The 57671-nt window shown below is 70.5% G+C and carries 38 protein-coding genes and 1 pseudogene (2 of these 39 running past the window's edge); 19 read left to right on the forward strand and 20 right to left on the reverse strand.

Annotation, left to right across the window (positions count from 1 at the left end):
• From KQY30_RS16460 to KQY30_RS16475, 4 genes are all read right to left on the reverse strand, one after another.
• Positions 1–254: the beginning of an FAD-dependent monooxygenase gene (locus KQY30_RS16460; protein WP_217307468.1), read on the reverse strand. It extends 967 nt beyond the left edge of the window; the window shows 254 of its 1221 coding nt (coding positions 1–254); its start codon is at positions 252–254; its stop codon lies off the left edge, out of view.
• On the reverse strand, positions 251–1588 hold the full coding sequence (locus tag KQY30_RS16465) for an MFS transporter (RefSeq protein ID WP_254407606.1): 1338 nt from the start codon (positions 1586–1588) through the stop codon (positions 251–253). The genes KQY30_RS16460 and KQY30_RS16465 overlap by 4 nt, the downstream gene beginning before the upstream one ends.
• Positions 1589–2168: 580 nt before the next feature.
• Entirely contained in the window at positions 2169–9194 is a 7026-nt protein-coding gene (locus KQY30_RS16470; protein ID WP_217307470.1) for a glycoside hydrolase domain-containing protein, read from the reverse strand.
• Positions 9195–9542: 348 nt separating this feature from the next.
• Positions 9543–10769, reverse strand: a complete 1227-nt coding sequence (locus tag KQY30_RS16475) for a hypothetical protein (protein ID WP_217307471.1) — start codon at positions 10767–10769, stop codon at positions 9543–9545.
• A gap of 420 nt (positions 10770–11189) precedes the next feature.
• Here KQY30_RS16475 and KQY30_RS16480 point away from each other — a divergent pair, with 420 nt between their 5' ends.
• The 4 genes from KQY30_RS16480 (at position 11190) to KQY30_RS16495 (ending at position 17523) form a co-directional block, all read left to right on the forward strand.
• Positions 11190–12131 (forward strand): ABC transporter ATP-binding protein, encoded by a 942-nt coding sequence (locus KQY30_RS16480; protein ID WP_217307472.1) that lies wholly within the window; start codon positions 11190–11192, stop codon positions 12129–12131.
• Positions 12128–13501 carry an ABC transporter permease gene (locus KQY30_RS16485; protein ID WP_217307473.1) on the forward strand — a complete coding sequence of 458 codons (1374 nt, stop codon included), beginning with the start codon at positions 12128–12130 and terminating at the stop codon, positions 13499–13501. Before KQY30_RS16480 ends, KQY30_RS16485 begins: the two co-directional genes overlap by 4 nt.
• 4 nt (positions 13502–13505) lie before the next feature.
• On the forward strand, positions 13506–16262 hold the full coding sequence (locus tag KQY30_RS16490) for a bifunctional YncE family protein/alkaline phosphatase family protein (RefSeq protein ID WP_217307474.1): 2757 nt from the start codon (positions 13506–13508) through the stop codon (positions 16260–16262).
• A 340-nt stretch (positions 16263–16602) separates the two neighbouring features.
• Positions 16603–17523, forward strand: coding sequence for an NADP-dependent oxidoreductase (locus tag KQY30_RS16495; RefSeq protein ID WP_217307475.1), 921 nt, complete (start codon positions 16603–16605; stop codon positions 17521–17523).
• 230 nt (positions 17524–17753) lie between these two features.
• On the opposite strand, the gene KQY30_RS16500 is transcribed toward KQY30_RS16495, so the two are convergent.
• Complete coding sequence (locus KQY30_RS16500) at positions 17754–18332, reverse strand: TetR/AcrR family transcriptional regulator (protein WP_217307476.1); 579 nt, start codon at positions 18330–18332, stop codon at positions 17754–17756.
• Positions 18333–18423: 91 nt separating this feature from the next.
• On the opposite strand from KQY30_RS16500, the gene KQY30_RS16505 reads away from it, so the two are divergent.
• Positions 18424–18870 carry a DUF1772 domain-containing protein gene (locus KQY30_RS16505; protein ID WP_217307477.1) on the forward strand — a complete coding sequence of 149 codons (447 nt, stop codon included), beginning with the start codon at positions 18424–18426 and terminating at the stop codon, positions 18868–18870.
• Between the two features lie 38 nt (positions 18871–18908).
• On the opposite strand, the gene KQY30_RS16510 is transcribed toward KQY30_RS16505, so the two are convergent.
• Positions 18909–19691 (reverse strand): polysaccharide deacetylase family protein, encoded by a 783-nt coding sequence (locus KQY30_RS16510; RefSeq protein ID WP_217307478.1) that lies wholly within the window; start codon positions 19689–19691, stop codon positions 18909–18911.
• A gap of 427 nt (positions 19692–20118) precedes the next feature.
• Between KQY30_RS16510 and KQY30_RS16515 the strand changes: the two genes are divergently transcribed.
• From KQY30_RS16515 to KQY30_RS36475, 5 genes are all read left to right on the forward strand, one after another.
• Entirely contained in the window at positions 20119–21090 is a 972-nt protein-coding gene (locus KQY30_RS16515; RefSeq protein ID WP_217307479.1) for a hypothetical protein, read from the forward strand.
• A 191-nt stretch (positions 21091–21281) separates the two neighbouring features.
• Entirely contained in the window at positions 21282–22247 is a 966-nt protein-coding gene (locus KQY30_RS16520; RefSeq protein WP_217307480.1) for a helix-turn-helix domain-containing protein, read from the forward strand.
• A 4-nt stretch (positions 22248–22251) separates the two neighbouring features.
• Positions 22252–22686: an SgcJ/EcaC family oxidoreductase gene (locus KQY30_RS16525; RefSeq protein ID WP_217307481.1), complete on the forward strand. Its 435-nt coding sequence runs from the start codon at positions 22252–22254 to the stop codon at positions 22684–22686.
• 100 nt (positions 22687–22786) lie between these two features.
• The gene (locus KQY30_RS16530) at positions 22787–23350 is read left to right on the forward strand and encodes a nuclear transport factor 2 family protein (protein WP_217307482.1); all 564 of its coding nucleotides are present in this window, start codon (positions 22787–22789) and stop codon (positions 23348–23350) included.
• 198 nt (positions 23351–23548) lie between these two features.
• On the forward strand, positions 23549–25564 hold the full coding sequence (locus KQY30_RS36475; protein ID WP_254407165.1) for a PA14 domain-containing protein: 2016 nt from the start codon (positions 23549–23551) through the stop codon (positions 25562–25564).
• 167 nt (positions 25565–25731) lie between these two features.
• Here KQY30_RS36475 and KQY30_RS16540 read toward each other — a convergent pair whose 3' ends face one another.
• Positions 25732–26331 (reverse strand): hypothetical protein, encoded by a 600-nt coding sequence (locus tag KQY30_RS16540; RefSeq protein ID WP_217307483.1) that lies wholly within the window; start codon positions 26329–26331, stop codon positions 25732–25734.
• Between the two features lie 262 nt (positions 26332–26593).
• Positions 26594–28108 (reverse strand): peptidoglycan DD-metalloendopeptidase family protein, encoded by a 1515-nt coding sequence (locus KQY30_RS16545; RefSeq protein WP_217307484.1) that lies wholly within the window; start codon positions 28106–28108, stop codon positions 26594–26596.
• A 334-nt stretch (positions 28109–28442) separates the two neighbouring features.
• Between KQY30_RS16545 and KQY30_RS16550 the strand changes: the two are divergent.
• The 4 genes and pseudogenes from KQY30_RS16550 (at position 28443) to KQY30_RS16565 (ending at position 33232) form a co-directional block, all read left to right on the forward strand.
• Positions 28443–29292, forward strand: a pseudogene (locus KQY30_RS16550) (serine/threonine protein kinase).
• 76 nt (positions 29293–29368) lie between these two features.
• Positions 29369–30817, forward strand: a complete 1449-nt coding sequence (locus KQY30_RS16555) for a serine/threonine-protein kinase (protein ID WP_254407166.1) — start codon at positions 29369–29371, stop codon at positions 30815–30817.
• A 344-nt stretch (positions 30818–31161) separates the two neighbouring features.
• Complete coding sequence (locus KQY30_RS16560; RefSeq protein ID WP_217311103.1) at positions 31162–32139, forward strand: LGFP repeat-containing protein; 978 nt, start codon at positions 31162–31164, stop codon at positions 32137–32139.
• Positions 32140–32218: 79 nt separating this feature from the next.
• A complete protein-coding gene (locus KQY30_RS16565; protein WP_302185319.1) occupies positions 32219–33232 on the forward strand; it encodes an alpha/beta hydrolase family protein in 1014 nt (337 codons plus the stop codon).
• A 132-nt stretch (positions 33233–33364) separates the two neighbouring features.
• Here KQY30_RS16565 and KQY30_RS16570 read toward each other — a convergent pair whose 3' ends face one another.
• From KQY30_RS16570 to KQY30_RS37445, 3 genes are all read right to left on the reverse strand, one after another.
• On the reverse strand, positions 33365–35551 hold the full coding sequence (locus KQY30_RS16570; protein WP_217307487.1) for a LamG domain-containing protein: 2187 nt from the start codon (positions 35549–35551) through the stop codon (positions 33365–33367).
• Between the two features lie 216 nt (positions 35552–35767).
• Positions 35768–36850, reverse strand: coding sequence for a hypothetical protein (locus KQY30_RS16575; RefSeq protein ID WP_217307488.1), 1083 nt, complete (start codon positions 36848–36850; stop codon positions 35768–35770).
• A 254-nt stretch (positions 36851–37104) separates the two neighbouring features.
• Complete coding sequence (locus tag KQY30_RS37445; protein ID WP_367997424.1) at positions 37105–37470, reverse strand: DUF4232 domain-containing protein; 366 nt, start codon at positions 37468–37470, stop codon at positions 37105–37107.
• Between the two features lies 1 nt (position 37471).
• Here KQY30_RS37445 and KQY30_RS37450 point away from each other — a divergent pair, with 1 nt between their 5' ends.
• The 3 genes from KQY30_RS37450 to KQY30_RS16590 all read left to right on the forward strand — a co-directional run bounded on the left by KQY30_RS37450 (position 37472) and on the right by KQY30_RS16590 (position 40569).
• Entirely contained in the window at positions 37472–37933 is a 462-nt protein-coding gene (locus tag KQY30_RS37450) for a hypothetical protein (RefSeq protein ID WP_367997425.1), read from the forward strand.
• A gap of 232 nt (positions 37934–38165) precedes the next feature.
• Positions 38166–39623: a helix-turn-helix transcriptional regulator gene (locus KQY30_RS16585; RefSeq protein ID WP_217307490.1), complete on the forward strand. Its 1458-nt coding sequence runs from the start codon at positions 38166–38168 to the stop codon at positions 39621–39623.
• A gap of 229 nt (positions 39624–39852) precedes the next feature.
• Positions 39853–40569, forward strand: a complete 717-nt coding sequence (locus KQY30_RS16590) for a PH domain-containing protein (RefSeq protein WP_217307491.1) — start codon at positions 39853–39855, stop codon at positions 40567–40569.
• 247 nt (positions 40570–40816) lie between these two features.
• Here the strand turns inward: KQY30_RS16590 and KQY30_RS16595 are convergent, their stop codons facing one another.
• Both KQY30_RS16595 and KQY30_RS16600 read right to left on the reverse strand, forming a co-directional pair.
• Positions 40817–42142, reverse strand: coding sequence for a peptidase (locus KQY30_RS16595; protein ID WP_217307492.1), 1326 nt, complete (start codon positions 42140–42142; stop codon positions 40817–40819).
• Between the two features lie 337 nt (positions 42143–42479).
• Positions 42480–44804, reverse strand: coding sequence for an esterase-like activity of phytase family protein (locus tag KQY30_RS16600; RefSeq protein ID WP_217307493.1), 2325 nt, complete (start codon positions 44802–44804; stop codon positions 42480–42482).
• A 472-nt stretch (positions 44805–45276) separates the two neighbouring features.
• Between KQY30_RS16600 and KQY30_RS16605 the strand changes: the two genes are divergently transcribed.
• Positions 45277–46551 carry a CehA/McbA family metallohydrolase gene (locus tag KQY30_RS16605; protein WP_217307494.1) on the forward strand — a complete coding sequence of 425 codons (1275 nt, stop codon included), beginning with the start codon at positions 45277–45279 and terminating at the stop codon, positions 46549–46551.
• Between the two features lie 225 nt (positions 46552–46776).
• Here KQY30_RS16605 and KQY30_RS16610 read toward each other — a convergent pair whose 3' ends face one another.
• On the reverse strand, positions 46777–47466 hold the full coding sequence (locus KQY30_RS16610) for a TetR/AcrR family transcriptional regulator (protein ID WP_217307495.1): 690 nt from the start codon (positions 47464–47466) through the stop codon (positions 46777–46779).
• A 4-nt stretch (positions 47467–47470) separates the two neighbouring features.
• Positions 47471–48514, reverse strand: a complete 1044-nt coding sequence (locus KQY30_RS16615) for a medium chain dehydrogenase/reductase family protein (protein ID WP_217307496.1) — start codon at positions 48512–48514, stop codon at positions 47471–47473.
• Between the two features lie 109 nt (positions 48515–48623).
• Here KQY30_RS16615 and KQY30_RS16620 point away from each other — a divergent pair, with 109 nt between their 5' ends.
• A complete protein-coding gene (locus KQY30_RS16620) occupies positions 48624–49280 on the forward strand; it encodes a TetR/AcrR family transcriptional regulator (protein WP_217307497.1) in 657 nt (218 codons plus the stop codon).
• Between the two features lie 185 nt (positions 49281–49465).
• Here KQY30_RS16620 and KQY30_RS16625 read toward each other — a convergent pair whose 3' ends face one another.
• From KQY30_RS16625 to KQY30_RS16645, 5 genes are all read right to left on the reverse strand, one after another.
• Positions 49466–50497: a hypothetical protein gene (locus tag KQY30_RS16625; protein ID WP_217307498.1), complete on the reverse strand. Its 1032-nt coding sequence runs from the start codon at positions 50495–50497 to the stop codon at positions 49466–49468.
• Positions 50498–50529: 32 nt separating this feature from the next.
• Entirely contained in the window at positions 50530–55332 is a 4803-nt protein-coding gene (locus KQY30_RS16630; protein ID WP_217307499.1) for a DUF6531 domain-containing protein, read from the reverse strand.
• A gap of 121 nt (positions 55333–55453) precedes the next feature.
• The gene (locus KQY30_RS16635) at positions 55454–56536 is read right to left on the reverse strand and encodes a CPBP family intramembrane glutamic endopeptidase (RefSeq protein ID WP_254407167.1); all 1083 of its coding nucleotides are present in this window, start codon (positions 56534–56536) and stop codon (positions 55454–55456) included.
• A 168-nt stretch (positions 56537–56704) separates the two neighbouring features.
• Positions 56705–57376, reverse strand: coding sequence for a response regulator transcription factor (locus tag KQY30_RS16640; protein WP_217307501.1), 672 nt, complete (start codon positions 57374–57376; stop codon positions 56705–56707).
• 79 nt (positions 57377–57455) lie between these two features.
• Positions 57456–57671 carry the end of a sensor histidine kinase gene (locus KQY30_RS16645; protein WP_254407168.1) on the reverse strand. The gene runs 1197 nt beyond the window's last position, so 216 of the gene's 1413 nt are visible here — the last part of the coding sequence; its start codon lies off the right edge, out of view; it ends in the stop codon at positions 57456–57458.

Raw genomic sequence — 57671 nt, forward strand, 5'->3', positions numbered from 1 at the left:
CGGCGCAGGTCGATGTGTGCGTCCCGCAGTTGCGGCAGGATCCCCATCCTCCGGACGACCTCCAGTGCGGTGCCGCGCACGTCGACGGGGTAACCACCGCTGCGGAGCGTGCCCGCCCTCTCCACCACCGTGACCGCGTATCCGTAGCGGTTCAACCAGAACGCGAGGGCGGGACCCGCGATGCCGGCCCCGGAGATCAGGACCTTGCGCCTCGGCGTGGTACGGACGTCCGTCAACTGATCGGTGAGGGTCATTCCTTGACTCCTTTGCTCATGGTGCGGGCGACAAGCAGGGACAGCGCGGTGAGGGCGCCGGCGACGACGAAGCCGGTGACGAAGGCCGATTCGGCCGGGACGTCCGACCCGGAAGGGGTCCCGGCGGTGAGGAGCGCGCCGCTGACCTGCACACCCACGGCGAAGCCGATCACACGAGTCACCAGGACCAGGCTGGTGGCGATGCCGGTGTCGCTTTGATCGACGGATGTGGCGGTGCTGGTCACCAGCGCCGTTACGCACAGACCGTTGGCCAGCGCGACCAGCGCCTTGCCGACGACGAGGTGCCGGACGTCGGTGTGTACGGCGGCCAGGGCGATCAGGGCGGCCGCCATGATGACGATCCCGGCGGTGACGACGGCACGCGAGCCGAAACGCCGCGCCCCGATCCCGCCGACCGGCCCGGCCAGCGACGCGGCCACGGCGCCGGGCAGCAGGTAGAAGCCGATCTCGGTGGCACCGGCCCCGAATCCGTACGCGTCGGCGGACACCGCGAACAGTTGCGGTACGAGATAGACCGCCGCCGAGGTGCCGACGCAGATCACGAACGTCAGCACACACGACTTCCACACCACGGGCCGTGCCACCATGCGCAGATCGATGATCGGTGAGACCGCGCGACGCTCGACGGCCGTCCACCCGGTCACGAAGGCGGCCAGAAGCAGGATGAGGGCGCCGAGCACGAGGGGCTGCGAGCCGATGTCGGGCGCCATCGCGAGCGCGAGCATGAGCGTGACCAGGGTCCCGCTCAGGAGAGCCAGGCCGGGCCAGTCGAACCCTGCGTCGTCCGGCCGGCCCGGCGGATCATGCGGCATCAGCCTGTTCACCAGCACGGTGGCCCCGATGACCGCGATCGTCGGCAGCGCGAACATCCAGTGCCGGGACAGCCCTTCCGCCACAGGCCCGGCCGACAGCGTTCCCGCCATCCCGCCGCCCACGAACAACCCGCTGACCACCCCGATGGCCACCTTCGACTCCCCCGCGGGGAGGTGCTTGCGCACGAGGATGAACGACAGGGGCAGCGCGCCCACCATCGCCCCCTGGAGTATCTGGCCGAGCAGCAGCACCGGCAGGTTCGGTGCCAGCGCGGACACCAGACCACCGGCACAGACCACCGCCATCAGCCGGATCAGGACCCGTTTCCCGCCGTAGCGGTCGCCGAACTTGCCTGCGAGCGGTGTGACGAGCGCGCCGGTGATGAGGAGCACGATGCTGAGTAACGCCCCTTCGGCGGGGCTCATGTCCAGCTCGCGTTGCAGGAGCGGGAGCGTCGGCGTCACCACCGACTCCAGGGCACCGGTGGCGACCGCCAGCATGCCGAGGGCCGCGACAGCGGCCTTCCCGATCCCGGGACCGGGTGGGGCGGCCGAGGCTTCCGGTCGGTCGTCCGGCCTCTGCCACTTGCCGTTGCGCAGCCTCATGTGCCGCCCTGCCCTCTCGCGATCTTCTCGTGCTGACGAGGTGCAGAGTGCAAGGACGGCTGCGCGCCGGGCGTCATACCCGGGAGCCAATTTGGACGTACTACCGCGGTAGGGGGCGGAGTCGGGGCAGGCCCTGGGGCGGAGGGCTACCGCCCGGGGCCCGGGGGCACAGCCCCGCGAAGGGGGCGTCCTGCTCGCCTGGGGCCACCAGCCCTGATTCGTACGCCAAGACCACCGACCGGGCTGTACGCGAAGACCACCGCCCCGGGTGGCTCGGTCGTACCGGAACGGCGGTGCCTGGATCTCTCGCTGAGCGTCCACCGGCCGTGCCGTCATGCCGACGGCCCCTCCGCGCGAACACCAAGGGTTCGCCCGGAGGGGCCGTCGGTCGGCGGCAGTGCGCCTCGGGAGGATCAGCCGGTTCCTGCCGCGGCCCCACGGGGCGCGGCAGGTCCGGCGGTCACGTCGTGCCCGGCTACATCGTGCCCAGCACCCCAGGGATCACCTGAGCTCCGTCCCACGCCGGCACCGACGACCTGGGTCCGGCGCCGATGACCGGACGTGCCCCGATGCCCCCGGCACCGAACAGGCCGGAGGTGGGCCACAGGCCGGATCCCGCGACGGCGGCGTCACGGCCGTCACGGCCGTTGCCGCCGGCCGCGACCGGCCGGTCGTCCCGGTCCGTGAGCTGGAACCCGACCGTGTAGGTCCGGGTGACCGAACCGTTGGCCGAGGTCACCTTGATCGTGCGGGTGGTGAACCGGGGCCCGGTCGAGGAGAGGACCGGACTTCCGTCGGTGACCCTGACCCGCGCGCCGGACTGCGCCGGTACGGCGGAGAGCGCCGGGATCTTCCTGTTCTTCGGCCAGTCGACGACGTACGTGGACACGGCGGGGTCGAACCCGTCGATCGCGACACCTCCGACAGTGATCGCCTTGGCGTCGGCGTCGCCGGCCCTGGTGGCGTCCGAGTAGTTCGTCACCTTGACCGACCCGTCGGCGTTGACGACGACCTGCGCCGACATCGCGGCCGCCAGGTTGATCCGCTCCCAGCTCGCTCCGCCGTCCGCGGTGAGGTCCAGCGGGGAGCCGGAGTCCGTCGCGGTCTGCTCAAGGATCTGGGTGCGCTGCGCGGTGGTGAGGTCCGGGAAGGCCGTGATCAGCAGGGCCGCCGCGTCGGACGGTGTCTTGAGGGCCTGCCCGGACTTCCCGACCCGGGAGAACCCGTAGTCCAGGCGCTGCGTGTACAGGTCGACCTGCCGCGCCGTGCTCAAGCCCGCGTAGGAGTCGCCCGCGCAAGCCTTGAGCGTGTCGCCGTAGCCCTCCTTCTCGCACTGCGCGAGCAGTACGTTCTCCATCTCGGTGTGGGCCTGCGTCAGCAGCTTCGCGAAGTCGGGGTCCGCCCACCGGTGCGCGACGGTGGCCTGTCCGGTGATGCGGCCGCCCATGACGTCGAGCGGGTAGTGGAACCCGAGGACGATGCGGTTGTTCCCGTACTCCGAGGTGCGGGCGAGGATCGACGGTGCCAGCTCCGGCAGGAGCGTGGCGAGGATCGTCCCCGCTTCGTAGCCGCCGTAGGTGTGGCCGCTCGGGTACGAGCCGCTGGTGGTGAGGCTGCCGTACGAGCCGTCCTGCGACTCGTAGATGTCGCCGCCGTCGCCGACGAACCCGAGCCGCACGTACGGGCGCTGGTAGCCGTAGTGGTCCTTCGCCGCGTCGACCTTGTCGAGGTTCTTCGTGACGCGCGAGAAGAGTGCGCTGGTCTTCGGCAGCCGGCCGCCGTTCAGGGCGTCGCGGTAGATCTGGCCGAGCCGGGAACCGAGGCCGTCGGCCATCGTGACGGTCGCGCTGTCGGTCGCGTCGACCTCGGCGCGGTCCACCTCCTTCTGCGTCGCCGCGTTGTTGACGCGTACGGCGATCCGGTCGTTCTCAGCGGTGAGCGCGGTGCCGTTCGGCATCTTGGTGTTGGCGCCGAGGACGTCGGAGCCGAGGTCCTCGATGCCGTTGAGCAGCTCATAGAAGTAGTCGGTCCCGTCGCCGGTGCCCGGCCACTTGTCCGACGCGTAGGTGGCGTTGAGCGTGTCGTCCGGGAAGGGGGACGGCTCGTACGCCGGGTCGGAGGCGTCCGCCGCGGCGGACGCCGAGGCCGTCGCCGGGACGGTCGCGGCGGAGTCGTCCGAGGTTCCGGCCAGGGTGACCGCGGTGACGGTGGCCGTGTGCGCCTTGGCCTTGCCCGTGGTCGTGAGCAGCGTCGTGCCCGTCGTGGCGGGGACGTGCGCGGTGGTTCCGTCGTCGAGGGCCACGGTGTAGCCGATGACCGGGAATCCGCCGTCGCCGGCCGCCCGCCAGTTCACGCGGACCTGCTTGCCGTCGGTGATCACGCCCGTCACGGCCGGCTTCTGCGGCTTGCCGCCGCCGGTGACCACGGGTGCCGTGGCCGCGCTCGGGCGGGAGGTGCCGACGGCGTTCACCGCCTGGACGCGTGCCGTGTAGGACCTGTCGGCCCGCAGCCAGGTGAACGTCGTGCTCCGGCTCTCCGGGTCGTCGATCTTGATCTGGTGACCGTCGCCGAGGGTGATCCGGTAGCCGGTGACCGGTGAGCCGCCGGTGTCCGCGGGTGCGGCCCAGGCGACGGTCACGCTCGTGCCGGACGAGGTCGCCGAGACCGCGTCGGGCGCGGCGGGCACCGTCCTGGGCTTCGTGGTGAGCGCGGACACGGCATGGCGGAGGGCGTCGTACCGGGCGGTGAGCGTCGCGTCCGTGGCCGTGCCGTCGGCGACCGCGGTCTTCGCCGCGCCGAGTGCGGCCGTGAACGCCTTCCACGACGCGTCCGTGTAGCGGTCGTTGCCGAGGGCCGACGCGGTGGCGACCAGGTCCTCCAGCTTCAGCCTCGGGAGCGGGATCAACTGGCCGGCGGCCAGGGTGAGGCTGCGCGTCTGCCTGTCGGCCTCCAACTGGGTCGCGTCGGCGGCGGCGACGAGGGTGCGTGCGGCCGCGAGTTCACGCTCGTACACACCGAAGTCGATCGCGTTGTAGCGCGCCGCGTCGGCCGCGAGCCCCTCGTACTGCTCGATCGCCTTCCGCAGGGCGGACTTGTCCGTGACGGGGGGCGTCTCGACGTGGTCGAAGGTGATCCGGCCCAGGTTCGCGACGTACGGGTGCGAGGAGTCCGGGGTCGTGGTCAGCCGCAGGTGGACGGAGTGCGTGCCGGTGATCGCCCTGGGCAGTGTCAGGCTCGTCGTCCCTCCTGACGACCACGCGCTGCCCGTGACCGGCAGCGGTACGGTCGCGTACGGCGTGCCGGGGTCGGCCGCGTCGAAGTCGTCCAGGTAGAGCTGGACGGCGGAGCCGGTGCCGCAGCGGGCGGAGTTGTTGACGTAGGTGATCGTGACGGTGCTCTTCGGGGAGCTGCCGAAGTCGATGTCCCCGTAGTCGAGCCAGGCTCCGTCGTAGGTACCGCCGAGGTCGGTGGTGGAACCCGAGCCGGTCCAGCCGACGGGCTCGCTCTTGAGGCCGCCGCCGCTGTGCGAACGGAACGCCGTGGCGTCGAAGCCCACGGGGGCGTCGGCGTTCTGCGTCAGGGCCAGCGAGTAGATGTTGCCCACGTAGGGCTGGGAGGCGGTCTGCGTGCTGGAGACGAACACCGCGTACACGTCCTGGACGCCGGTGAAGACGCCCGGGTCGAGGTGCACGCTCGTCGTGGCGACGGTTCCCCAGCCCGATCCGCTGTAGTCGAGGGGGATGTCGACGCTCTTCGTACCGTCCTTCGAGCCGAGGCGCAGCTCGATGTGCGAGTCCGACGCCGCCCGCGACTGGGGCTTGTCATAGCGGACGGTGACGGTGTCGGCGCCGTCGCGCAGGTCGGTGTCCTTCCACTGCGCCCACGCGCCGTTCGTCACGTTCTCGAAGATGCCGTTCGAGAGGTTGAGCGGGAGCGAGCCGTTGCCGGTCGTGGTGCTGTTCACCGCGGTCAGCGTGGCGAGCGTGGTCGTGGGGGATTCCGGGACCTCGTACGGCGAGAACTGATACCAGTCGAAGTTCGACACCCACTGCTGGCCCGACGGGGCGTGGAACACGAACGTCGCGCTCTTCGCAGCCAGCAGGGCGTCGGGGTCGGTGACGGCCGCCTGCACCGTGGAGTAGTACTGCCAGCCGCCGGTCCCGGGGAGCGGGACGGTGGCGACGACGGGGCCGTCGGCGGCGCCCGCGTGGATGTCGACGCTGCTCGGCTTCGCGTTCGTCGGCTGCGAGTTCGCGTAGCGGACCGAGACGGTCCGCGGGGCGACCCCGCCGAAGTCCAGCTTGGTGTACCGCTCCCACGACCCCTCGGTCACACCGCCGAGGTTGCCGTCCGAGTAGTACGCCTCCTTCACAAGGCTCGGGCCCTCCTTCTGGTCGGGGTCCTCGGCCTGGAGAACGGCGTAGCCGCCCTCGTCGATGGTCAGCCCGTCGATGGCGGTCCGCAGCGCGTCCTGGGCGGCCATGATCGTGCCCGTCGCGGAGGTGGTGTCCGCGAGGACGGTCCGCGCGCGTTCGAGGGCGGACCGGAACAGGTTCCAGGAGCCGTCGGAGTAGTTGGTGCCGCGTACCAGGGACGCCTGGTCGACGAGGGCGCCGAGGGCCTTGCGCTGCACCGCGGCGGCCGAGATCAGGAGCGGGTCGGTCGGGGATGTCCCGGTGCCGCTCACCGTGGAGGCCCGCACGCCGTGGGCGAAGGCCGCGTCGCGGAAGGTGATGCCGAAGCGCGCGTCGACCTCCGTGGTGCCGGTGAGCGACAGCGTCGCCGTCCGCTTGTCACTGACGCGAAGGTCCGCCGTGACACCGGCCGGCAGGCCGGTCACGCTCGCGGCGCCGGTCCTGGTGAGGCTGGTGCCCTTGCGGGCGTCGAAGGACGCCGGTCCGGTCAGGGTGAGCTTCACGCTGTCGTGGACGGTGCCGTCCTCGGTGGTGGCGACGGTGCCGGGCTGGGCGGAGACGACGGTGTTGCCCTTGTCCGTGCCCGTGCCGCCGTCACCGGTGTCGCCCGAGTCGGTGTTCAGCGAGTACGCGGGCTCGGTGCGGGCGCCCCACGGGGAGGGCTTGGAACCCATGGTGAAGTCCAGGGTTCCGCCGGAGATGATCTGCGAGTAGTCGAGCCACGTGTTGTCGAACCGCTTGCCGTTGAGGGTCGCGTTCTGCACGTAGTAGTTGCTCGGCGACACGCCGTCGGCCTTCACCGTGAACCGGGAGCCGTTGGCGTAGGTGATCGTCGTGGAGTCGAAGAACGGGCTGCCGATCTGGAACTGGCTGGAGCCGGCGGTCACCGGGAACAGGCCCAGGGCGGCGCCGACGAACATGGTCGACATGGTGCCGGCGTCGTTGTCCATGGTCGGCAGGAAGCCGTTCGGGGAGAGCTTGTAGACCTGGGTCTTGACCGGCGGGCGGAACTCGCCGCCGGAGCTGGGGGCCTCGTTGGTGGAGCCCGTCGCGATGTAGCGGTTCCAGGTCGTGCCGGTGTAGATGGCGCGTACCCACTTCTGCGTCAGGCTCGGCTCGCCGACGTAGTTGAAGAGGTACGGGGCTTGGAGGTCGATCTCGTTCGCGTTGGAGTGCAGCATGGTCGAGCCGTCATCGACGCCGGAGTCCTCGCCGAACATGTGCTTGACCGCGGCCTTGCCGGCCTTCTCGCCGCCCATGGCCTCGATGAGGCCGCCCATGTCGTACGCGTCGTACCAGTGGTACTGCCACAGCGTGCCCTGGTAGAGGCCGGCCGCCTCGAACTTCTCGTAGTCCGCGCTCTGCCAGTCGCCGTTCGCGGCACGCGGGGTGAGCAGACCGACCTCGGTGCCGTCGGGCGCGGTCCAGGCACCGGACTTCACGAGGTTGTCGATCGCCATCGTCGACTGGGCGCGCAGCTCCTTCGCGTCGTCCTTCTTGCCGAGCGCTTCGGCGATGACGGAGAGCGCCCACTGGTCGTAGCCGCGCTGCACGGTCGTACCGGGATCACCGGTGACGTATCCCTGCCGCAACTGCGCCCCGGTGTAGTAGCCGGAGTACGACAGCAGCGCCGGGTACGCCTCGTCGAGCCGGTCGAAGTTCTTGAAGCCCTTCGACAGCGCGTCGGCGACCAGCACGGCCGAGCGCTCCCAGCGCACGGTCGGGACCGAGTGGGTGAGGCTGCCGAGGCTCTTGCCGGAGGTGCGCGTGTCGGCGAAGAGCTGGATCAGCGACTGGATCATGTCCCGGTAGGTGGCCGGGTCGATGTACGCCTCGACCGAGTACTTGCGGAAGTCGTCCCAGGTGGACCAGCCGTCGTAGTACGTGAAGCCGTTCGCCTTGTGCACCGCGCCGTCGGCGCCGCGGTACGTACCGCTGGTGCTGGTGGCGTTCACCGGCAGCGCGTACATGCGGTACAGGTGCGTGTAGAACTCCTTGGTGAGCGTCGACCCGGGGTCGGACTTCGCCGAGGCGCGCACGTCGACGGCGCCGAGCGACGTGTTCCAGACCGCCTTCGTCCGGGCGCGCGCCTGGTCGAAGGTGAGGTCGCCCACCTCGTTGTGCTGGTCGGTCACGGCCTGCTCGGCGCTGATCGGCGAGAGCGTGATGCGCAGCTCGATGTCGTCCCCGGCGGCCTTGTCGAACCCGAGGACGGCGCCGGTGTCGGACCCGTCCTGCGCGGTCGCGTCGCTCAGCCTGCCGTCGTTGCCCCAGCTCTTCAGGGAGGTCACGGGGACGTTCGTGGTGGCGGCGTAGTACAGCTTGTACGAGGCGCCGTTGAACGACCCGGCGATGAGCCCGGTGATCGACGTGGTCCCGTCCGGGAGCGTCGTCGCCTTCATGGTCGAGCGGGTGCGGCTGGTGAAGTTGTTCGCCAGGTCGAGAACGAGCTCGGGGTCCGACCCGGCGGGGAAGCTGTACCGCTGAAGGGCCGTGCGCGTCGTCGCGGTCGTCTCGGCGTTGATGGTGCCGGAGTCCTGCTTCACCGACGACGCGGGACCGGAGATGGCCCCGAGACCCACCTGATAGTAGCCGGGCGTCGCGGTCTCGTCGTCGTGGCTGAACGCGTGGGCGTACGTGCCGGTGGCGGGCCGGCTGTCGTACCGCACGGAGGTCGGGACGACGAGCAGGTCGCCACCGCCTCCGGAGCCGCCGACGCCGTCGAGGTTCGTCGCCGTGAACCCGGCGATGTGGTCCTCGTTGTAGTCGTAGCCGGTGTGGTTGCGGTTCGGCGTGGTCAGCGGGTTGACCTTGGCCAGACCGTGGGGCGCCTGGGCACCCGGCAGGTCGTTGCCGTCGTCACCGGCGGTCGACACGAACGGGTCGACGAGTTTCGTGTAGTCCGTACCGCCGGACGTCCCGCCGGAGGGCGTGGACGTGGTGGCGCCGGGCACCGCGGCGGCCGAGCCGGCACCGGCCAGCGCGCCGAAGCCGAGCGCGCCGCTGAGCAGCACGGCGACCGTGGCGTACAGGGGCCGGGGCCGATGACGTCTGCGGGCGGTCCGCGCGAGGACCGCGCGGGGCATGGGAGTTCGGGATCTGATGGGCACGTAACCTCTCCAGCGTCGTGGTACGCCCGCACAGTCCGCCCTGGATGCGGACAACGTTGTCGACGTTGTCCGCAGCGCGACCGGAGCGTGCGGAGCGAGACGGCTGTGGACGCACGGGACTGCACCCGTCCGTTCACGAACGTGCGTTATCAGACAGGGAAAAGGCGTACAACGGGCAAACGGAACTCACACAGGAGATGCGCGCCGGACGCAGCGGAGACCGTCACCGCCTTCGCGTACAGCGCGGGCACGGTGACGGGCGGGCACGGTGACGGGCGGAGCCGGGCTGTTGCCCCCGGGGGTTGAACGGGACGCGAACCAGGTTCAAACAGCGTCGTTCGCGAGGCTCAGCGCGGTGGCGGCGGGGGGCATTTCCTGGGCCAGCGTCCGGAGGACGGCGAGATGGGTTCTGGTGACCTCGATCCCGTAGCGGCTCAGGTGGTTCTTCAGGTGCTTGGCGTGGATGTGCTGGCCGGGGCGGTTGCCCGGGAAGAGCCAGGGGCTGCTGCGGTTGGCCTCGATGTTGCGGGGGCCCCGGCTGAGGGCGTGGTCGCGCAGGACCGGCGCGAAGGGATCGGGCACCAGGACCGGTTCCTGCGGCCGGTCGATGCTGATCCGGACTTCGTGGTTGTTCAGGGCCAGGTCGTCGATGCCGAGCGCGGTGATGTGAGCCAGGGGCCGGGCGAACAGGATCAGGATGATGAAGGCCGCGCGGTCGCGGAGGATGTAGTCGGTCGTGGGATCGAGTATGTCGCGCAGGAGTCGCAGGCGCTGGTCGTGGTCGAACGTGCCGCGTGCGGGTTTCCGCCGGCGGGCGACCTGGACGTTGTACGGCACGCTCAGGCCGCGGGGGAACGCTCCGTCCCCGGCGCCCCATGTGATGAAGGCCCGGGTGCCCTGGCGGCTCGTACTGCCCGTGGCGATCCAGGTGTCGATCTGGGCCTGGGCACATGCGGCCGGGGTGACGTCGTGGTCGCGCAGCCAGGCCAGGAAGGCCTTCGCGGAGTTGATCTCGTGCTGCGGACGGTCGACCAGACCCGGCGTCAGGGGCTCCTGGGTCGCGCGTTCCCGCAGGCGCAGGCTGTGTCCGGTGGCGAACCGGCTGATGAGTTCCCGGTCTTCCGCCGGCTCGACGGAGGCGAGGGTCCGGGAGAGCCAGGCCTCGAACTGGACCAGGTAGCGGTCGCGCTGCTCAAGGATCTTGTGCTGGACGAGCAGGTCGCGCAGGTGTGCCGCGGACTGCGGGGAGGGATGGTCGTTGAGCGATTCATGGCTGAGGGGCAGCCGGCCGGTCGCCAGATCGGCCAGCAGCGGGGAGACGTGCCGGTTGCCGACCAGCCAGACCAGCCCGGCGTCCGGACGGGGCTGGGTGCGGATGGCCTCGTGCAGGGGCAGCAGGGCAGGGGAGACCCGGCCGGTGCCGTCGTCGAGGACCTCTGTGATCCGTTCGGTGAGATGGCAACGCGGGCATATCACGCCGTCGTGGCGGTGTGCCCACCAGCGGTGCTGTTGCCCCTGGTGCCGGCAGCGGGGACAGATGAGTTCGGGCATGGCTCAATCGGTACGTCGGAGTCGCTGGAGGACGAGGTGATGCGCCACGGGTGAACTTCGGCGCAACGCTCTCGGGTCAAGCGGCGGGCGGCGGGCGGATGATCGTCATGCGTCGACGGGCAGAGGAAGTGTAGGCGGCGTGATTCCGCGCTCACCACTTTCCACGAACGACGCGGCATGGTCCAGCGCTTCCCGCCGCGATCATCGACCACAAACTGTGGCCTTTCAGGATATACGGGCGCCGGATCGCGCGGACCGGCAGGGCCACGATGCCCGTGCGCACCGAATTGTCCGGTGATGGCACCGCCACCACCCCACGGCGAAATGGCAGTTCACCGTTCTTCGTCTGTTCAACTCGGTTTCCGTCTGAATGCTCCGACACCCGCCTAGCGTCCGTGAGGGCCGTGAAGGAAGGGACTCATGGAGACACTCAACGCGATCCGGGCTCGTGGGATCACCAAGACATTTGACGATGTCGTCGCACTCGACGGCGTCGATCTGGATGTGACGCAAGGTCAGATTCACGGCCTGGTGGGCCCGAACGGTGCCGGGAAGACAACGTTGCTCGGCCTGCTGCTGGGCCTGGCCGTCGCCGACGCGGGTCAACTGGAGATCCTGGGTACACCGGTCGGGCGGGCACTCGCCGCTCCTGACGGTGTCGCCGGTTTCGTGGACGGCCCTGGTCTGTACCCGTCGCTCACCGCCAGGCAGAACCTGACCGCGCTGGCCGCGCTCCGCGGTCACGACGTACGAACGGCGGGGATCGACGACGCCCTCGACCAGGTCGGCCTCACCGCTGTCGCCGACGACAAGACCCGCGGTTTCTCGCTCGGTATGCGTCAGCGGCTCGGTCTCGCCGCCGCTCTGCTCACCAGGCCCCGGCTGCTCGTACTCGACGAGCCGTCCAACGGTCTGGACCCCGCCGGCAAGAGACACGTACACCGCGTGCTCACCCGGCTCGCGGCGGAGGGAGTGAGCGTCGTGCTCTCCAGCCACCGTATGGACGACCTCGAGGAACTGTGCTCGGAGGTCACCATCCTCGCCACCGGGCAGGTCGTCTTCTCCGGCCCGCTGAGCAAGCTGGCGGCCGAGAACCGTGAACTCGACTACCGGCTGATCATCTCCGACGCCCGGGCCGCCCGCCGCGTCGCCGCCGAGACCGCCGGGATCCAGGTCGTCGACGGCGCTCCGTCGCGGTACGACGCCGAAGCTCTCGTCGTGCGGGCGCTGGTGCCGGCCGTGGACGAACTGGTGGTGCGACTGGTCACGGCGGGCGTCGCGCTGCGCGAGCTCGCACCCGTCGTATCGCCGCTGGAGGCGGCGTTCCTCGCCCTCACCGAGCAGCAGGAGGACTCCCGATGACTGCGACCGTACCCGCGGCCCTCGTGGATCAGCCGGACGGCGGCGTCCGTCGCGTCCCGGTGTCGCGCGCCTACCGCTTCGAACTGGTCAAGCTGGTCTCGCAATGGCGGATCCGTCTGCTGGTCCTTGCCTGCTGGATCGCGCCGGGGCTGTTCGTCGTCGCGGTGAGCCAGCAGACAACGTTGCCTGTCGACACTCTCTTCGGCCGCTGGATGCAGGCCACGGGCTGGGCCGGCCCGCTGGTGACGCTCGGTTTCGCGGGCACCTGGGCCCTTCCGCTGCTGACATCGGTGGTCGCGGGCGATGTCTTCGCCGCGGAGGACCGCCTCGGCACCTGGCGCCATCTGCTGGTGGCCGTGCGGTCCCCCGGGCGGATTTTCGCAGCGAAGGTACTGGCCAGCCTCACCGTCATCCTGCTGCTGGTCGTCGGCCTGGTCGTGTCCAGCGTTCTCGGCGGGCTCGCGGCGGTGGGCAACCGTCCGCTGGTCGGCCTCGACGATCATCTGATGACGCCCGGCGGCGCCGCGGGCACCGTACTGCTCGCCTGGGCCTGTGTGCTCGCCCCGACGCTGGCCCTCGCCGGGATCGGACTTCTCGGGTCGGTCACGCTGGGGCGCTCCCCGATGGGACTGCTGCTGCCCGCGCTTGTCGGGCTCGCGATGCAACTGGCCCAGATGCTGCCGCTGTCGGCGGCCGTGCGCCTGGCCCTGCCCGGCTACGCCTTCATCGCGTGGAACGGTCTGTTCACCAGCCCGTTGCAGCTCGGCCCGCTCCTGATCGGCATCGTGGTGAGCCTGGTGTGGGCCGTGGTCGCCACGGCGCTGGCCTATCTGCTCTTCCTGCGCCGCGACTTCACCAATCTGACCGATGACGGCTTGACGCGCCGCGCGCTGACCGCCGGAGTCCTGCCGCTGGCCGGGCTGCTCGCGGTGACGATCGCGGTCCTTCCCGCGGTGACGACCGCGAGCTTCTCGGGCTCGGGCATCCAGCAGGCCAAGGTGGAGCACTCGCTGGCCACGGCGTTCGCGCATCTCTACCGGATGCAGGCCGATCAGCTCCACCGTCCCGCCGTCACCGAGGCGCAGCTCAAGTCAAGCGCCGCGTGCACCAAGGGCAATGTCGACCACGACGCCGAGGGCGCGGGCAACGACTGGCGCTGCGTCGTGTCGTGGCACCTGCCCGACAGCGAGGCCACCGGACAGGCCGTCTATCAACTCGACCTCACCGCGGACGGGCGGTTCGTCGCCGACGGCGACGGACCGAAGGAAGTCAACGGCTACTTCCTGGTGCGGACCCCTTACGGGGACACGCCGAACCCGTTGTGGCAGTTCGACAGCAACGTCGAGCTGCTTTCCATTTCGAAAGGATGATTCGATGCAGGTAGCACGTCGCCGCGTCCAGGCGGAGAGGGACGACTTCGTCTATCTCGGCAACAGACGCATTGGCCGCCGGATACCGCTCATGACGGCCGGGGTCACCGTTCTCGCCGTCGCGGCCGCCGGTACCGCTTTCGCCGCGACCGACTCCTTCGGGACGGTGCAGGTCGGCCAGACCACCACCAACGGGCAGCTCATCTCCAGCGACCAGTACCTCGCCCCCTACGGCAAGCGCATGGTCGTCAACAACGGCAAGATCATGTCGTCCACCATCAGCCCGGACGGCAAGCACATGGCCGCCACCGTCACCGACGGCGGGATGGTGCTGAACATCATCGATCTGAAGAACTACAAGATTCAGCAGGTCATCGGCAGCGGCGCCGGGGCCGACCTGAAGATCAGCGGTGGGGACGTGGGCCAGGAAGGCCCGACCTACTCGCCCGACGGCAAGCAGTTGTGGCTGGGCCGGGCCGACGGCTACACCAAGTTCACGGTGAACCCGGACGGCAGTCTGTCCGACCCGATCACCGTCTCCATCCCGGCACAGGGCTCCAAGCGCGCTCTGGCGTCCGCGGCGGTGTTCTCCGCCGACGGCTCCACGGTCTACTCCGCGGTCAACGGGCAGAACCGGGTGGTCGCCATCAACGCGGCGACCGGCGCGGTCGTACAGAGCTGGGACACGGGCAACGCCCCCCGCGGCATGGTCCAGGTCGGCGGCAAGCTCTACATCAGCAACGAGGGCGGGCGTCCGGCGGCTCCCGGCGAGGACACGATCAACTCCTACGGCACGCAGGTGCCGGCCAGCCCGGTGACGGGTGCCACCACCACCGGTACGGTCAGCGTCATCGACCTGGCCGACCCGTCCGCCGCGGCCAAGAGCATCACCGTGGGTCTGCACCCGACCGCGGTGTACGCCAGCAAGAAGACGGTGTTCGTCACCAACACCGCCGACAACACCGTCTCGGTCATCGACACCACGAAGGACAAGGTCGTCCAGACCATCTCCACCCAGCCGTGGCCCGAGGCGTCGGTCGGGTACGAGCCCAACGCGGTGACGCTCACCAGCGACAACCGTCTGCTGGTGACGCTCGGCCGGGCCAACGCGGTCGCCGTCTACAAGTACAAGTCGGCGCAGGAGCCGGTCAGTTACGTGGGCCTGCTGCCGACCGACTACTTCCCCGCGGAGATCGCGACCGTGGGCAAGGAGATCGTCGTCTCCAACACGCGTGGTATCGACGCCCGCCGTCCCACCACCGCCGCCGGGCGTGGCACCCACGACACCACCGCGAGCCTGACGCACTTCACACTGCCGGACGACAAGACCATCAAGTCCCAGACGAACAAGGTCTTCAAGCAGAACGGCTGGACCAACAACTCCGTCCAGCTCGCCAACGGCAAGGGCAAGGCCAAGCCGGTACCGGTGCCGGCGAAGATCGGTGACCCCTCGACGATCAAGCACGTGTTCCTGATCGTCAAGGAGAACCGGACCTACGACCAGGTCTTCGGCGACATCCCGCAGGGCGACGGCGACGCGACGCTGGCCCAGTTCGGCGAGAACGTCACCCCGAACCAGCACGCGCTGGCCAAGCAGTTCGGCCTGTACGACAACACGTACGACGTCGGCACGAACTCCGCCGAGGGCCACAACTGGCTGATGCAGGCCGACAACCCCGAGTACACCGAGTCCTCGGCCGGTGAGTACCTGCGCAGCTACGACACCGAGGACGACGCGCTCGGCCACCAGAAGACCGGCTTCATCTGGACCGGCGCGCAGGCCGCCGGCAAGTCGGTGCGCGACTTCGGCGAGTTCCACCAGTTCCTGACCAAGCCGTCCGGCGCGAGCTGGCAGAACCTGTACTGCGACGCCAAGGACATGAATGTGTCCGGCAAGCCGTCCGCGTACACGCTCACCTCGTCCTCGCCGATACCGTCGCTCAACGACGTGTCGGTGCCCGGCTTCCCGAAGTACGACACCAGCGTCCCGGACGTCTACCGGTCCGAGATCTGGAAGCAGGACTTCGAGAAGAACGGGCCCGCGAACCTGAACATGTTCTGGCTCTCCAGCGACCACACCGGCGGCCCGGTCAGCCCGGCCGCCCAGGTCGCGGACAACGACCTCGCGGTCGGCCGGATCGTGGACGAGATCTCACACAGCAAGTACTGGAAGGACTCGGCGATCTTCGTTGTCGAGGACGACTCCCAGGCCGGCCTCGACCACGTCGACGGCCACCGCGCGCCGGTCCAGATCATCAGCCCGTACGCCCAGCGCGGCGTCGTCGACAGCCACTACTACTCCCAGATCACCATGGTCCGGACCATCGAGCAGATCCTCGGGATCCGCCCGATGAACCAGAAGGACAGCGCGGCCACCCCGATGGCCTCGGCGTTCACCAAGAAGCCCGACCTCACCCCGTTCACCGCGCTGCCCAACCGCGTTCCGCTGACCGACGGCGTGAAGACCGTGCCGTCGTGCGGCGTGGACACCCCGGCCGCGCAGAACCCCCAGGCCGCGGCCGTGCCGGCGACGAAGGTCCCGGCGAGCATGACGGCGCTCGCGAACGAGTGGAACGACTGGAAGTCGCACCAGCGGCTGACCGGCCCCAACGCCGTGCCCGACTACGCGCCCCCCGCGCAGATGGACCACCTCACCTGGTACGAGACGCACAACTGGTCCAAGCCGTACCCGGGCGAGAGCAAGATCTACCAGCCCAAGGACGTCCCCGGCGCCTACATCCCCTCGTCGGAAACCGACTGACACTGGCTGACTCCGACTGACATCGGCTGAACTCCGGCCAGTTGTAAGGGCCCCCGGACGGCATCACCGCCGACCGGGGGCCCTTCCCTTGCATCGCCATGGGCGGAAGCCACGGGCCGGAAGACCTTCGTGGGATTCCACGGCCCGGTGGGCCGTGTTCTGGCGTGGCGCTTGTCGAATCGCCCAGTCCGGGGCCTGCTGATCGGCCCAACGTCCCCGACGTCCGGGGCGCCTTGCGGCTACGGTCGGTACGGGACGTGTGGGACCCGGTACGGGACCGGTATCCGTGCCCATGAGGTCTGCCCTCGTCCTCGAAAGCACCTACCCCCGAGGAACCCCCATGCGAGCCATCACCGTTCAGGACCGCGACGCCGGTGTCGGCGGCCTCACTCTCACGGATCTGCCTCACCCGCACGCCGCGGAGAACGACGTGGTCGTGCGCGTCCACGCCGCCGGGTTCACCCCGGGTGAGCTGTCCTGGCCCGGTACGTGGACCGACCGGTCCGGTCATGACCGTACTCCGAGCGTGCCCGGCCACGAGCTGTCCGGTGTGGTCGCCGAGCTGGGCTACGGCACCACGGGTCTGACCGTAGGCCAGCGGGTCTTCGGGCTGACGGACTGGACCCGCGACGGCTCGCTGGCCGAGTACACCGCGGTCGAGGCCCGTAACCTCGCCCCGCTCCCGGCGGACGTCGACCACGTCACGGCCGCCGCGCTGCCGATCTCGGGGCTCACCGCCTGGCAGGGCCTCTTCGACCACGGCCGCCTCACCACCGGTCAGTCCGTACTCGTCCACGGCGCCGCGGGCGGTGTCGGCTCCATCGCCGTACAGCTCGCCCGCGAGGCCGGCGCGCGGGTGATCGGCACCGGCCGGACCGGCGACCGTGACACCGTCCTCGGGCTGGGCGCCGACACCTTCGTCGACCTCCAGGCCGAGCGCCTGGAGGAGACCGGCCACGTCGACGTGGTGTTCGACGTGATCGGCGGCGAGATCCTCGACCGGTCCACCGCGCTGGTCCGTCCCGGCGGCACACTGGTCACCATCGCCCAGCCGGTCACCGTCCAGCCCGCGAACGGGCGGGCCGTCTTCTTCGTCGTCGAACCCGACCGTACGCGCCTCGCCGATCTCGCCGCGCGGCTGCGGGACGGACGGCTCACCCCGATCGTGGGATCGGTCCGGCCACTCGCCGAGGCCGCCGCGGCGTTCGCCCCCGGCAAGCGAACCCCCGGCAAGACGATCATCCGCGTCACCGAAGACTGACGTCACCGAAGGCTGACCGTGGCCCAGGGCTGACGTCCAGGGCTGATGTGGCCCAGCGCGGTCGGGCCACTGACCGCAGCTTCCGGGGCGCGTGCCCCGGCGGGGGTACGGGACCGGGGGCCCGGCGATCCACCGCTCCGCCGTGCAGGCGCGAGTGGCCGGAAGCGATGCCGCAGGCAGCCGGCGCGGCCCGAGGACCCCGGCTGCCTCCCCCGCCGGGACGGTGCGCGTCAGATCACGGCCAGCCGGTCGACCAGCAGCCGTGTCCTCCGCTCGGCGTCCCCCGGCGGCAGCCGTCCCGCCCGGCTCAGGGTCGCCAGCCCGTGCAGGGCCGCCCAGAACACCTCGGTGAACAGCGCCGGGTGGACGCCGTCCCCGGCGACCTCGCCGAGGCTCTCCAGCAGGGCGGCGAAGGCGTCCTTCAGCGGCTCCGGGGTGTCCTCCTGCGCGAACGCCAGGCCGCCGTCGAGCTGGAACATGGCGTCGTAGACCGCCGGGTTGCGTGCGGCGAAGTCGAGGTAGGCGCCGGCGAGGGCAGTGACCCGGGCGCGCGGGCCGTCCGCGGCGCGGGCAGCGGCCCTCAGCGCCGCGGCCATCTCGGCGGCGCCTTCGAGGGCGACGGCGCCGATGATCTCGCGCTTGCCACGGAAGTGGCTGTAGAGGACTGGCTGGCTGTACTCGATGCGCTCGGCGAGCCGGCGCGTGGTGACCGCGTCCCAGCCCTGCTGTTCGGCGAGTTCGCGGGCCGTCGCCAAGATGAGGCGCTCGCGGCCCGCCCGTTCGCGCTCCTTGCGTTCCTGTACCGACATGATGCGACCCTAGCACCGCTAGACAATCGAGCGGCAACAGTACTAGCGTTGCCCCGCAACCTAGCATCGCTAGATCTCAGGAGGGGTCATCATGCTCAACGCACTGGAGGTCTTCACCACCGTGGTCGTCGGCCTGATGGTGGGGGTGGAGTTCTCCGTCGCCTTCGTCATCAACCCGATCCTCGACGGACTCCCCGGCGACAACGGCCTCCGCGGCCGCACCCACGGCGCCCGGATGCTCGGCGCCGTGATGCCGTTCTGGTACATCGGCTCGCTCGTGCTCGCCGCGATCTGGGCTGTCGCCGGATGGCACCACCGCGGCGCCGGTCTCGTCGTCATCGCCGCCGCGCTGCTGATCCTGAGCGTGGTCATGTCGGTCCTGCTGCTCGTCCCGATCAACAACCGGGTCAGGACGTGGACCGCCGACGGCCTGCCGGCCGACTGGAAGCAGCAGATGAACCGCTGGGACCGCTTCCACTACGTCCGCGTCGCCGTCATCATCGCCGCCTTCGCCCTGCTGGCCGCCGCCCTCGCCTGAGCGCGCCGCCCTGCCCTGCCGGCCGCCGCCCTCGAAGTTCACCGTACGGGGAAGCCGAAGGAGTACCCCTGCTCCCTCAGCCAGGGCAGCACCTCGCTCAGCGCCGCCACGGTCTGGGAGCGGTCCCCTCCCGCGTCGTGGAAGAGGACGGTCGGCCCGTCGGAGATCTCACTCTTGACGGTGGCGACCATGGTGTCCACGCCGGGGCGCTCGAAGTCCCTGGAGTCGACGTTCCAGCCCAGCGGCCGCATCCCCCGGGACGCGGCGAGCTGCCGGCTGTACGGGGTGAAAGCACCGCCCGGGGCCCGGTAGTACTGCGGCCGGACGCCGCCGGACGCCTTGATGATCATGCGCTCGGCATCCAGGATCTGCTGGGACTGGTAGGCCTCGGACCGGGTGTCCATGGTGGTGTCGTGCGAGACCGTGTGGTTGCACAGCCGATGCCCGGCCGCCACAACCTCCTTGACCAGGTCCGGGTACGCCTGGGCCTGCGTGCCCACCATGCAGAACGTCGCCTTCGCCCCGTTGTCCTTCAGCAGTTGCAGCACCTGCGGTGTCCAGGCCGGATCCGGCCCGTCGTCGATGGTGATGTTGACGCCCCGGGCGCCGCGGTCCGAGGCGTGCGCGATGTCCGCCGCCACCTTGGCCACTTTCCGGTCCTGGGCCCGCCCGTCCGGCGCTGAGACACGCGCTTGCGGCTTGCGCCCTCCGACGGGGTCGGCCTGCGCGGTCCACACGGAGGTGGCCGCCGCCGCCACGGTCACCCCGAGCGCCGCCGCGAGAAGCCGGCCGTGCCAACCCTTTCCCTTGTGCCTCGCCATGTCCGCCCGCCCCTTCGCTGTCTCCGCCGATGCCGTGCACCGGTGAGGACATGCGAACGCCCGTACAAGATCCCTCTGTTACCGATCACGGACGAATACACAGGGGACCGGCGACAAACGCAGGAATTCCGCGACGGACGAGGGGCACGACGGACGAGGGGGCGCCACGGACGGGGGCACGACGGACGGGGGGCGCGACGGCCTCGAAAGGTATCGGCGAGGGCCGGGGACGCGGACGGAATTGCTGCCTCGGCCGCGCCTCGGTCACATTCGCTTCCGCGCCCGTAGACCACGCTCCCGAACGATCGTCGGGCACGTGTTTACGCCTGGTGCGTTCCGACGTCACGCGGGGGGTCACCACAGCGCCCCCCGTCGGCCATGCAGTGCCCCCACGGCTTCGGCGCACCCCAAGACAAGGAGGCACCACGTGAACTTCCTGAGGAACGTCGGGCGGGCGGCGAAGGCGGCCGGTGCGGCAGTCGCCGTGGCCCTGGGTCTGGGTCTGGCCCTGACCGTTGCCGTGCCGGCCCAGGCCGATCCGCCGGCCGGGACCTATCCCCCGCTCGCCGGGGTGTGCGTGGACAAGGTCACGCCCGTACTCGATGCGCTCGGCCAGGGGATCTTCGCCTGCTACGGGCCGAGCGGTTCGCCGGTCATCAAGACCCGGCCCGTCAACTGCCAGATCGCCCGCCCGAACGGATCTACGGCCGTCATCGACGCGCTGCGCGCGGACATCGACGCCGGAACGAGGTGCCTGGACTTCGCCGGGGTCACCCGCGGGCCCCTCGACGTCTCCACGCGGGACCTGAGCTGGATCCAGTTCGCCGCGGACGGAGTGACAGCGGCCGTCCGCAACGACAGCCCGCTGAGCGGCCAGCCCTTCACACTGACGATGCTCCGCCAGATCTACACATGCCAACTCGGCCAGGTGGCCGGCATCCCCGTGAACCCGCTGCTGCCGCAGCCGGGCTCCGCCAGCCGGAGCGGGTGGCTCTCCATGCTGGGTATCAGCGAGGCCCAGATCGGCGCCTGCGTCGGCACCGCCGTCTCCGAGAACAACGGCGCGGTCCTGACCGCCGCCGGTCACATCGTGCCGTTCTCGATCTCCAGTTACATCGCCCAGAGGAACGGTGTGGAGGCGGACACCCGCGGCAGGGCCGTGCTCGTGCCGGTGGACGGAGTGGCACCCGTCACCGGTCGGGGCACGTTCAACCCCGCCTTTCCCCACCGCTATCCGGTCTACGTCGTCGTCGAGACCGCACGCCTCGGGAACACGGACATCAACAGCGCCTTCGTCGGGACGGGTTCGCAGCTCTGCGGCAACCCCGCCGTCACGGAGTTCTTCGGTTTCGGCGTGCTGAGCAACTGCGGCACGGTCGCGGCTGTCGGCGAGCGCTGATCGATCAGAGGCTGCCGGGCACGGCCGTATCGGTGTCCGGCAGCCGTGCCGAGGCCCTGACCCCTGCCCCCTGCCGCCACTCCGGTCGCCCAACACCGTGTGCTGTGCGGTGAGTTCCGTCCGCCTCTTCGTACGGTGTGGCAGCGGGCGCTTGAACCGGGCGGTCACCGATCGGCCCTACCGTGGGTTCCGTGTTTACCGACATCGAAGCCTTCGGGGAGACGCTCGCGGCCAGCGGGCTGCCGCCCGTGCTCAGCAGGCGGCACGACGGCGGGGAGTTCCGGGCCGCCGTCGTGGCGCGCGACCTCGGGCCTCTCAAGCTGATCGAGCTGACCACGCCCGAGGGCGAGTGCTTCCGGGACGCCCGTAGCACCCGCGCCGCCGACGAGGAGCTGTGGCAGATCGACCTGGTGACACGGGGACGGGCGCGCGTCGAGCAGGGCCGCGGCAGCGCCGATCTCTCGTCGGCCGACCTGGTCCTCATCGATCCGGCGCGGCCGGTACGGTTCGCCAGCACCGCCTCCACCCATGTGACGATGCTGGTGCCCCGGCGGGAGCTGCGGCTCCGGCCCGGCGACGCCGCCCGCCTGGCAGGCGTACGTATCAAAGGCGACCGCGGTCCGGCGGCCCTGGTGTCCTCGTTGGCGCAGGACATGGTCCGGTCGCTGACCGGGTTCCGCGCCGGCGAGGCGGACCGGTCGGCGGCCGCGGTCATCGAGCTGGTCTCGGTGGCGCTCGAAGCCCAGCTCGGCGACGTACGCCCGGCTCCCGACGAGGCGTTGCGCGACCGCGTCCTCGGCTATATCGAGGCGCGGCTGTCCGACCGGGATCTCGCTCCGGCCGGGATCGCCGCGGCACACCACATCTCCGTACGCCGACTGCACAAGCTCTTCCAGGACCAGCCGCTGACGGTCGCGGCCCTGATCCGCCGGCGCCGCCTGGAGCGGTGCCGCGACGATCTGGCGCGCAGCGACCGGACGGTCGCGGCTGTCGCCGCGCGCTGGGGATTCGCCGATCCGGCGCATTTCAGCAGGCTGTTCAAGGCGACGTACGGCTACAACGCGGCGGCGCTGACATCCAGCAGCCGTGCGCGGACAGTCAATGCGCCCGCTGCCCGGCCCACTGAGGATGGTGACGCGCACATCGCAGAAAGGTAATCGCATGGAACAGTCGGTCGAAACGATGAGCACCATTCCGGCTCGGATGCAGGAGGCGTGGAACCGCGGGGACGTCGCCGGTTTCTTCGCCGACTTCGCCGAGGACGCCCTGTTCGCGGAGCTTGAGGGAACCGTTTACCGGAGCCGTACGGAGATGATCACGGCGCACGAAGCGCTGCTCGGCACGGTCATGAAGGGTTCCCGACTGGTACGGGGCGAGGTGCCGTTCGCCCGGATCGTCAGCCCGGGCGTCGGCGTGATCCACAACCGCGTCGGCATCCTCCTGCCGGGCGAGGAGGAGCCGCCTCCGACGCGCTTCTCCATGCAGCTCTTCGTCACGCTGTGGCGGGACGACCGCTGGGTCGTCACGGCGCTGCAGAACGCGCGCGTGCTCTCGCTGGAGGGCATGGCTGCCCTGGAGTCCCTGGCCGCGGGGTAACGGGAATCCGCTTTCGGCAACGGAAGCGGGTCATCATCCTCGTCCGCCGTCGTCACCTGACGACCACGCACATCAGCCAATGCCCTTTCCTGGGGAACCAATGAAGATCATCCGTCACTCCCTCGTCACCGCCATCACCGCCGCCGTGGCCGGCGTCGCCGGGATAACCGGTGCGGCTGCCTACAACTCCCAGCAGCCCGACCAGGCCCGGACGCCCACCCGCTCGGCCTCCGCGTCGGTCGAAAAGGCCGGCCGCCACTGGCAGCACGGGAAGCCGGCGATCGCCAACGCCTGGGAGAAGGCCTGGAACAGCGAGGACCCGAAGCGCCTGGCCGCCCTGTTCACCAGCGACGCCCGCTACAGCGACCACGCCCTCGGCCAGACCTTCCGGGGCCGCGACGGGGTCGCCCAGTGGGCGACCGTCACCAAGCAGTTCGTCAACAACGCCAACGTCCAGGTCAACAGCGCGTTCGCCGACGACGGCCAGGTGGCGATCAGTTGGACGTTCAGCGGGCACCTGGCCGGGGCACCGAAGCCGTTCTCCGTGCCTGCCGTCGCCATCCTCAAGATGCGCGGGAACAAGATCGTGACGAACGACGACTACTACAACCGCGCCGACGTGCTGAGCCAGTCCGGCCTCCCGGCCGACACCGTCTTCAACTGACGACCGCGGCCCCCGGCGGCCACGGCCCCGGCGCACGCCGCACCCCGTCGCACGCCGCGTCGCCCGACGAGGTGGCCGTCCGTCCCTCTGCCGATCGCGACTGGACTCCGCTCGGCCGTACAACCACAGGGCGCCCTCGTGAATCTCCTATCTCGTACGACTGCCTGCGGGGCGGTCATATGTCCAAAAGGGGACTCAGTGAGCAGTGTCGGAAGATCCCGTCGGGCCTCCGCGACCGCGGTGGTGGTCGCGCTGACGGGCGGTCTCGTCGCGAGCGCCACCTCGCCGGCGTCGGCGGCGGCGTGCGCGACGAACACCTACACCCGGCAGTTCTTCGCGAACACGGGCTTCTCGGGCGCGCCGAAGCGCACGGACTGTGACGCCACGATCAGCGAGAACTGGGGCAGCAACTCGCCCGGGGTCTCCGGCGTCGGCAAGGACAACTTCGGTGTCCGATGGAGCGTGAAGCGCGACTTCGGCTCCGGCGGCCCCTTCGCGCTCACCGCGTCCGGCCAGGACGGCATCCGCGTCTACCTCGACGGCGTACGCAAGATCGACCTGTGGAAGAACGGCACCACCACCGTCTCCAAGACCGTCAACCTGACCGTCCCCAAGGGCACGCACACCCTCCGTATCGACTACGTCAACTGGACCGGGTCCGCGAACGTCAAGTTCTCGTACACCCCCAGGGTCACCGCCACGGTCGACAAGGTCCGGCCGCTCGCCCCGAGCACGGTGACGGGCAGGCTCGACAATGCCACCGCCAAGGCCGTGGTGTCCTGGGCACGCAACAAGGAGATGGACCTCGCCGGCTACCGCGTGTACCGGCGGGACGCGGGCGGCACCACGTGGGCCTACGTCGGAATGACCACCGGCACCTCGTTCGCCGACCTGCCCTCGATCGCCGGCCGTACCTACTACTACGAGGTCCGGGCGTACGACAAGGCCGGCAACGTCTCCACCGGCAGCACGGATGTGCCGGTCACCACCGTCGCCGTGACCCCACCGGCCGGACTGGCCGCGCAGGGCCTGGACTCCGGCAACAAGCTGACCTGGAAGGCGGTGCCGGGAGCGGTGAAGTACTCCGTCGAGTGGCGCGCCACCGACGGCAGCATCCGTTTCCTCAGCGCGACGACCACCACCGGTTACACCGATACCGCGGCCCCCCGCTCCGAGAACCGTACGTATCTGGTGCGGTCCATCGATGGATCCGGCCGGTACTCCGGCTACTCCGGCGTGGAGGTCTCGCGCCCCGTCGCGGCGCCGCACGAGGTCGCCGCCCGGGCCGACGCCAATCGGGCGGTACTGACCTGGAAGGTCAACTCGGCCACGGGCGGAAGCTATTTCGGCTTCCACGTCTACCGCTCCACGTCCCTGCCGGTGAACACCACCGGCGAGCCGGTGCGGTGCGATGTGCGGCTGACAGCGCTCGCCGACGGCCAGAAGCAGTACACCTGCACCGACACCACCACGGCGTCCAAGACCACGTACCACTACGTGGTGAAGGGCTACGACAACGGCAGCCGCGAGTCGGTCGCCTCCGGCACCGCGTCCGTCACCACGCTCGTACCCGACCGGGACCTCACCCCGCCCGCCGCCGTCAGCGGGCTCACCGCCGAGGCGACCGAGTACGGCATCGTGCTGGACTGGAAGGCGAACACCGAGCCGGACCTCGCACGGTATGTGGTCTACGTCGGGGAGGTACTGCGCGACGACGACGGCGAGGCCATGTGCAGCGGCGCGGAGTACGCGTACCTCAGCACCTCCACCACGCACTACCTGTACCCGGCGAAGCCCAACGGCTACGAGCGCTGCTTCTGGATCGACGCCGTCGACACCAGTGGCAACTCGAACTACCGGTGGACCAGGACGGCCGACGCCAGGATCGTCACCGCCCTGGACCTGACTCCGACGGTCCCCACTCCGCCGGATTCGCCCCTGTACGTGAACGCCCAGCCCGGGTCGGAGGGCGGGGTGGACCTGTCCTGGAACGCGGTGGAGGGCGCGACGGGCTACCGCGTGTACCGCTGGGACCGGGCCACGGGCCAGTACGCGCCGCTGACCGGCGCCGACCCGCACGCGTCCACGAGGTACACGGACACAACAGCGGCCTCCGGCACGACCCACTACTACTGGGTGACGGCCGTCCTCGCCGACGGCACGGAGACCGCCCCCGGCGCGGACTGGGTCCTGATGCCGCCGACGGCGCGCTGACCTGACGGTTCGAGACCTCAAGCAAAACGCTCGGCTGGGAGATCCCAGCCGAGCGTTTTGCTGAACCGCCGACAACGTCCGTACGACCAGCAGGCCGCTACGCCCCCTTGAAGCCGCCACCGGGGACGGTCGCGCTGCCGACGCGTGGCCCGCAGGCCGCTGTCAGGTCAGATCGTCGGCGTCTCGTCGACGACCTCCTTGTGCGGTTCGACAATGAACTTCCAGCCGTCGCTGGGCTCCAGGAACCGCACTCGGGTCGGGTAGATGTCCAGGGCGCGGCGGTCGCGGTTCTGGCTGGTCGCGTTCTTACGCCCCCGGACCGGCTCCTCGAACAGGTCGACCTTGACGTCCGGCACCGCGACGACTTCCTCGCTCCAGCGCTGAACGATCCCCACGCCGAACGCGTCCCGCGCGGCGGAGTAGAGCGCCTCCAGCGATTCCTTGTTCCCATTGGGCACAAAGAGGGCGAGATTCAGGAGAACGCCGGCACTCTGGAGAACCTCGATTTCTTCCCCTGCCTCGTCGGCAATCCAGATCCCCCGCTCCTCGGAATTGTCCGGGAGAACATGGATTTCCTCACCGAAGACCGTCCTCGCAATGAAGGACCCTCCTTCGAAATTCTTACCCGGCTCCGTGAGGAAAGCCGGGGCGTAGCAGTCGAGAGGAAGGCCATCCATCTCTGCCGAGACGAAGATGCCGTCCTGGACGCCCAACTCTGAAACCTCCTCGGCCGTAAGACGTCGAGCCGTAACCTTCTCGGTGTTCACGCCATTCCCCTTTTTTCGTGGCGTCCTATGAATTCATTAGACTCTACCACGAAAACGACCAGTCAGTTCTCGTACACATGTCCTCGCGTTCACGATAGCGCTGGTCAACCTCCGCGTAATTGCGCCTGGTAGAACGGCAGACGAATCCTCTCGCATCGCCAGTGAAATGCGGCACCGTACAGAAATGCCGTCAGGTCCAATAGGTGGCGTACGTGCTTCGACGGTGTTTACGGCAACGATGTCGGACGGTGCAGAGGGTTGTTCAACCGACGGCTGGACCGGGAGTGTTGGCGAGCCAGGACCAGTCGGACCACGTGCTGAAGCCGGTTTGCCACTTGTGGTGGACCCCGGCGCGGCTGGAGCCGAACACTTCGATCCGGCCGTCCGCGTTGGTGGTGGCCGTGATCCCGGTGCCACCGCCGCCGAAGGCGGCCCAGTCGCCATAGGCGGCGTTGACTCCGGTCTGCCAGGTGTGCATGGCCACATCACCGTTGATGGCGAACACCTCGACCCGGCCGTCGGGGGCGCGGTCGCTGGTCAGCCGGGAGTCGGCGGGACCGGCGGTGGGCTCCCAGCCCGACCAACTGGTGCTTCCCGTCTGGTACTTGTGGAACACGCCCACGGGGCCGGAGGCGAACACCTCAAGGCGTCCGTCGGCGTTGTGGTCGACCGTCAGGTCGTGCCCGCCGCCACCGAAGTTCTCCCACGCCGACCAGCCGCCATTGACAGCCGTCTGGTACTGGTGCTGGAAGACGTTGTCGTTGAGCGCGAAGACCTCCAGCCGGCCGTCGGGCGACTTCTCCATCTCGATCCTGCCGCCGCTCGGACCGCCGCCCGTGGATTCCCAGCCGGACCAGCCGCCGTTGGGGGCGGTCTGGTACGTGTGGAACACGCCCGAGGGGCCGGAGGCGAACACCTCCACGCGCCCGTCGGCGTTGGCCCCGGCGGTGATGTACCGCCCGCCGGTGCCGAAGCTCTCCCAGCCCGACCAGCCACCGGACGGTGACGTCTGGTAGCGGTGCTGGAGGACGTCACCGTTGAGCGCGAACACTTCCAGGCGCCCGTCGGCGTTGGGCGCGATCGCGAGTTCCGCGTTGCCGGGACCGCCCAGCGGCTCCCAGTCCGACCAAGCGCCGTTCACCTGCGACTGCCAGGCGTGATGCACCCCGTCGGCCCCGGCCGCGAACGCCTCAAGCCGCCCGTCGGCCGACCGAGTCGAGACCACCCGCCCCGACTCCACCGGATACACCAACGGCACGGGCCTGGGCCCGTCACCAGGGGTGCACGGCAGTCCCACGCCGCGTTCGCCGAGGTAGGGGACGGGATCGATACCGCGGACGCCGGTGGAGGTGCCGACCCGCACCCGCAGGTGGAGGTGCGGGCCACTGGACTCGCCCTCGCTGCCCATGAGCGCGATGCGCCGGCCGGCCGCCACCTGCTGGCCGACGACGACGTCCCGCTGGTACATGTGCCCGTACTCGGTCACCGTTCCGTCCGGATGCAGAATGCGGATCCACTGGCCGTAGCCCTGTATGGGACCGGAGTTGATGACCTCGCCGTCGCCGACGGCGTAGATCGGCGTGCCGTAGTCGTTGGCGATGTCGATGCCGTCGTGGCTGTCGCTGTAGTGCTGGGACACGAAGCCGGTGGTGGGGCACGATCCGGCGAAGCCGACGGCTTGGGCAGCCGCCGGGGACACGGTCACCAGCGACGGCAGTACGGCGGCTGCCGCCGCGAGCACGAAGCGCAGCGCACTCCGGGAAATACCGTGAGACATGTGCTGTTCCTCCCCCTTCAGGTCGAGTCGGGGTGGACAGTAGCCGCGCGCTGCCCGGCGGGGGCACCCGGAACGCTACGGACTGACAAGCGGCCGTGGAGCGCGGGCCCGTACGGAAGCGCGTACGGAAACCCGTACGTGGGCCCGCACGGAAGCCCGCACAGAGACCCGTACGGAGCACCGTTCGAAAACCCGTCCGGAACCGTGCTGGATCAGTGCAAATCGACCCTGCTTAGATGGTATGAAATCGGCCAAATCCTAGGAGTTGACCGCTGGTCAGGATGTGTAACGTTCGGCCTGACCGAGGACCGGTGACACGGGGCGAGGAGGGGCAGTGAGCGGGGTAGTGATCCATGTGCCGCGGGGGGAGGGGGGAAGCCGCGGGGGAGCCGTACGGTGACGCGGTGACGCTGCGGCTGGGCCCCGGGGAGGTGGCACGTTTCGGGCGGGGCTCCGCGACGACCCCGGTCGAGCTCCGCCTCGACGACGAGGCGATCTCCCGGCTCGCGGGAGAGATCCGGGTGACGGACGATCACTGGCAGCTCAGCAACCTCAGTACGACGCAGAGCTATCTGGTGGAGAACCCCGAAGGGGCCGGGGAGTATCTGCGGGTGCCGCCGCGGCGGGCCGGAGCGCCCATCCCCTTCGAGTTCTCGCGGGTCGTGCTGCCCACCCGCCGCAACACCACGGTCGCCTTCCAGGTGTTCGCGCCCGACCACGTCTATCTGGACCCGGACGCCATGGGCGGCCCGTGGGGAAGCCGCACCGTCACGGCGTACTCCCTGGACGAGACGGCCCTCTACTTCCTCATCCTCGTCGCGCTCTGCGAACCGCGGCTGCGCGACGAGTCACCTGTCGCGGTGCCGACCACTCCCCAGATCGTCGAACGGCTCAAGGGGCACGCCGCGTGCGGCCGGCTCACGGCCCGGGCGGTCAGCTCGCACATCGACTACCTCGCCGACGAGAAGATGCGGATCAGCGCACCGGCAGAGTACGAGCCCCGCAGGGAAGCCCGCCGCAACGGCAAACGGGAGGCCGTCGTCGGGCTTGTGCTGCGGTTCGGTCTGGTACGGGAGGAACACCTCGCGCTGCTGCCGCCCAGGACCGGGACGGGCGGGCGGGAGCGGCCCGGGGCGCCGGTGCGGGGCCGGGGGACGACGCCGGAGCGGGGGACGGCGGGATGAGGGGGGCGGCGCCCCGTACGCGGGATGAGGCAGCGTCCCGTACACCGTGACGGCCGGCCGACCGAAAGGGGACACGGTGTACGGTCCGGCCGACACATCGGGGAGTGACCGCGCGGAATTCCTCCCGCGCGGCTACCGCGTGGGCCGCTGGGAGGTGACCGAGCGGATCGGGGCCGGAGGCTGGGCAACGGTCCACGCGGGACGATTAGCCGAGGGCGACGACGGCGACGGAGCGGGGCCGCAGCGGCACGACGCCGTAGCGCTCAAGGTTCTGCCGACGGCCGGGCTGGCGCCGAGCCAGGCCCGCAAGGTCGCCGAAACCGCCCGGCGCGAGGTCGAGTTCGGCCGCCGCTCCTCCCACCCGAGGCTGATCCGCCTGCTGGACACCGTCGTACTCGGCGAACCCGACCGCCCGTTCCTGGACGGCGCGATCGTGCTGGTCATGGAGCGGGCCGAGCGCAGTCTGCGGGATGTGCTCGACACCGGCGTGACCGAGTCCGAAGGTGCCCGGCTGGCCGCCGAGATCTGTGAGGGCCTGGTCCATCTGCACCGCAGCGGCTGGGTGCACGGCGATCTCAAGCCCGACAACATCCTGCTGATGGCGGACGGTTCGGTGAAGCTCTCCGACTTCGGGCTCGTCACAGAGCTGACCGGCACCCATGGCACCCACGGGTACGCGCCCCCGATGGGCACCTTCGACTATCTCCCGCCCGAGCGCTGGAGAGCGCCGCTCGGCGAGCACGGTGTCCAGGTCCGGCCGAGCGCCGACATCTGGGCCCTGGGCATCACGATCCACGAGCTGTTCGCCTCCGGCGCCTCGCCGTTCCCCGGTGCCACGCCCATGGCGCGCGGCGCCGCCGTACAGGAGTACGCCGACGGGCGGGCGCCGCTGCGCCTGGACAGCGCGATGCCGCCGTTCTGGCGTGCGCTGGCCGCCGACTGCCTGGCCCCGACGCATTCCGTACGCGCCCGGCACACCGCCGAGAGTCTGCTGGCGCGCATCAGCGAACGGCAGGCCGACGGGGCGGGCGCGGCGGAGCGGTCCGGACAGGACCTCGCTGCGCGCCGCCGGAGACGGACCCGCGCCGCGCTCGTCACCGTCGCGGTGTGCGCGGTGGGCGCGACGATCTGGCCGCACGTCGTCGCGCGCGACAGCGCGTCCGGGCCCGGCGCCACGACGGCCGAAGCCGTCGGCCGCGTCAGGGTGTTCAACGCCGAGCAGAGCTGCCGGGGCCGTACGGACCGGGACCGGCGGTGCAGTCTCGGCCTGGCGATCGACCCGCTGCGGCCGTACACCATCGACAACGTCGTAACGGTCCGGGTGTGGCACGGGGACGTCCTCGCCGTCGACTGCCGGCTCACCCGGGGCATGCCCATCATCGACGAGGCGGACACAGTGTCCGCCGACTGGTACCGCGTCCGGCTCCCGCGAGGCTCCGAGCGGCCCACCGCCTGGCTGCCCGCCGTGCGTACGAAGGACCGCCCCGCGGTCCCCGAGTGCCCGCATCCCACCTCCGTACGGTGAGGGGTGTTCCCGGACCGCCGAGGACGCTCCACCGCCGGACGTGCCCAGGCCGAGCCCGCCCCCGTACTCCGCCGCGGTCAACCGCCCTGCCCAGTACGGCGGATGAGCTGCAATCACGGCGCATCGCCGCAGCGGCGCGGCATCCGTGCCAACAGCGTCCATCGCGGATCCTCACGCGTGTCACTCCGGATCGTTCCGGGTGCCGGGCCCGGCGCTTCCACAACTACCTTGCGGAGCGTCGGTCCCCGGACCGCGCTCATCCCTCACATGATCCCGGCACGATCCCAAGAAGGAGCAGGCACGTGCATGGCGCAACCGCACGGCGCGCGAGACTCGGAACAGTGATGCTGCTGGTCGCGACGGCCGTTTCCACACTGGCCGGCCCGGCACGGGCGCAGGGCCCGAAGGATGTGCCCGGTCCCCTCGGGCACACCGCGACGGCCGAGGCGTACTGCGACATCCCCGCGGAGCGGGACATCGCGGTGACCCGCAAGGTGTACGAGGTCGGCCAGCGCCGAGGCGTGTCCGACAAGGTGATGCTCGCCGGCTTCGAGACGGGCTGGGTCGAGTCCCGTATGAACAACCTGAACTGCGGGGACCGGGATTCGCTCGGCGTCTTCCAGCAGCGGCCCTCGCAGGGGTGGTGCAACCCGGACCAGTGCCTCGACGTCGACTACGCGGCGAACAAGTTCTTCGAGGTGGCCCAGCAGATGGAGCCCGACTGGGACACCGCGGGGGAGCTGGCCCAGGCCGTCCAGCGCTCCGCCTACCCGGAGCGCTATCCCCAGGCGGAGGGCTACGCACGGGAGTTGATGGGCGAGGCGTTCCAGCCGTACGGCACGATCGGGGCGAAGTACGCGGCCCTGGGAGGCCAGAACGGACCGCTCGGCCCGCCGCTCCGCGCCGAGGAGGACGCCCGGCTCGGCGGACGCTTCCAGCTCTTCCGGAACGGCATCGTCATCTGGCGTCCCGACGTCGCCTACGCGGTCTACGGGGACATCCTGACGAAGTTCTGGGACACCGACTCGGAGCAGCGCTGGGGCTTCCCGACGATGGACGAGGCGGACGGAGCACAGGCTCCGGACGGGACGCGGGGCCGCTACCAGTTCTTCGAGCGCGGACTGTTCATGTGGTCGCCGCGGACCGGTGCGCACACCGTGCACGGCGCGATCTACGACGCCTTCCACGCCGCCGGCCATGAGAGCGCGCTCGGCTATCCCGTGACCGACGAGATGGACGAGCCGGGCGGCAAGGTCCAGCGGTTCCAGCAGGCCACGATCCGCTGGAACGCCGGCCGGGGCACCTGGATCACCGACAACTGACCTGCGCCCGGACTCACTTACCGGCACCGACACCGACACCCAGCGGCACTTACGGATGATCACAGACCAGGAGATTGTGTTGAGCGAGCTTCGACCCACCCGCAGGAATGTTCTCAAGGCCGTCGGCGGAGCCTCCGCGGCGCTGGCGCTCGGTGCCGGGACCGTCCTTTCCACCTCCTCGGCGGCGGCGGCAGCGTCGGCGGCCAGTGCGGCCGACGACGGCTTCGGGCTGCGCATCGTGGAGCGCGGCGAGGGCGACCCCCGTATGTGGTACTACCGCTTCGAGACCGCCGAGATCGGCTGGAGGCCGGCCGTCAACGTCCTGCTCCCCGACGACTACCACTTCAGCGGACGCACGTACCCCGTCCTCTACCTGTTCCACGGCGGCGGTGACGGCCAGGACTTCATCACGTTCGACCGCCTGCACATCCGCGACTGGACGGCGGGCAAGCCGCTCATCGTGGTGATGCCCGATGGCGGCCGCGCGGGCTGGTACTCCAACCCGGTCGGTTCGAACGTCGGCCCGCGGAACTGGGAGAACTTCCACATCAACCAGCTCATCCCGTGGATCGACGCGAATTTCCGGACGTTCGCGGAGTACGACGGCCGTGCCGTCTCCGGGTTCTCGATGGGCGGCTTCGGTGCGCTGAAGTACGCGGCCAAGTACTGGGGCCACTTCGCCTCGGTGAGCTCCCACTCCGGCCCGGCCAGCCTGCGCGGCAACGCCGACGGGATCCCCGGCGGGATCGTGCACTGGGCCAACGCGTCCTCCGCCGCCCTCGAACTGGGCGGCGCCACCGTCTACGGCGTGCCGTGGGACCAGAACAGGGTCAGCATGGACAACCCGTGCGAGCGGGTCGAGAGCTACCGCAACAAGCGGATCTTCATGGTCGCCGGCACAAGTCCCGAGCCGACCTTCTGGGACCGTTTCAACGAGACCGCCGTACTCGAAACCCAGCGGGAGTGGCGCGGCTACCTCGACCGGGCCGGTATCCCGTACGAGTACCGCGAGGTACCCGGCGGCCACCACGTCCGCCCGGAGCTGTTCGTCGACGACCTCAACGGCATCATCGCCCGACTCCGCAAGGCGTAGCGTCCGGCTTCCGGATGCGGGATGGGCGGGCCGGGACGGGCCGAGGCTCCGGGAGAAACCCGGAGCCGGAACCCGCCCCGGCCCGCCGGCCGCTCCAAGGCCGGACCAGGCACCGCATCCTGAACGCCAGGCTCAGAGACCGATCACCGATACGAGGGTGTTCGTGTCCATGGCCCCGGCCCAGAGCCGGATGTCCTCGACTCGGCCCGGCAGATAGTGGGCCCACGCTCCGCTGCCGTGCGCCTTTCCGATCGTCAGGTCCCCGACACCGGCTTCGTTGACGAACGGAATCTCGCCCTGTCTTCTGTCCCCGACATACAGCGCGGCCGTGCCGTTCGGCGCGTCGTAGACACCGGTCACCTGGATCGAGCGGTCAGGGGTGGTGCCGTCCAGGATCTGCGCCTCCTGTTCCGACACACCGGTGAATGTCCCGTCCGCCGTGGCGCGGCCGAACATCCACTGCGCGGTCGGGACGGTCACGAGGTCAGAGGTTTCCGGATCCAGCACCTCCATACGTCCCACCCTGGACCAGATGCCCCAGGCGGAGCCGTCCGGCGACCGCTGCCCCACCACCTGCACCATCGACCCGGCGGGCAGCGCGGCCAAGGCACCGGTGTCGAGCCGCACGCGCGTCGTAACGGTGAACGATCCACTCGGGTCGACCACCGGTCCTGCCGTGCTCGCCGCACCGTCGACCCCGTCCAGCTCGATCGCACCGCCGTCGAGCCGGGCCCCGCCGTCAAGGGTGAGGGTCCGGCCGTATCCGGAGGCGGTGTCGGCGAGGGCCGTGCCGGACGCGCCGGCCGGGTCCCACGCGGCGACCTGCGCCGTCGCCCGGCTGGTGCTGTTGACGTCCAGAAGCTGTGCGTCGACGCGTACGTCACGGGCGGACAAGGCACGCTGCCAGACCCCGACCTCGTCCAGCCTGCCACTCCAGTGCGCCTCGTAGCCTCCGGGTGCGGCCGCCACGACCCGCCCGAACTCCAGATCGCCGTCCGCACCCGGTTCGGTGTCCACCGCGGGAACGGCTACCGGCGCGCCCTGAGGCCTGCCGTTGACGTACAGCGTGAGGGTGTGCGCGGCCGAATCGTACGAACCCGCGAGGTACGTCCAGACTCCCGCGGTCGCCGGAGTGCCGGCGACCGCGGCAGCCGTCTCCCGGGTGCCGCCGTCGTTCCAGGTTCGCTGGAACTGCCAGGTGCCCGCGGTTTCCGAGTACCCCAGACCGAAGCCGGAGCCGTCCGCGCCGGTCTGCGACAGGACGGTGCGGTCACGTCCGAGACCGGTTGCGAACACCCACGCGGAGACGGCGAAGGACCGGCTCGTGTCCACCGCCGGGCCCTCGGTCGAGGCGTGTCCGGTGGTGCCGCCGAGCGCGAGCGCGCCGTCACCGTCACCGAGGCGTCCCAGCGGCGACCAGTCGGCATCCGCGCTCGCCAGTTCCGCCGTGTGCCGCTCCCCGGGGCCGGTCGCCGTGTCGGCCGCGGTCGTCGAACCGTCGCCGGGCTTTCCGTCCGAGAAGTGCCACGTACCCACGGCCGTCGAGGGCAGGGCCACGTTGAAGGTGACCCTGGTCGCCAGGCCCCAGCGGCCGATGCCGTCCTGCGCACGAACCTGCAGTACCGTCAGGCCCGAGTCGGGCGGCGCGATGTCCAGACGCACCGTGGAGCCGTGAACCGTTTCCGACCAGGTGGAGCCGAGTCTGTACTGGTACGCCGCCACCGGCGAGTCACCGTCTGCGGGCTCAAAGCTGAAAGACCCAGCGATTCCGGGACCGCCCTCGGGAGAGCACTCGACCGCGCAATCGATGTACGGGGCACCGAGAGTCACCTTCGGCGGGCGGGGAGCCGTGGGGTCGACGGTGAAGTAGCACCAGCCCGTGGTGTGCGCGGTGCTGTGCGATCTGATGTGCCTCGTTCCGTCGGCGGTGTACGACAGCGTCGAGGCGGCCTCCCGGTACAGCGTCCCCTCGACGAGAGTCGCCTCTGCCGAGCCGACCACGGCCTGGCCTGCGGTTACATACCCTGCCGAAGGCACCGCCAACGAAGCAACCTCGGTCCATGAGCCGTTCGTCTGACGGCTCTGCACGGTGAACTCGGCTCGCAGATAGCCCGCTTGCTCACTCCCGGGCACGGTATCGAGCCGCGCGGTCATCCGAGGCGTGGGGTCGGCGACGACGGCGGGCGCAGTTATGTCGGTTGAGCACAGGGGCCCGCTGCCCTGGACCACTCCCTGCTCGGTCGGTGCCGCGGGCACCACGAGCGACGGAGCCGCGCCGGCGGAGCCCGCCGAGAGCACGACCAGCGTGGCCGCTGCCATCGCTGCGGTGGCCCTTGCCGTGAGTTTGCCGAAGAGACGCTTGTGCCATTGCTTCACTATTTCGAACCCCCCAATACCTATATACAAATTCGGGGGAGGCTAACATTCGCCAGGACCGGGGTGCGCCCCAATTAAGGCCACAAATAAGGGACTTCGGTTCGTCGACAGATATATTCGCAATGTTCCGCGGGCCGTTGCCCGGGTGAATGCCGCGGACTAGAACGGGGCCACGTACGGGTGGTCCCTCACGTCGTCGTAGATTCGGCGCAGCCATGGCTGATGGACCGCGGGCAGGTGGGCCAGTGTGTTGAGGAATATGGCCCAGTCAGGCCGCAACGGTCTCCGGGGGTGCGGGGGAAGCGGATCGTCGCGGAGGACGTCGTCGGGCAGTCCGCCTGTCGCGGGGACCGGTAGCCGTTCGTGTGGGGAGTTCAGATACGTCCACACCTCGGCGGCCAGCGGCACGACAGGGGCAGGGGCGGGGGCAGTGCTGTGCGGCTGCCATGCCTTTCCCGTCTGCGGGTGGCACGGAACCAGGGCGATGTCGCCGGCCTGCGTGAGGGCCGGCAAGCCCGGTCCGGCCAAGGCTGCTTTTCTCGTCGGCGCCGCCGACGGCCCCGGGGGAAGCAGTGCGGCGAGGGCGCGGCCGAACATGTCCGTGAGGAGGCCGTCGGGGACGGTTACGGGCGCGCCCTCCGAAGCCGCCAGCAGGTGGGCCAGCGCTGCCCCCGTGGCCGCCTCCCAGCGTGGGTCCCACCTTCCGGACTGCTCGACCGGCGGTGTGCCCGGCCGCTCCTCCGCCAGCGCCTCCCACTCGATGGTCCGGCACGCCGGGCCATCGGTGGGCAGACGGCGTACGGCGCGGGGGTCGAGACGTACCGCCTGCCAGTACGAGCAGTCGTCGATACGGGTGCCCACCTCCTGCCCGCACCCCGCGCACGCCAGATTCGGGCCGTCACTTCCGTCCAGCCCCATGCAGTAGCCGCCACACCGCTCGGGAATCAAGACGGTGTCGCGGGTGTCGCCCGGCGCGACGACGATCGCTCCGGGCGCCCCGAAGGACAGTCCGGAAACCGGGGCGAACACACCGCGCGCTTCTGCCCCGTCCGGGCCGATCTCGCTCCGGGGCCGCCAGGGAGGCCCTGAAGGCTCCGGATCGACGGCGTACGTCCCTGATTCCATGAGCGCGGGAAGCAGTTGGTGTCCGTACTTCTGGTGGGCATGGACGGGAAGCGCGCGTCGCGACACCGGGGCCGTCAGCACGGCGTCGCACCGTACGCACGCGAACACGACGGCCATCAGTCCTCCCCCTGCTGAACAGGCCCGATCATCCCGGACCGGGGGCCGAAGACCAACACCTTTTGTCCACTGCCGCGTTCACTGCGGCCGGTCCCGGATGATCGCGGTCAGTCCGGGGGTGATTGCGGCCGGTCCCGTAGTCATCCGGCCGGGCGCAGGACTGGCCGGGATCACCCGGGCAGTCCCGGCTGCGTCGTGGTCGCAGGGAGCTCAGGGAGCTCCGGGGAGCTTCTGGTACGTGGTGAGCCCGCGTGTCACCAGGTCAAGGCGTCGGCCATGTCCGCCTGCCAGTACGTGACGCTGAGCGAGCTGTCGACGTACACGCCCTTCGCGGGCAGTGACGGGTGGGCGGCGCTCGGGCTCTTGCCGAAGTAGACCGCGAGGGACTTGGCCGTGTAGCCGTTGGAGCCGCTGCCGTCCGCTGCCGAGAGCAGGACGCCCGCGTAGCCCGACTCGCCAGGCGGCAGCGTGACCACGGCCTGCGGCTTCGAGTCCTCGATGACCGGCGGGACGGACTGGGCCTCGCCGAACCGGACGGCCGGGTAGCCGACGAGGTCACAGTTCTTCGAGCCGGTGTTGGTGACGGTGAGAAGGAGGTGGTTCAGAGGGCGGGAAACCACCGTGGCGGTGGTCCTCGTGGTGGTGCTGGTGCAGGGGTTGAGAACGGACTTCGAGCCCTGCGAGCCCGTGGAACCCGTGGAACCCGTGGCGTTCGTCTTCCCCTTCGAACCGGTTGCGCCGGCCGTCGAGGCCGCGCCAGTCGTAGAGGCTGCCCTGCCCGTCGAGCCCTTGGAGGCCGAGGCCGCGGAGTGGGCCGAGGCCGCGGAGTCGGACCGGCCCGTCGCCGTGAACGTCCCGCCGCCCGCCGCGGGCGAAGGCGTGCCGGACGCCGTGGACGACGAGTCGGACGAAGTCGACGAGGTGGCCGCGGTCGGCGAGAGGGACTCGGTGGACGCGGACAGTGCCGCAGCGCCCTCGTCGCGGGTGCCCTCTCCGTTGGTGCACGCCGTCAGTGCCAGAGTGGCGACCGTGAGCGCGGCGGCGGCGAGCATACGGGTGCGGTTGATACGTGCGGACATGTGATCCCCCAGGTGCGGTACGGGTCTTGTGCACGGGCCGCTCGACCGGGTGCCGGGAGCGGCGTGCTTGGATGACCTGAGCTTGTGCGGCGATCCGTCCCGGCCGCCACAACGGCCGGGACATCCGGAATGCTGGAACGCCTGCAACAGGTCTGAGCTGGGGGAACGACCTCCGCCTGGAATGGCCGTCCGGGACGTCAAGAGGACCGTGCGGGACGTGAGGAGAAGGAGGAACAGTGGCGGCGGACGAGTTCTCGGAGCTGTTGGGCCGGTTGAAGGAGCGGTCCGGGCTCAGTTACGGGGTGCTCGGGAAGCGGCTGCACATGAGTGCGTCCACACTTCACCGGTACGTCAACGGGGACGCCGTACCGACGGACTACGCACCCGTGGAGCGGCTCGCCCGGGTGTGCAAGGCGACGCCCGCGGAACTGGTGGAGCTGCACCGGCAGTGGATCCTCGCGGATGCCCGGCGCGGGCAGAAGGCGGGCAAGGCCCCGGCCGAGGAGGCACCGCAGATACGGACGGCGGAGGCCGTGACCGGCACAGCCGGGTCCGAAACGGCAGTCGGATCCGAGGCGGCTGCCGGATCCGACGCGGCTGCCGTACCCGGCGCAACTGGGTCCGAAGCAGCAGCCGTGCCCGGGACAACCGGATCCGGAACGACACCCGCGTCCGAAGCCGCAGCCGAAGACGTTCCCGAGGTCGAGCGCGCGTCCCCGGCGGGCGCTCCCCCGGTGCGGCGCCGGCGTACCGTCGTCCTCGCCGGTACCGCCGTGGTCGCCGCCGTCGCCGCGGCCGCGCTCGTGGTGAATCTCGTACCCGACAAGGGCCCTGACGACCGGAGCGGAAAGCAGTCCGCGGGAGCCGCCGCCGAGTCCGTCAACAGCCGTCCCCACGCCTCCGAGCCGGCCGACGCGAAGGGCGGGTCGGCCTCGCCGTCCATGTCCGCCTCGCGCAGCGGCAGTCCCGCGGCCTCCGGCTCCGCCCCCGCCTCCCCCGCCCGGAGTGAAGAGTCCCAGGCAGCGGAGGGCAACGGTTCCGGCTCCGGTTCCGGCTCCGACGGCGGTTCGCAGGACGGGGCCACCGCGCCCACCGTCGCCGTCAATCCGTACAAGTGGGAAGACCAGTGCAGCCAGCACTACCTGGTCGACCAGCAGCCCGAACAGGTACCTCCGCCACCGGCCGAGCCGGACGCCCGCGGATGGGTCAACGCCCTCGGCGGGGTCGCCGCTGGGCAGCAGATGCTCGCGCTGACCGTACAGGGCACCGGGAAGGCGACGGTCGTCCTGGAGGCGCTGCATGTACGGGTGGTGTCGAAGAGCGCTCCGCTCGCCTGGAACGACTTCACGATGGGCGTCGGGTGCGGTGGTGAGGTGCGTACGACGTCATTCGGCGTGGACCTCGATGCCGGCCGGCCCGCGCTCTCCCCCAGGGCCGGGCAGCGCGAGTTCCCGTACAAGGTGAGTGAGTCCGATCCCGAGGTCTTCTACGTCTTCGCCGACGCGCGGGCGAACAACGTGAGCTGGTACCTGGAGCTGGACTGGTCGAGCGGCGACCGGCAGGGCACCGTACGCCTCGACGACAAGGGCAAGCCGTTCCGTACGAGCGGGAACGCGGGGCGGCCCGCGTACACCTATCCGCCCGGTTACTCCGGGTGGGGCCGGGACGAGTCATATCCCAACATTCCCGGCTGAACCCGCGGCGCACCAGGCCGAGTCCCCCGCATTCCCGGCTGAACCCGCGGCGCTCCAGGCCGAGTCCCCGGCACTCCCGGCTGAACCATCGGCACTGCCGGCCGAGTCTCCGGCACTCCCGGCCGAGGCGGTCCGGTCCCCCGGTACATCCGGGGCCGGCCCCACGGGCAGTCCCCAATACACTGCGATGCCGTCCCGGGGACGGGCCCGACGACGCGGGGGTAAGGGCATGAGCACGCATAGGCTGCCACGTGAATACCGGATGCGGCCCGGCAGAACCACCGCTCTGATCGTGAGTTCGGGCCTGGCCGTCCCGGGCGCTGTGCTGTCGGTGTGGTTCGTCGGGGACTTTCCGGGCTGGGTCTCGGTTTCGGTGACCGTGTTCATGGTGAGTTTTGTGAGCTGGACCATCTACAGGGCACGGCAGTTGGCCACCACAGCCGATCTGAAGGGCATCCAGGTCCGTGGGTTCTTCCGCCGGCACCGGATGGCCTGGGAGGAGATCCAGGGGATCGACGCCGCGCACAACCCGAGCGCTCGCACGCAGAGCAACGCGCCGTACACGATCACCTACGCGTACGGCGATGACGGCAAGCGCAGGCTGCTCCCCTACGTCGACGACCTCCATGTCGATGTCGCGCGGGAGGTCCGTCTGCTCAACGAGATCTGGGAGGAGCTGCGCGGCGAGGGCTGGACGGCCGACGCGACCGCGGCGATCAACGTCGCTCGCGGCCTGGCCCGCCAGCAAGCGCTGATGTCGGGCGTTGGCTGCTCGATGTTCTCGATCCTGCCTCTGATGGCGCTGGCGCTGCTTCCCGTCTTCGTCGAATTCCCCGAGTGGGCGCAGTCGGTGTTGAGTCCCTTCGCCGTGCTGGGCGCCGGCTGGGTGGCCGTCTTCGGAATCACGGCCTGGATCTCCTACCGAAGGAACCGCCCAGCGGAGTGAGTTGGCTCCTGCGGCAACGCATCAGGGCCGTCCGGCCAAGGGCGATGCGCCCCGCCAAGCAGTGGAGCGACTCGGCGGGGCTGCCCGTCTCGGTGCCGGAGTGCCGCGGCGACCGCTGGAGGACGACCACCAAAACTGGAGGACGACCACCGGAAGACGACTACCGGAACGCGAGGGGAAGAGAGCACCTCTTCTCTCGGCGCGGACCGGATGCGGCCACGTCAGGAGTTGTTACGGTTACGGGCCGTCAGGCGGCGGAGTCGGCCTTGCGGCGGCGTACGACGAAGACCGCGACGGCGCCGAGAGCGACCGCCGCGCCGGCCGCTGCGGCGAACTGCGGGAGGGCCGAGGGAGAGCCGGTGCTGGCGAGCGAGCCGGTGGCCGCGGAATCGGCGGTGTTGGCGGAGTCCAACGGAGTTGTGGACGTGCTGCCCTGCGGCTTGTTGTCCGGGGTCTGCGGCGTGGTCTTGCCGGGCTTGGCGTCGTCGACGTCGCCGGGGACGCTGCTGCCGGCGGCCAGGAGTTCGAAGTCGTACTCGGTGGAGAGGTTGCCGCCGCAGGACTCGTCGTCGTTGACGTAGTCACCCGCGACAAAGGCGAGGCCGTCCCCGGCCGGAGCCTTGGCGTCGACCTTCAGGCGCAGCTTCACATCGGCGTGGGCGCCGGCCTTCAGCGGGCTGATGGAGCCGGCGCGACTGCCCTTCTCGACGTTCTTCCAGGCCGGGGAGGCGGCGGTCGACCACTGGAGATGGAAGGCGTCGTCGATGACGTTGTAGCCGCTCTTGTCCGTCGCGTGGAAGTAGACGTACGGGGAGACCTCGTCCAGCGTCTTGTCCGTGCCGTTGGTCACGCGGAGCGAGAAGTTGGTCGTCGAGCCCGCGACGATCTTGGACGGCAGGCCGGTGACGACCGTGCTGAGCTTGCTCTCGAAGACGCACTCCGGCTCGTCCGGCTCCGCCTCGTCCCTGGCGTCGGCGAGCGCCTTGTCCGCGGCCTCCTTCGCCGTGAGCGCCTCTTTCACGGCGTTCTGGAGCTTGGAGTACGCCCGTACGGCGGCGACGCGGGCGTCGTCGGAGGCATCGACGGCCGCCGCGGCCTTCGCGTCGGCGGTGGCCTTGGCCTCCTCCGCCGACGTGGCAGCGGTCTCGGCGTCGGCAACGGCCTTCTCCGCGGCCGCCTTCTCCTCGGCGGTGGCGGTCTCGGGCAGCGCGGCGAGCGCGGCCCTGGCGTCGACGAGCGCGCTGTCGGCGTTCTCCTTGGCGGTGGCGGCGTCGGCCGCCTCCTCCCTGGCGGCCTTCGCGGCGACGGCGAGAGGCGCGTCGTCGGAGAGGGCGGCCTCGACAACGGCACGCCCGGCCTTCTCCGCGGCGACGGCATCGTCGTACGCCTTCTGCGCCTTCTCGGCGGCCTCTTCGAGTTCCTCGATCGAGGGCTTGTCCCGCTCGCCCCGCTGCTGTGCCTGCGCCGCGACGGCCGCATTGGCGTCGGCGAGCGCGGGGGTGACGGAGAGCAGGACGACGGGGGTGGTCACGGCGGCGACGACGGCCGTGGCAAGAGTGCGGCGAATCTTCAACAGAGTCCTTCGCGGGTCCGGAAAACGGCTACGAAATGCGGCTTCGAAAAAATGCTGAGGCGGCCGCTGCGGCGACATCACGCAGGGCTTCGTCGGCGATCGTATGACCGAAAACGCCATTGCCGGAAGCGCATTAGGCGCGTGACGGGCACGTCACACCACCCTCGCACGCGGGAAATTTGCCGCATTAGGGGATAGTTGCGCTCCCCACGCGGGTCACTTTTATGATCCATGTCACCTTGTGGAGACGCACCGGAAGCCAACTGCTCACGTCGGCATGCCCAATGAAAAAGCCCCGGGCCAGTGGCCCGGGGCTTCTGGTGTGCGGCTCAGCGGCTCAGTGGTGGCCGAAGATCTTCTTGCTGGAGCCCAGGGGGAGGAAGACCGTCTCGCCCGTGGCGTTGTCCAGGCCGTCGTTGTCGGTGATGGCGTAGACCTGGCCGTCGCCGGCCACGGTCATGCCTTCGAGCTTCTCCTGCGTCCAGCCGTTGGTGGCGCGCAGGTCGGGGAGCACGTCGTGCGCCAGCTTCTTCGGCAGTACGGGCAGCGAGCCCGACGGGGCCGGGGACTTCGGCAGGTCGACCGTGTAGATCCGCTTGATCTTGGCGGCCGGGCCGTTCAGCTTGTCACGCTCGATGACGGCGAGCTTGTCACCGACCGCGGTGATTTCGGAGAGGCCGATCCAGTCGCCCGGGGTGGTGGTGCTGCCGATGCGGTAGCCGTACCAGCTCCAGGTGCCGGCCTTGACGTCGTACCGGCCGAGCCGGACGATCCCGGCCGGGTCGGTCTTGACCTCGCGCTGGAGCGTGGCCCAGACCACCTCGCGGCCGTTGCGGTCGGTGGTCGCGGTGACGCCCTCGAAGCCCTGTCCGCCGAGGCCGGCGGCGATGTCCGCCGGGAGCGGTACGACCTGCTGGGTCCGGCCCGTGCTGTCGAGCCGTACGAGCTTGTTGTCCGCGCCCTTCGCGCCTTCCACCGCGAGCCAGAAGCCGCCCTGCGGACGGGCGTGAATGCCCTCCGCGTCGTAGCCGACCGGCTTGCCGTCGGCGTCCTTGACGGTCAACGACCGGGTGATGACCGCCGGTTGCCGCGCCGTGTCGATGGTCAGGATCTTCGTGGTGGAGTACGCCGCGTCGGTGACGCTGTAGAGCTGGTGCGGCTTGCCGGGTACGGCGGAGAGAGCGCCGAGCGCGCCCCAGCCGATCGGCGCGCCCGTGGAGTCCGCCGCCGAGACGATGTCCGGGAACGCGGGGGCGCCCTTGCCCAGGCGGAAGAGGCTCACCGAGGCCCGCACATTGACCGAGGCGTCGTCCTCCTCGCTGGAGACCGCGAGCAGGTCGCGTGACGGGATCGGCAGCAGGCCCTCGGGGCCGTTGGTGGTGGCCAGCACCTGGCGGAAGACCGGGGCGGTGGGCCGGCTCATGTCGTACACGGCGACGAAGTTGCTGCGCTCCGAACCGACGAAGGCGTAGCGCACACCGTCGAACTCGGCGATCGCCAGGCCTTCCGGCTCGGTGCCCTTGTTCTCGGCGCGGTCCTCGTTGTGCAGCCCGTGGCGCACGGCGAGCAGCTCGAAGCTGTTGCCCGCGTCCCAGACGACCTTGCCGGTGCGGCTGTCGAAGACGGACCAGCCCCGGGTGCCGCCGTGCCAGTCGCCCTCGTTGGCGGTCGCCAGATAGCGGTCGTCGACCCAGCCGATCGAGTCGGGCTCGCGCGGCACGTCGCTGATCGAGCCGGTCAGGTCGATGTTGCCGTCCTCGACCGTGTCGATGCCGCTGACCGACGCCGTACCGGCGCTGAAGGCCTTGGTGATCCTGCCCGTCGGCAGATCCAGCATGACGACGCCGTTGTTCTCCTGGAGCGTCACCGCGAGCTGGTTGCGGCTGTTGATGGAGACGTACTCCGGCTCCGGGTCGGTCGGCTCGGCGATCCCGGCGGCGACCAGGGCGGGCAGCGCCCCGCCGTTCGACTGGGTCAACGGCACGGCACGGGTACGCCACTGCTTCGGCGCGTCGCCCTTGAGGTCGACGATCTGCACGAAGCCGGCCGGAAGCTGGGGCAGGTCGCCCTCCTCGCGGCCGGGCGGGGTCGCCTCCTCGTCGCGCTCGTTCTCGATCGCGATGGCGGCGTACCGCTTGTCCTTGCTGATCGCGATGGAGTCGGGCTGGCCGCCGAGGTCGTACGTCGCCACCCGCTTGCGGTCGCGCAGCGAGATGACGTCGAGCCGGCCGGACGGTTCGGTGTACGAGGCACTGGTGTTCACCACCACCAGGACGTACTTGCCGACCACGGCCACCGAGGTCGGCTCGTCCTCGGCGTCGCCGAGTTCGGTCAGCGACAGTGTTCCGAGCCCCTGCGGCCGGTTCGGGTTGCTGATGTCCAGGAAGCCGATCCGCCGGGCCGCCGCGTCGGTGTAGACGAGGGTACGGCCGTCCTCACTGGTCGCCGAGATCTCGGCGACGGTGGCGGAGGCCGGGTCCTCGCCGGCCGGCCGGTTCTGGAAGACCGGGTAGGTGGCGGTGCGGTCGAAGGCGACCGGCCGCCGCTGCTCGTGGTGCGCGCTCGCCGCGTTCTGGTGTGCGCTCGCCGCGCCCGTGCCGGCCAGCATGCCGGCGGTGACGGCTACGGCTACGAGCGCGGCGTAGGTTCTCTTTGGGGGCATCGTTTCTCCGTTGCACGACAGTGACGGAGCAGGATCGTTTCACCGGCGAGCGAGTACGGAACGGCTTCCGGGTGAACGCCCGACGAAGGCGCGACGCGGCGGGGTGGCTGGACGGGGGGCCGGCCGGGTCGCAGGACGCGGGGCTGGGACGGTCTCCGTGCGAGGTCGCGGCCGGTATGCGGGCGAGGACCGGCCCGGTCTGCGGACGCGGGACCGGACCGGTCTCCGGACGACGACCGGGACGGTCTCCGGACGCGGGACCGGGACGCTCTCCGGTCGAGGTCGGGAGCGGTCCGGCCTCCAGGCGAGGTCGCGGCCGGTCTCCGGGCGAGGACCGGTCCGGCTGAAGCCGTACCGTGGCCGAGCCGCCCTCGTACGACGGGGGGCGAACCCCCGTGCGGGCGCGCAACGTTCACCCCTCGGGCACCTCGCATTCCGGTCATGCTCCTGACAATTCGCTGCACTGGTCACCATGAGTGGACACCACGCTGACACAGCGCACGCGCACTCCGACCCCCACGGCCACCTCCACCCGCACGCCCACAGCCACAGCCCCCGACCGAGCCGTCGCTCCCTCCTCGCCGCCGCGGGCGGTCTGCTGATCGCGGCCGCCGTACCCGGCACCGCGTACGCGGCGGCCACCCGCGCCGCGTCGGGCCCCGTGCCCGCGCCCAGGGCCGGAGCGTCCCGCACGTCCCTGGTCACCCAGGGAACCCAGCTCGTCCATGCCGATCTGCACAACCACACACTGATGTCGGACGGCGACGGCGACCCCGCCCTCGCGTTCGCCTCCATGCGCGACGCCGGGCTCGACGTGGCGGCGCTCACCGACCACACCACCCTCTTCGGCATCAGCGGTCTGTCCCAGAGCGAGTGGGACCGTACCCGCCAGCTCGCGGACGCCGCGGACGACCCGGGCGCGTACACCGCGATCCGCGGTTTCGAGTGGTCCAACCCGCTCCTCGGCCACGCCAACGTGTGGTTCACGGACCAGTTCGTCGATCTCGGCGGGGCCACGTCGATGAACTCGCTCTACAACTGGCTCGGCAGCCGGAACGGCGTCGCCGGCTTCAACCACCCGGGCCGCGAGGCCGGACGCTTCAACAACTTCGCGTACGTGGCCGCGGCGCGCGAGAAGATGGTCAGCGTCGAGATGTTCAACCGGGGCGACGACTATCTCTTCGACGGCTGGGCGGACCACGGGTCCTCGCACCTCAACGCCTGCCTCAACGCCGGCTGGCGCACCGGTATCACCGGTGTGAGCGACCATCACGGGACCGAGTGGGGCCACCCCGAGGGCGTGGGCCGCGCCGGGCTCTGGGTCACCGAGAACACCCGCGCCGGTGTGCTGGAAGCGCTGCGCGCCCGCCGCTTCTTCGCGAGCCGGTTCTCGGGCCTGCGCCTGGACGCGACCGCGAACGGGGTGCGGATGGGCGGTGACCTGCCGCTCGCGTCCGGCGACGTACGGTTCGCCGTGGACCTCGACCGCGGTGCCGTGTGGGCCGGCAAGCCCCTCAACGTCCAGGTGCTGCGCCCCGGTACGGACGCGCCCGACGTGGCCGACGTCATCGAGACCACGTCCGGCAGCCTGGTCGAGTTCACCGTCCCGCTCGATGTCGAGGACGGTGCGTGGGTCGTGCTGCGGGTCTCCGACCCGTCGCAGCCGAACGGGCAGCCGGGCCCGGCGGGCCACCCGTGCAACGACCTGGGCGTCGCCTACTCCAGCCCGTGGTGGCTGGTGCCCTGAGCCCTGCGGCGCCGTGAGCCCTGACAGCGCCGTGAGCCCTGACTGCGCTGTGAGCCCTGACTGCGCTGTGAGCCCCGGGCCGGGTGGCCCGGGGCTCTGCCGTCGCGCGGGCCCGTCCGTACCGCCGCGCCCTCAGTTCCGGGCGTGCACCGTACGGACGTGAACGCACGGGCGGACCAACGGGCCAACCGATGGGCGGAGTAGGCCCTGTCCCACGGGCAGGACCTAACGGGATTGATCAAGGGGTTCGGCAGAAGTCCGGGGCCCGACCGGGCCGATGTGCGACAGCGGGGACACGAAGCGCCGCACAAGGTCGGCCGGCCACGGAAACGTACGGGTCACCGCGCGCTGGTGGGCGAATCCGTGCAGACCGAGCCAGAGCGCGACCGCGTCGGCGAAGGGGTCGGTGCTGGTCGAGTACCCGGCGGCGACGCAGTCGGCGAGGATGCCCGCGAGGATCCGCAGCGCCCCCGCGCCGGGGCACGCCGGGTCGTTGGCGATGGCGACGCCGTTGGCGACGGAGGGGCTCCGGATGTCACCGGACATGGCGCGGTAGCGCTCGGGGTGGGCGGCGGCGAAGTCGAGATAGGCGTGGCAGACGGCGTACAGCCGCTGCCGGGGGTCGTCGCCGGCGGCGTCCACGGCGGCCCCGAGCCGGCCGGACAGCTCACCGAAGGCCGCGCGGACGACGGCGAGCACGATGGCCGACCGGTCGGGGAAGTGCGGGTAGATCGAGGGGGTGGCGATCCCGGCCCTCCGGGCCACGGCCCGCAGGGTCACGGCCCGTTCGTCGCCGTGGTCGAGCAGGTCGGTCGCGGCGGCGAGGATGTCGGCCCGCAGACGGGTGCCCTCTCCTCGCCGGTTGGGTGAGCGCGCGGCCCGGCCGTCCGGCGACGAACCGGCGGCGATGCCCATGGCGTCACTCGCCGGGTACGAGGATGACCTTGCCGGCGACCGTACGGGACTCGGCGAGCGCCAGTGCCGAGGCGGCGTCGGCCAGCGGGATCCGCGCGGCGATCTGCGGGGTGAGGACACCGCCGGCCAGCAGCCGCAGCACCTGGGTGAGGTCCTCGTTCAGCCGGCGCCGGAAGTCGTCGCGGTGGCGCAGGCCCGCCCAGAAGTTGTAGAAGTGCGCGCTCTTCCCGTTGGGCAGGGCGTTCCACGCCTGGATCCGCGCGAACAGCTTCAGCACCGGCAGTTGCGAGTTGCCCTCTTCGTCCTTCGTCGCCGCGGTGCCGTACGAGACGAGTGTTCCGCCCCGGCGCAGCAGCCGCCACGACCGCACCAGTCCGGCGCCGCCGACATGGTCGAACACCGCGTCCACGCCGTCCGGCGCGGCCTCGCGGATCCTGCCGTACATGTCGGGGTCGCGGTAGTCGACCGGGGTCGCGCCCAGCTCACGTACGTACGCGTGGTGGCGCGGCGACGCCGTGCCGATCACCGTGATCCCGGCGTGCCGGGCCAGTTGTACGAGCGTGGAGCCGACGCCGCCGTTGGCGCCCAGCACCACGACGGTCCCGCCGGAGCGGACCTCGGCGATCCGGTGCAGCATCTGCCAGGCGGTGATGCCGTTGACGACGACAGTCTCCGCGGCAGCCGCGTCCAGGCCGTCCGGTACGGGCACCAGGTCCGCGGCGTCGATCAGCAGATGGCTGGCCCAGCCGCCGGTCTTGGTGACCGCGGCGAACCGGCGTCCGGTCAGCGCGGTGTCCACGCCGGGCCCGGTGGCGGTGACCGTACCCACCACGTCGTAGCCGGGCACGAAGGGGAACGGCGGCTGGTCGTAGTACTTGCCGCGGCGCATCTGCTGCTCGGCGAACGAGATGCCCGTCGCGTCCATCCGCAGAACGACCTGGCCCGCGGACGGGGCCGGAAGATCGCGGGTCCGGACCTCCAGACCGCTGGGCTCGACCGCGGCGGGCAGGACTATCTCGGTGGCGCGGGTGGTGATGGTGCTGGTCATGGCGGCCTCCTTGGGGCTTCACCCGTTTACTTACAGCCGTAAAGCTACATACGTAAACCGCGCCCGGCAAGGAGGTGCGCCAATAAACTTTCAGGTGTAAGGTCACGGGGTGGAAGACAGCAGACCGGCGGATTCCGGCACACCGAAACGGGCCCGTACGCGCAACCGGCGCGGCGAGGGCGGGCGCCTGCGCGACGACATCATCGCCGCCGCGGTGGAGCTGCTCGACGAGGCCGGTGACGAACGCGCGATCACACTGCGCTCGGTCGCACGCCGGGTGGGGATCGCCGCGCCTTCGATCTATCCGCACTTCCCGGACCAGCCGGCCATCATGCTGGCCGTCGTCGAGCGGGAATTCGCGGACTTGGAGCGCGGCCTGCGGTCCGCCACGGAGAAGGCGGGCGACGAGCCCCGGCCGCGGTTGTACGCCGTCTGCAACGCCTACCTCGATTTCGCCCGCGACCATCCCGAGCGCTACCGCACGATGTTCGGCGGCCTCTGGGTACCGACGCTGGGCGAGAGTTCGGTGACCAAGGAGGACGTGGCGGGCCTCGGCGCGGCGACCCTGCAACTCCTCGTCGACACGCTCGGCGCCTGCGTCATGGCGGGAGAGGCCACCAGCACCGACCTGTCCGGCGACGCGGTCGCGCTCTGGCTGGGCCTGCACGGACTCGCCCACCAGCGGGCCGTCACCGCCGCCTTCCCCTGGCCGGAGGACATCGCGGACCGGCTCATCACGGCACTCGCGCATCTGAAGGACACCTGAAGCCCCACGGTCGCGGGGTCCTCCAGGACGGAGCTCACGCTCCGGTCGGACTCGCGGCCACGGCCGGCATCACGTCCCGCGGACAACTGAGGGACCAGCCGGACTCGGGCGTCCGACGGCGGTCGTGATCCTTGCCGCGGCAAGACCCTTGGGTCGTGCCCGGCCGGGCGAGTTGCCCGGCGCGTTCACTGGAAGCCGAGGCGGTGGGGGTGCGTCGGGTCCGCCGGGCAGGTGAAGACGCGCATCAGGCCCCGGCCGACGTATACGCCGGTCGGTGTGTTCGCCCCCATGGTCCGTATCGTTCCGCGGTCCTCCAGGGGCACCCAGCTCAGTGAGCCGTTGTCCCACTCGCGGTCATGGACGGTCAGCAGGGGCCGCATGGGCGAGCCGCAGGCGCAGTCGACCGCGGCAGGGCCGGTCAGGGGCCAGGCGGCGAAACCGCCGACCTTCCAGCCCGGCGGAATGGACAGATCGCCCTGGTAGCTGAGTTCGTACTCCTCACCTGCCGGGTACTCCGTCCCGTTCTCCTCCGCCGCGTCCAGGATTTCTTCCTCCCAGGCCTCGATTCCTTCCCGCAATTCATCGCTCAGCAGCTCCACGTACTCGTGCTCGACAATCTGTTCCGGATCGAGCACGCAGATATTCGGCACACACTCCGCCCGGCCCACGACGATCGGCTCCGGAATGTCCGTGAGGATTTCCGTCACATCCTGCGAGCGCCGCCATTTCAGCACCACGTCCATGGTCCGCTCCGGTCCGTGGACTTCGAACGGGCACCACAGGACCTGTAGCAGGTCGTACCCCTCGGGGCCGGTCAGGTCCGGAATGTCACGGACGAACAACTGGGCGGCGGCGAGGAGCGGAACCGGGTCGGTGTCCCGTATTTCCTGGACGTGCGCTTCGCGCTCGATGCCGTCGAGGATCTCGCGGTCCGCCTCGGAGGGGCCCTGCCTCGGATCCCGGCGCCATGCCTCGTCAAGGACGCGGCGCCGCAGCCGTACATCGGTCAGCCGCTGCCCGCGGCCCTTCTCATGGACCGCCGTGCACACCGGCCACGGCTCGTCGGCGGGCCACAGGAAAGGCCCGGCCACCGAGCTGTCCTGGGGCTTCGGCAAGCCCTTTCGGGGATGCAGCCGGGTACTCGTACGCCGATATCCGGCGAGCTCCGGAAACAGCGCTTCGATATCGATCGGCCGCTCGGGGGTGGTGCGCGTCACGCTCTTCCTCCATCTGGCATCCCAGGCGGATGCTACACGCCGGTTCTCACACCGGCGGCGGGATTGTCCAGGCTGTGGGTGAGGGTGAAGCCGCGATTGCCGAAGGCCGTGTATTCGAGCCTGACAGGAATCGGATTCGTACCCTCGTAGACCGGCTTGACCACATACTGCACGATCTCACCGGCGGCCACCGCGTCAAAGATCTTCTGCTCCACCTGGTCCCGCTGCTCGGGGGAGTTGGTGGGGTTGTTGGTCTGCGTGACCAGGTTGTGGAACGCCAGCCGCCCCTTGCCCGCTCCCCCGAGCCGGTCGGCGAGGAGGTGCCCGCGGGCCTCGTTGAACGCGTCGCCGTTGCCGCGCCAGCCCGGGGGCCGGAGGGTGCCGGCCGGCGTACCGGTGCGCAGCATCTCGGGGCGCAGTTGCGCGTGGACACCCGTCGGGCGGCCCAGGTGGTCGAGACGCCCATAGCGAATGCTGCCGTCCCAGGCGTAGGCATCCTGTTTGCAGACCTTCGGGGCGAGGCCGAGCGGGTCGGTCCAGGTCCACGGGTTGAGTACATACGTCGAAGGGTTCGGCGCGGGGGCCAGGCCCAGGGGGTCGGTACTGGTGTAGCGGGCGGTCGCGGGATCGTAGTGCCGGAAGTGGTTGTAGTGCAGCCCGGTTTCGGGATCCGCGTACTGGCCGGGGAATCTCAGCGGTGTATAGGCGGTGGCTCCGGCGTGCCAGGCGGTGGTGCCCCAGCAGGCGGAGTGGGAGCGCCAGGCGGTCTCGCCCGCTTCCGAGATCAGTTCGGTCGGCGTGCCGACCAGGTCGGTGACGATGGCGAAGAACCGGGCGTCGGTCTCGTCGGCGCCCAGCGGCTTGCGTTCGTACTGGAGGAGCGGTCGGTGCCCCTCGTACTCCCAGGTGAGGATGGTGCCGGTGGCCGAGTCGGTCTGCTCGGCCACGTCGTTGCCGTCCCAGGTGAAATGAACGGTTTCCACGGCCGCCTGCCCGTCCGCCGCCATGCGGTGCTTGGCCGTACGCCGTCCCAGCGGATCGTAGGAGTAGCGCCACTGTGTGCCGTCCGGCGTGGTGCAGGACACCAGGCGGTCCTCGGTGTCATAGGTGTAGCGCCAGGTGTCCGGCTTCTTCGAGAGCCTGGTGCGGCGGCGCCGCACGACCCGGCCGGCGCCGTCGTACGCGTAGTGGACCGAGCCGGCCGAGACGAGCTGTCCGCCGTCGTAGGCGCGGTCACCGCGGGCGTCGGCGCGGCCGACCGTCCCGGGCCAGTGCGCCGCGGTCTGGTTGCCTGCCGCGTCGTACACGTAGCTCTCCGTCCAGCCGGGGGCCGTGACGGCCAGAGGCCGGCCGAGCGGGTCCAGGGAGACACGCTTCTCGTGCCGGGTGCCGGACGTCAGGTCGGCCACGGAGACCAGGTGGTTGTCGGCCCGGTAGCCGTAGTCCCGCGCGTACAGCACGGTGCCTTCGGCGGTGATCAGTGACTGACCGGCGGGACGGCTCCGGGTGTCCCAGGCCGTCGTGAGAACCACGGGCGTGCCGGGCGCGCCCCAGGACCGGGACAGCTCGCGTCCAAGAAGGTCGTGGGTGAAGGAGAGGGCGTGCCCGCCGGTGGCGACGGACACGCGGTCGCCCTCTGCGCTGTAGGCGAATCGGGTGACCGCGCCGGCAGGTGTGGTGCGCGAGACGCGACGGCCGAGGAGGTCGTACGTGTAGCGGCTGGTCCGGCCGTCGACCGTCTCCGCCACCGGCCGGCCGAGCGGGTCCCGTTCCACGGTGAGCGTGGAGGTGGCGGAAACCGCGCCCAGCAGCATGCCTCCGGGGCTGTAGTCGTACCGGGTGACGGCCCCGGATCGGGCCCCGTCCTCGGGCCCGGGCCCGGCCACCTCCTTGGTCAGCAGCCGGTCCATCGCGTCCCAGGTGTAGTTGACGGTCCGGCCGAGCGGGGCGGTACGCGAGACCAGGCGCCCGGCGGCGTCATACGTGTAGCGGGTCTCCCGGCCGTCGAAGTCCGCCTCGGAGTCGAGGTGACCCGCGCGGTCGTACGTGTAGTCCCACTTGTGGCCGAGGGGGTTGGTCACCTGGACGAGACGGAGTTCGGTGTCGTAGCGCAGCTCGTAACGGGCCCCGTCCGCGGCGGTGCGCGCGACCGGCTTGTCGAACGGGCCGTACTCGGTGGTGGTGACGCCGCCGTGAGTGTCGGTGTGCGCCAGACAGTTGCCCTCGCCGTCCCAGTCCCAGGACTCCCGGCTGCCGTCCGGCGCGATCCGGGCGAGCAGCCGGTCCTCGACATCCCACTCGAAGCTCTCGACGCCAGCCGCGGCGTCGACGACACGCGTCGGGCGGCCCTGGTGATCGCGCTCGACACGGGTGACGGCCGAACGAGCGTCCGTGATCTCCACGGGAAGCCCCGCGCGGTCGGCGCGGATCCGGGTGACGGAGCCCAGCGCGTCCGTGATGCTCGCGACCGCTCCGGTCCGGTCGTGGGTGAGGCGCGTGACGGCCCCGTCCGGGGAACACGTACTGGTGCAGTTGCCCAGTTCGTCGAAGGTCTGCCGCCACACGGCGCCGTCCGCGTCCGTGATCTCGACCGGCAGGTTGAGTCCGTTGTACCGAGCGGTGGCGAGGCCGCCGTCCGGAAACCGGACGGCCGCAAGGTTGCCCGCCTCGTCCCAGGTCAGCTCGGTGGTGTGGCCGAGCGGGTCGGTACGGGTGAGCGGGCGGTCGTAGGCATCCCAGGTGTGAAGGGTGGTGTTGCCCAACGGGTCCGTCTCCGCCACGACTTGGAGGCGGTCGTCGAGATGGAGGACGGTGGTGGCGCCGGTGGAGTCGGTGTAGCGGGTGACGCGCTGTCCGGTCTCGGCATGGACGCCGTACGCGAACGTGGAGGACAGGCAGCCGTCCGGGCCGACTGTACGTACGACACGGCCGTGCGGATCGTAGACGTACCGGAACGTCGACAGATTCCGGTCGGTCCAGGACGTGACGCGGCTCTCCGCGTCGTACGTGAAACGCATCGGTGAGCCGGAGGCGTCGATCAGATCGGTGAGGTCGCCGGCTGCGTCGTAACCGTATGTCAGCAGGGTGACCGGGCCTTCGGGGACGCGGAGTGCGAGCGCGGTGACCCGTGACATGTCGGCGGTCAGCCGGACCGTGTACCCGCCGGTGTGCGTCACCGTCGTCGGCGCGCCGTCGGGGCGGCGCGAGAAGCTGACGCGGTTGTCGTTGCGGTCGCTCAGCTCGCTCAGCCAGAAAGCGGGAGAGGAACGGTACGGACTGCCGGTGAACGAGCGGGTCACACCACTGTGCGGGTCGACCACGAGATAGGTGGTCACGTCCCCGTCCTCCCCGCCGTGGACGAGCGGAAGACGGTCGCCTTCGAGCGGGAGGACCGGATCGCCACCGGCGCGCGGCAGCCTGGGGTAGACGAGGAGCGAGCCGTCCTCGCGTGCCCAGACCGCGCCGCCGCCGACCGGGTCGAGTTCGACGCGTTCATCGAGGGTCGAGGCCCAACTGCGGCCGAACCAGTGGCCGTAGCGGTACGCGGACACGTGGGTGCGGCGCAGGACGAGAGGGAGTACGCCGGGCAGGGAGAGATCGGTCTGAGGCAGCAGCATCTCGCCGGTGGCGACGTCCACCGGGTCGTTCTTGCAGATCGTCTTCTCAAGGGAGACGCTGTTGCGGCGGGCGTCGTCCCTCGCTTCTCGAACGGCGTTCGCCCTGGTCCGGGTGTCACTCTCGGCGCGGCGCCCGCCGTTCCGGGCCACCGGCGTACTCCCCGCGCCGTCGCGGTCGTTCCGCTCCCTGGCGAGGCGGGCACGGATGTCGTCGTCGTTGTTCCTGTGGTCGTCGGATATCCGGCGGACGGCCTGGGGGAGGGTCTGGCCGACGTGGTCGCCCATGGTCCTGACGGCCTTTTCCAGCGCCTCCATGGCCTTGTCCGCCAGCGGATCGATGACCTCGGCTATGGAGTCCCGGCCACGGGTGCGGCCGTGGGCGGTCCTGGCCTTGGTGAGCTTGCCCGCGGTCTTCCCGTGGATGCTGACGCTGACGCCGTTGAGCTGAGTGGAGGCGAAGTCGTGCTCGGCGTGCTCGATATGGAAACCGGGACCCGAGCCGCGTCCGCCGCCGGCGCCGCCTCCGCTGTCCCCGCCGCCCGCTGAAGCCAGATGCATGGCGTCCTTCGAGCCCTGCACGCCCTCCCGGAAACCGTCCGTACCGGCCTGCCGCGCCTGCCCGAGGTCGACACCGTCCTGAAGCCCCATGGCCGTGGCACCGAGCTGGACCACCAGATCGGCGGCCAGGTTCTCCAGGGCCGCGACAGCCGGTTCGGTCATCGCCGCGACGATGTAACCGACCGCCTCGTCCGCCGCCTCCCTGATCAGCCGCCTCACAACCTCCTGCGTCGCCCGTATCGCCGCGGCACCGAACAGCGCCGACAGACCACCCGTGACCGGGATCAGCGACAGCGCGATCCCCGCCTCGGCCGCCAGATAGCCGAGCTGAACAATTGCCGCGCCCTTCATCACCTCGATCGCCGTGGCCGCCGTGTCCAGCGCACCCGCGATCGTCCGCGCCGCCGAGGCGATGTCGCTGATGTGCTTGTCCTTGACCTTCCCCCAATGCCCGTTCAGCGCATCGAGAGCCTCCCCGTGCCCGGACGAGATCAGGCGCTGCACATGGTTGTTCGCAAGCTGCCCGTCATCCTCCAGATCCTCCGCGAACTCTCGCAGAGCATCGGCCATGTCCCGGTAGGCGTCCTCATCGACGTTCGGCCAGGACACACCGATCAGATCCAGCAGAACGTCGGCCCACTCCGGCACCGTGACAGCCACGACCCTCAACCCCCCGTACATACGCCCGCGTTCACAGAATGCGCATGCAAAGACATTGTCATGAGCGCGCTTAACGGATCAAGGCGGCATTGCTGACGAGGTCATAGCTGGACCTGGGGCGTCATATCCGGTCCCGGGACGTCTCCAAGGGCTTTGCGGGCTCGGGGAGCTCTGTGGCCTTGGGGAGGCCGAGGCGGCCTCGGGTGGTGGCCAGGAGGATGAGGGCCGCCGTGACGGAGGCGAGCAGGAACGCGCGGCTGCCCTGGGCGGAGGTGAGCGAGGGGAACATGCCCGTCCACGCCAGCGAGAAGAAGTTGTTGACGCTGGTGTGCAGCAGCATGACCAGCGGCATGCTCTCGCCGGAGCGGTTGAAGACCCAGGTCATCACGAAGCTGAAGGCGATCGCGGTGACGATGAACTCCAGCGGCTTCGTCGCGTCCACGTCCGGCCAGCCGCCCCACTCGGTCAGGAACAGCGGCAGGTGCCAGACGCCCCAGAGGACGCCGACGACGAGGGTGGCGGCGACAGGACCGTAACGGCGCTGCATGCGCGGCATCGCGAACTCGCGCCAGCCGGGCTCCTCCGCGAGGCCGGTGGTGATCATCTGGAGCAGCAGGCCGGGCAGGTACGCGGCGAGTACGGCGACGGACGGCGGTACGGGGCTCCGGCCGGTCAGCGCGGCCGTGGCGAGCGTCAGCGCGACGGGCACCGAGAGAAGCACCACGAGGTACCAGCGCCAGCCGACCCGGAACTTGGTCATCCGGCCGCGCCAGGCCCGCAGCCCGCCGCGCCCCTCGGTCAGCCCGGTCACCAGGAGCGCCGACACGATCGGGCCGAGGTAGGCGCCGGGCAGGACGCCGAGGAGCTGGGTGGTGCCGCCGATCGCGGGGTAGGCGAAGTGCCAGACGCCCAGGCCGTTCTCGGAGAGGACGTACGGGGTCCAGGCCAGCCAGCTCAGCGCGAAGGCGAGCAGGAAGAACCAGGTCAGGGGGCGGCGGCGGAGGCCGGCGCGCAGGCCGGAGGAGTTGCCCTCTTGGGTCGGCAGGCGGAAGGAGTTGTCCTCGCTGGTCCGAGTCGTGCCGGCGTTGTTGCGGGTCGTGCCGGTCTGGTCGTCACGGTACGTTCCGGCCGGGCCAGTCTCGCGGCCTGTCTCACGGACGGCCTCGTGGCCGGTTTCGCGGCCGGTGGGGGCTTCGGTGCTCACTGCGGTGTCCCTTCGGACGGGGCTGATGTGACGTGTCCAGCACATCAGCGCCGCGTCCGCGGATCATTGCCGTGCGCGCCCCAAGTGGCGGTACAGCAGGCTGTACTTCGCGGCCGCGCGCCGCCTCGTACCGCGCGGGCGCGCCCCGCCCCGTACCGCGCCCCCGTACTACGCCCGGCGCCGGGCGTCCTCCAGATAACGGAGCACCGCGGCCACCCGACGGTCGACCTGGTCGGCCGGGGACAGGTCGAGCTTGGCGAAGATGCTGCGGATGTGCTTGTGGACCGCGCCGTCCGTGACGACGAGCCGTCCGGCGATGGCGCTGTTGCCCAGCCCCTCGGCCATCAGGGCGAGTACGTCGCGCTCGCGCGGGCTCAGACGTTCGAGGCGGGTGTCCTGGCGGGAGCGGGTGAAGAGCTGGGCGACGACCTCGGGGTCGATGGCGGTGCCGCCGGACGCCACCCGGTGCAGCGCGTCGAGGAACTCCTCGACCCGGCCCACCCGTTCCTTGAGCAGATAGCCGAGGCCGCCGACCCCGCCGGTGAGCAGCTCGGTGGCGAAGCTCTGCTCCACGTACGCGGACAGTACGAGGACGGCCAGATCGGGGCGCCGGCGCCGGGCCTCGACAGCCGCGCGGATGCCCTCGTCGGTGTGCGTGGGCGGCATCCGTACGTCGAAGATGGCGATGTCGGGCTTGTGCGCGTCGATGGCGTCCAGCGCTCCGTCGGGGTCGCCGGCCGTGGCCACCACGTCGAGCGACTCCGCGCGCAGCAGCAGGGCGAGCCCCTCGCGCAGCAACGGGTCGTCCTCGGCTATGACGACCCGCGGTTCACGAGCCACGGGCGAGCCGACATCCACAGGCAGGCCACGGTTCACCGGCAGGCCACGGCTCACAGGCAGGCCACGATCCACGGGCAGGTCACGATCCACAGGGGAGATCCACTTCAAGGGTTGTCGGACCGCCGGGCGGGCTGGCCAGGCGGAGCGTGCCGTCGTGTGCCGCGACACGGCGGCGGATGCCGGTGAGACCGGAGCCGCCGTCCTCGTCCGCGCCGCCCCGGCCGTCGTCGGTGACGGTCAGTCGGAGGCGTCCGCCACGGGCCCGTACCGTCACCGTTGCGGAGGCGGCGGCACT

This window comes from Streptomyces sp. GMY02 (genome assembly GCF_019056675.1).
GTDB classification, from domain to species: domain Bacteria; phylum Actinomycetota; class Actinomycetes; order Streptomycetales; family Streptomycetaceae; genus Streptomyces; species Streptomyces odonnellii.

Coding starts and splice junctions, on each gene's coding strand:
- KQY30_RS16545 (WP_217307484.1), bottom strand. CDS start 28,108: ATGTCTCACGGTATTTCCCGGAGTGCGCTGCGCTTCGTGCTCGCGGCG.
- KQY30_RS16475 (WP_217307471.1), bottom strand. CDS start 10,769: ATGCCCGAACTCATCTGTCCCCGCTGCCGGCACCAGGGGCAACAGCAC.
- KQY30_RS16490 (WP_217307474.1), top strand. CDS start 13,506: ATGCAGGTAGCACGTCGCCGCGTCCAGGCGGAGAGGGACGACTTCGTC.
- KQY30_RS16480 (WP_217307472.1), top strand. CDS start 11,190: ATGGAGACACTCAACGCGATCCGGGCTCGTGGGATCACCAAGACATTT.
- KQY30_RS16575 (WP_217307488.1), bottom strand. CDS start 36,850: ATGGCCGTCGTGTTCGCGTGCGTACGGTGCGACGCCGTGCTGACGGCC.
- KQY30_RS16605 (WP_217307494.1), top strand. CDS start 45,277: ATGAGTGGACACCACGCTGACACAGCGCACGCGCACTCCGACCCCCAC.
- KQY30_RS16570 (WP_217307487.1), bottom strand. CDS start 35,551: ATGGCAGCGGCCACGCTGGTCGTGCTCTCGGCGGGCTCCGCCGGCGCG.
- KQY30_RS16470 (WP_217307470.1), bottom strand. CDS start 9,194: ATGCCCCGCGCGGTCCTCGCGCGGACCGCCCGCAGACGTCATCGGCCC.
- KQY30_RS16560 (WP_217311103.1), top strand. CDS start 31,162: ATGCTGCTGGTCGCGACGGCCGTTTCCACACTGGCCGGCCCGGCACGG.
- KQY30_RS16500 (WP_217307476.1), bottom strand. CDS start 18,332: ATGTCGGTACAGGAACGCAAGGAGCGCGAACGGGCGGGCCGCGAGCGC.
- KQY30_RS16615 (WP_217307496.1), bottom strand. CDS start 48,514: ATGACCAGCACCATCACCACCCGCGCCACCGAGATAGTCCTGCCCGCC.
- KQY30_RS16530 (WP_217307482.1), top strand. CDS start 22,787: ATGAAGATCATCCGTCACTCCCTCGTCACCGCCATCACCGCCGCCGTG.
- KQY30_RS16495 (WP_217307475.1), top strand. CDS start 16,603: ATGCGAGCCATCACCGTTCAGGACCGCGACGCCGGTGTCGGCGGCCTC.
- KQY30_RS16610 (WP_217307495.1), bottom strand. CDS start 47,466: ATGGGCATCGCCGCCGGTTCGTCGCCGGACGGCCGGGCCGCGCGCTCA.
- KQY30_RS16510 (WP_217307478.1), bottom strand. CDS start 19,691: ATGGCGAGGCACAAGGGAAAGGGTTGGCACGGCCGGCTTCTCGCGGCG.
- KQY30_RS16465 (WP_254407606.1), bottom strand. CDS start 1,588: ATGCTGGCGGTCGCCACCGGTGCCCTGGAGTCGGTGGTGACGCCGACG.
- KQY30_RS16600 (WP_217307493.1), bottom strand. CDS start 44,804: ATGCCCCCAAAGAGAACCTACGCCGCGCTCGTAGCCGTAGCCGTCACC.
- KQY30_RS16525 (WP_217307481.1), top strand. CDS start 22,252: ATGGAACAGTCGGTCGAAACGATGAGCACCATTCCGGCTCGGATGCAG.
- KQY30_RS16505 (WP_217307477.1), top strand. CDS start 18,424: ATGCTCAACGCACTGGAGGTCTTCACCACCGTGGTCGTCGGCCTGATG.
- KQY30_RS16590 (WP_217307491.1), top strand. CDS start 39,853: ATGAGCACGCATAGGCTGCCACGTGAATACCGGATGCGGCCCGGCAGA.
- KQY30_RS16485 (WP_217307473.1), top strand. CDS start 12,128: ATGACTGCGACCGTACCCGCGGCCCTCGTGGATCAGCCGGACGGCGGC.